The organism is Shewanella sp. Pdp11 (assembly GCF_002838165.1).
In the GTDB taxonomy this organism is placed as follows: domain Bacteria; phylum Pseudomonadota; class Gammaproteobacteria; order Enterobacterales; family Shewanellaceae; genus Shewanella; species Shewanella hafniensis.
In genome coordinates this window covers 3,625,270-3,682,940 of the sequence record NZ_CP015194.1, presented here as the reverse complement: position 1 = coordinate 3,682,940, position 57,671 = coordinate 3,625,270, and the positions used below count along the sequence as shown (strand labels likewise).

The window sequence follows — 57,671 nt, the reverse complement described above, 5'->3', positions numbered from 1 at the left end:
AGCATCCGATATCAGTCCTATCAAGTCGCCGATGAGTTAAGGCAAAGTTCCGATGACTTAACGCGTCTCGCTCGCACCTACGCTGTCACAGGCGATGAAAAATACGAAAAAATGTATATGGATATTTTAGCTATCCGTAATGGTGAGAAATCCAGGCCCGAAAAGTACCATCAGATTTATTGGGATTTAGTGCTGAGTTATGGCGATAAACCTAAGCCAGACGGTGCGAGAATTGCAATTAAAGCACAAATGCAGTCTCTCGGTTTTTCCGATGAAGAATTTCATTATCTCGAACAAGCCCAGCAAAACTCAGATGCGTTAGTTGCCCTCGAAGTGAAAGCCATGAATGCCGTCAAAGGTATCTTTATGGACCCCAACACCCAAACTTACACGATCAAAGGCGAGCCTAACTTAGCCATGGCGCGGGAGTTATTGCATAGCGACCAATACCATAGAGAAAAAGCTAAAATCATGCAGCCGATCGATGAGTTTTTTACTGCGTTGGATAAACGTACCGATGCTGAGGTGAATAACCGACTCGAGTCATTGCATGCGGCATTAAACTGGTCACAGTTCGTGTTATTCATCGTGATTTTAGCGGCCGTTGGTGGATTCATTATCGTTAAGAGTCGGATTGTAACGCCCTTAGTGCAGACCTGTCGTGAGCTGCTTGATATCCAGCGTACTAAAAATCTTGCGCGGCGGATTTCTGTTACCACCGAGGGAGAGATTGGCGAAATCGTTAATCAAATCAACTTGTTTATCTCTTCCCTTGCCAGTTCCTTATCGACAACGGATGGCATTGCTAAAGAGGTGGCTGATTTAGCTAAGCAAACTAAAGCATCCATTCAAGTTTCGCGTGAAAGCTCAAATCGAGTGGCCAGAGAACTGGATGCCAGTGCCAGTGCGATGGAAGAAATGACCACGACGTTGGTGCATGTAAGTGAGAGTACGTCAAACGCTGAAAGCCGCGCCGCTGAAAATGAAACGCATGTCACTGTGGGTAAACAGACGGTATCTGAAGCGTTGAAAGCTATGTCGGTTTTAGAAACTGAGTTTACCAACACTCAAGATTCTATGTCGCATCTAGTGAACGAAAGCACCCAAGTCAGCAATGTGTTAAGTGTGATTAAGGCGATTGCAGAGCAGACGAATTTGCTGGCTCTGAACGCCGCGATAGAAGCCGCACGGGCCGGTGAGCAAGGACGAGGCTTCGCTGTGGTGGCTGATGAGGTTCGATCGCTAGCTCAGCGCACCCAAGATTCCACCAAGGAAATCGATGATATTGTCGCAAGCCTTCAAAATCGTACGAATCAAGTGGGTACATCAGTGACTCAAGCCGCGACGCTAATGCAAAAGGCTGGGGTAGAGCTGCAACGTATCGTGGCAGTATTTGAGGATATTCGTCACAGTACGGAAGCGATTCATGGGATCAATACTCAGGTTGCCGCTTCCACCGAAGAACAGTCCTTGGTTTCTAAAGAAATCGCTTCGAGTATGATGGTGATCCGCGATAATTCCCGTGAAGTATCACAGATCATCGAACAGATAGAATCGACCTCTATTAGCCTAGACAATCAATCCCAAATTCTACGCACTAAGGCGGGGGAATATCAGTTTTAGATGCGATGCGGTTGATTTTTAAGCAAACACGACGCAAGACACGGATGTCAATCCTTCCGCCTCGAACCGCCCCTGAACATATTTTCTGCTTCGACACTTTTTGAAATCTATTACTCCTTTCAATACGCACACGCCTTTGCTAACTTGGTTGTCCTGTGTTTAATGCCGAATGTTTTCCGAAGCTGTTTTATCTATCGATGCAACTTGCGTCAAATTTTGATAAAAAATTGATATCGATAGTTGCGATGTTCATCAGACATCTTAACCAGCGATGTTTTAGTTTTGAGCGTTTTTAGTTTCAACGGTTTTTAGTTTTGATAGCGTCGACAATTTAAAGTGCATTAAGTCTTTTCAATATCTCTAACCCAATGGAGTCCTTACGGATGGATCACCAAATCGAAGATTTACTAGAGCATTGGTTACCGCTGGCGGATGACGCTTGGGTGCTTGCGGTGATCACCCAAATTCAAGGCTCGGCCTATCGCAAGCCCGGCGCCATGATGTTGTTTCATGAGTTCGGTCAAGGCGTGGGTATGTTAAGTGGCGGCTGTTTAGAAGCCGATCTCCGCCGTCATGCCCAAAAGGCCATGCAGACAAAGCAAGTCACGTGCGTGACCTATGATGCGAGCGATGAGTCCGATGCCAGTTATCGACTCGGCTGTGGCGGCATAGTGGATATCATGTTGATCCCACTCTTAAAAGAGAATCATGATCTTGGTTTGGTGGAGCTTGTGCAGGCTTTTCGCCACGGTCGGTCGGGTTTTTATCAATTGCCATTAGTCAAAGCGGGGACGGATGCGCGCCAATATCAAGCCGCTTTCTACCCCGAAGCGTTGACACCGTTCCCCGCCAGCGATTTTGTCCGCACGGGCGTCTTCACCCAAGAGGCGGGAGAATCGCTGATCATTCCGCTTAGACCAAGATTCCACCTTGGGATTTTTGGCGGTGGTATCGACGCTAAGCCTATTGCCGCCATGGCTCATACCTTAGGCTGGCAAGTGACGGTTTTTGATGGTCGTACCGCCTATGCCAGAGCGGCGGATTTCCCCCATGCCCATGTAGTGAAACTTGCCGCGGGAGAATTAACCGCGAATCATATCGCCCAATTGGATTGTGCCGTAGTGATGAACCATAACTTGGGCTTAGATGCTGCGGCATTGAAGGTCATTCAAGCTTATCCACTTGCCTATGTCGCCTTGCTTGGTCCTGCTCACCGACGGGATAAAGTGCTGGGGATAGCAGGGCTGAGCACTGAATCTTTTTCTGGGGTGTTTTCTGCTCCCGCAGGGCTTGCCCTTGGCGGCGAGTTACCGGGCGCAGTGGCGTTAAGTATTTTGGCCCAGTGTCACGGCGTGCTCCATGGTGCGACTTTAAAACATCTCGATGAGATAATGCGTTGATGACGTTGCCGCCAGTACAAAAACCCACTGCGCTAATGTCTTCAGCACCAAAGTCGGCAGCGCTAACGTTGACAGAGCAAGCGCCATGCTCATCCAAACGGCTGCTGATTGTGGTACTTGCGGCAGGTGGGAGTCAGCGCTTTGAGGGGGTCAAGTTAGCGCAGCTTATACCATCGCTTAGCGCGACTGGGATCAGCGAACAAGCCATCATCAGCACCCATGTTGAACGTTTACAACAACTTTATTGCCAAGATTTAGATTTGGAGCGCCAAGACACTCATTCGCTTCAACATGCGTCTTTATTAGTCATACTCGGTGCTCATCAGCACATATTACAACCATTATTAGCCGAGCTTCATTCCCGCCAACCCTTTGATATTTTAGTTAATCCACAGTGGCAAACGGGCCTTGCCTCCTCTGTGAGTTTGGCGGCAAGTTATGTCAAGGAACAGGGCTTTGATGCCATGCTGCTGACGCTCGCTGACCAAGTGGCTCTGAGCTGCGATGATTATCGCCAACTGATTTTGACATGGCATGAAACCGGTAAAGACGTTGCCGCCCATTATTTGGATGATTTAGGCGTACCTGCTATTTTTAATGCCTCTACATTGCCTTTGTTCACTCACTTGAGTGGTGATCGCGGGGCTAAATCTATTTTAAAACAACAAGCACAGCAGGGAGCGTTAGTCGCTATAACACTACCCAGCGCCGCAATTGATATTGATACCCAAGCCGATCTTGCGTCGTGGTTGGCACTTAAGGAGTGAGTTATGGCAGAAGTTTTATCAACCAAAGCAGTCGGCAAGGAAGCGAATACCACCGCTTCCACCCAGACATTTTCTACCCAAACGCTTTCCATCAACGGTAAATCATTTACCTTAGATGCTGATCCTAAAATGCCCATCCTGTGGGCACTACGGGATATTTTAGGGCTCACGGGCACTAAATATGGCTGCGGTGCAGGGCTATGCGGTGCTTGCACTGTGCATTTAGACGGCCAACCCGTGCGGGCCTGCTTAACCAGTTTGGGGCAGGCACAGGGAAAACAACTGACGACAATTGAAGGCCTTGATAATCAAAAGCTTAAAAATGCATGGGCCGAACATAACGTGCCCCAGTGCGGCTATTGTCAGGCGGGACAATTGATGTCGGCTGCGGCGTTAGTGGCGCAGCATCCGAAACCTTCTGAAGAACAAATCAACTCGGCCATGTCGGGCAATATCTGCCGCTGCGGTACCTACCCGCGGATTAAAGCGGCATTGCAACACTATGCCAAACAGGAGGGCTAATATGAGTACTTTTACTGCCGTAGAAAATTTAAGCCGCCGCGATGTGTTAAAACTGTTTGGCGCAGTGGGTGGCGGATTAGTATTAGGGGCGAGTGGATTAACTTGGAGCCCCATGGCGCTGGCGCAGGATAAAGAAGCGCGGCTGAATCTGTTTATTGCCATTGGTGAAGACGACAAAGTGTACCTCACTTGCCATCGCTCCGAGATGGGACAGGGGATCAGAACCGGCATTCTGCAAGTCTTAGCCGAAGAGTTAGAAGCGAATTGGGATAAAATCGTACCCATTCAAGGCTTAGCCGATAAACGTTATGCCAGCCAAAACACTGACGGTAGCCGCAGTATTCGCGAAAATTACGACCGTATGCGCCAGATGGGGGCGATGGCAAGAACTATGCTAGAGCAAGCCGCCGCCGCGCGCTGGAAAGTCCCCGTGAGCGAGGTGCATACCGCCGACCATAAAGTGCTGCATGCTAAATCGGGCCGCTCGGCCAAGTTCGGTGAGTTAGCATTAGCCGCATCAGAGCAGCCAGTTCCTGCCGTTGAGTCATTAACCTTTAAAGAGGTTAAAGATTTCAAGCAGATTGGTGCATCACGTCAAATCGTTGATATGGATGCCATGTTAAGCGGTAGCGCGATTTATGGTTACGATATCAAACTCGACGGCATGCTTTACGCCAGCATCATGCGCCCACCGGTGCTCGGGAGCGATGTGGCAAGCTTGGACGATACCGCAGCGCGTAAAGTGGCCGGGGTAGTGGATGTGTATCGTTTGCCAGCTGCTAAGGGTGCACCCGCGTTTCAGGCTTTGGGCGGCGTTGCTGTTATCGCCACAAACACTTGGAGTGCCCTCGAAGGCCGCAAAGCCTTAAAAGTCACTTGGACTCAGGCCGACAACAGTCAGCATGATTCAAGTCTTTATTTGAAAGAGCTTGTCGAGCGGGTACAGCAAAGCGGTAATGTCGTGCGTCAAGCTGGTGATGAAATCAAAAACTGGCCCGAGGCGAATACGTTAAAAGCGGTTTATACCGTGCCTTATCTAATTCATTCTTCTATCGAGCCACCCGTTGCCACCGCCCATGTGACTGAAAAGGGCTGTGAAATCTGGGCATCGACCCAAACGCCGCAAAGTACCCAGCAAAATGTGGCCGCAGCGCTGGGTATGGGAGAAGAGGCGATTAAAGTGAATGTCACCCTATTGGGTGGTGGTTTTGGACGTAAATCTAAACCAGATTTTAGCGTTGAGGCCGCGCTGTTATCGAAGCAATTCAAGCGTCCAATTAAAGTGAGTTGGAGCCGCGAGGATGAGATCCAAAACGGTTACTACCATGCTATCAGCGCTCAGTCCTATCAGGCGCTGTTCGATGCCAACAACAAACCAACCGCGCTTTTAGCCCGTACGGGATTCCCATCGATCAGTTCAACCTTTGCCGAAGGGGTGGAATATCCCTCTGGCGGTGAGTTGGATTTAGGCTTTGTAGATGTGCCCTTTGCTTTGCCGAATTTAAGATACGAAGCGGTAAAAGCGCAGGCGCACAGCCGCATTGGCTGGATGCGCTCTGTGTGTAACATTCAGCACGGTTTTAGTGTCGGCAGTTTTGTCGATGAAATGGCTCATAGGTCCCAAGTTTCTTGCTTTGATATGTGGCGTAGCCTGCTAGGGGAAGCAAGGCGCGAGACCTTTAGCGATCAAGGTTTTAAATACGGCAACTATGGTGAAGATCTCAGCCGTCACCCCGTGGACGTGAGCCGCTATTTTGGAGTAATCGACGCGGTCGAAAAAGCCCAAGCTAAGGCGCCCAAGGCCGGTAAAAATCAGGGCTGGGGTTTTGCCGTACACCGCAGTTTTGTCAGTTATGTCGCCGTGGCCATGCTGGTGGAGGTGAGCGAGGATAAACAGCTTAAAGTGCTGAATGCCATCGCTGCTATTGACGCGGGCACGATAGTTAACCCCGATAGGGTAAAAGCCCAAACTGAAGGCGCGATTGTGTTTGGCCTGAGTTTAGCTTTGATGGGGGAAATTACCTACAGGGAGGGCAAAGTGCAGCAGTCGAATTTCCACGATTATCCTTTGCTGCGACTCCCCCAAACACCGGCTATGGAGGTCATCATTATTGCGTCCGATGCAGCGCCAGCGGGCGTAGGTGAGCCGGGTGTGCCGCCTGTTGCCCCGAGTTTAACCAATGCGATTTTTGCGGCGACGGGGCTGAGGATCCGCGATCTTCCCGTGAATAAACTATTGCGAGTGTAAGTGACGGCAAGAGGGTTAACTGAACGCCGTTTGAATAAAAAAGCGCCTAATAAGCGCTTTTTTCGTTTTTTTACCACAAAAAATTTGCTTGTTAGCGATTTTACGGGCATTAATGCCGAAAATTAGCAATAGATCAGGTTTTTGTTACCAAAATAGAGGTAATTTAACCAACAGATAAACTTCCGTGAATAGAATTATAAAGGGGTCATCCATGGAGAATCGTTGGCAAGTCGCTATTTCAGCCGGCCTATTGGCGGCTATTTGGTGTGGTGTCGCAGATGCCTTTCATCTGGTCACTTGGATTGGCTTTTTAGGTTGCAGCACTTTTTTTGCTCAACCCAAGGCTGGTTTTCAAGGCGTGATGATGGCGTGGTGCACGAATCTGTCCGGGGTATTTTGGGCGTGGCTCATTATCTCTGGCAGCAGTTTTTTTGTGTCGCCCGTATTTGGGTATATTTTTACCGGCATAGCCACATCGGCTATGTGTTTACAGGCAAGTTATCAAAAGCTTAGCTTTATTCCCGGCGCCTTTATTGGCTGCTGCATTACCTTTGCCATGGCGGGTGATGTGGCCAATGTCGTGCCGTCGTTGATCATTGGTGGCTTATTAGGTTTTAGTATGAGCTTGTTAACGGGGCAGTTGGTTAGCTTGACACAAAAGTGGTCTACCGCCACACGCAGTCAAGTAGCTAGCGCGGATTAGCATAATATCTGCTCAGATCTTATGACTGACACAACTGTCTTAGCGATCTGAGCTATACTGCTGATTTAGTGCCAAATAGCATTTTGTTCTTAGGAATTATCAAGATGAAACAAATCCAGTTTCGCACCATTGATGCCATATTGATCAAGTTCAGCCTCAACGGAAAGTTTTGGGTAGTCTGTTCTATGGTGGCGTTGATCACGGCCTCCGTGGCACTCGTCAACTATCAACACGCGCACCGAAACGTCGAGCAAGCGTCTATTGCCCGCGTTCAAGTGAGCGTCGATACCTTCGCGCAAGTTGCCACGGCGCAAAAGCTAGAAGCTGATGCCTTATCACAATTTGCCAGTCAATACGGTTTAACAGTGACCTCAAAGCAAAGTGAAGCACAGCGTCAAGGGGATAAAGTGACGGCCAGCGCCAGCGTGTCAGGCATGCAAGCCTTACAACTGACGCAGAATGTCCATGAGTGGGAAGTCGATGCGCGTAGCGATGCTAACTTTATGTTCTGGTTAGCATTAGTGGGCTTGTTGCCTTTATTCCAACTGAGTTACTGGATTTCGACCTCACTCGGCGGTGGCTTGTGGGACATGTACTTAGCCATCAAACGCTTAGCCGACGGTGATTTGAGCTTTAGATTAAACTTCTTTGGCACTGACGATTTCAGTTTGATTGCCCGCGAAATTGACCGCTGCGCCGATAACATGAGTGAAATGGTGTCGGCGATTGGCAAAAATGCACAAACCTTATCATTGGCATCCGATGAATTTAATCAACAGGCGGCCACCAGTGATGAGCTGATTGGGTTCCAACATCAATTCCTCGATTCCGTTGCCGTGGCGATGGCACAAATGACTTCAGCGATTGAAGAAGTTTCTATCAACGCGAGCAACACTTCGCTGCAAACCAAAGAAAACTCAACCCAAATGTCGGCTAGCCAAGGGCGAATTAGCCATACAGTGGAAAGTATTGGCTTACTTTCAACTAAGATTGGCGCGGCGTTTTCATCGGTGGAACAATTGTCTAAGGATGCGGCGAGTATCGATGCCGTGGTCACGACGATTAACAGTATTTCGCAGCAAACTAACTTGTTAGCCCTAAATGCGGCCATTGAAGCGGCGCGTGCCGGTGAGCAGGGTCGTGGTTTTGCCGTGGTCGCCGATGAAGTGCGCACTCTTGCGGGCCGAACTCAACAGGCCACGGTAGAAATTCAGGCCATGATTGAAGGCTTACAGTCTGGCACGAGTCGTTTATCTAGCATTACCATGGAGATAGTCGATCAGGCCGATGAAGGCCGCAGCGCGATTATCGCCGTCGGTGACGATGTTCAAGGTATGGCACAATCGGTGAATGCGGTATTTGATATGAGCAGCCAAATTGCCGCCTCGGCGGAAGAGCAGAGTGTCGCCGCGCGCGACATTGCCGGACAATTGAATGAAATCCGCCATCAGTCGGAAACCATCAAACAAACGGCCCAGCGCAGTGTGACCTTAGCCAATGATCTGCACCATGCTTCGGTCGGGTTAGATGGCATTTTAAAGCAGTACCGCACGAGCTAATGTTCACTTTCAATGTGAGTCGTCAGCATTGCCTGTTTTCAGCGTGGGTAGTTGAGCAATAACGCCCGATACTGAGTCTCATACTAAGCATTAGCGTATTATCTGAAAATGGCGGAAATCTTAGATTTCCGCCATTTCAATCTCGAAATACCTCAAAGCAGATAATTGAGTTGCTTAGCATTCATTGTCACTATTTCCCCAATATCACGATCTCCTTTTATGACTAAAATGTCCCTATTTTAGAGGGTCACTGGTGCAACAATGCCAATCTTAACTAACCCTATCGCTGATCGTTTAGCTAAAAAGTAATGCACAAAGCAAGATAACTTTGTTGTCAGTTGTGCTGTATTCATTGTCATTGTTTCCCCTGTGACTGCCATAAACTCGTCCCTGAGGGCTCAACTAAAACATCCTGTTTTAGAAGGTCACAGGTGCAACAATGCCAATCCTCCCCAACCCTCTAGCTGTTAGTTCAGCTAAAAAAGCTATTGCCCCATTCGAAGTTAGCAACGCGACTTGAGATAAACATCACTCGCCTAATGTTGACCAAAATTGACCAAAATTGACTAATGCGACAAAGTGACGACTGGAACGGTGGCGCTTCACCTCCCGAAAGTATTTCAATAGATGTTAGCAGCTGGTTTGGCGAGGAATAATTTAACAATGTGCTGTAAGCGCTGCGCTAGGACCTCCGTTCCGCTACGCTTCTCTGCGGCCCCTAAGCACGGCGTTATATGCATAAGAGGTGATTTTGGAAAAATTACTTAATAAATTAGGCTATTACAAAAAAAAGCCGCAGAGAAAGAGCACTCTAACTATTGCCTATAGAGTTCCTGAATCTCCGGAGAAAAATAGTCAGCGATTTATAGAAATAGTCGCTGAGGGTAATAAATGGTTCAAAGCACGGACAAAAGAGTCTAATGCTAATACCGGGATGTTTTTTAGCATTGTCCTTTTAATCGAGCACAAGCTTAATCACCTTCTTACTTGTGTCGATCCTGAAATAGAAAATTTGATGTTAGGTAAAAAAATTGACACTCTGAAATCGTTCATCAATATCTATGAGTTTGAGGACCGTAGTGAAAAGAAAGAGTTTCGAGAACTTTTACCACCTTTACATGAGGTTACAAAAATCCGAAATAAGCTCGCACATGATCTGATGAAGTCATCAATTAAGTTAAAGGAGCTGCCTATAACATTGGCATATGTTCGTAAAAGAGACAAAGATTTTATCGATAACGTGCTGACTAATATCGAAGATGACAGTGAAAAGTCATGTGTGCTATTAGCTAAGTTTGGCTTTATGTTTTCAGTTGAACTAGCACATGTAGCAATGACCGTTGAACTATAGAGCAGCATATAGCGAACAATTTAAGAGTGATTCGGTATGTGTGGTAATTTTAGTAGTTAAGGTGAGATGCGGAAGTATAGGTATTGCTTGCATAACACCTTAATTAGGCGTTAACCCATAGAATTTTTAATCCGAAATAGACTAATTAGAGCAAAAGGTCTATCACGTTTATGTCCCAAAGTATGTTGCGTATATCTTGTAAATCTACAGATTACGCGAATGCTCGAAAGGTGTGCCATGGTGATTGGCGAGACGACCGTCCGCCCCATGGACGGGGCGATCGAGCATCCAAGGACGGACTTGCTGCGAGTCGACGAGCGAATGCCATGGCAAGCCTGTGCGAGTGGATACCCGTAAACGCTAAACTTCTAACAACTGAAATTACTGCTCCCCAAACACTACTTTCCAACGCATTTCTGTCCAAAAGCTTGCTATGTATTTCTTTAAAATAAACAGGCTTCGCCGATGCTAAACAGTTGAGCCTTGGTGATTTGCGAGACGACCATCCGCCCCATGGCCGCTCTTTGGCGTCCATGCCATCGCGGCATTTGTGAATCCTTTCACATCAGATGGGGCGGTCGAACATCCACATATGGACTCGCTGTGTATCGTAGAGTGAATGCCATGGCTCACGATTAATCTGTGGCTGAAGCTAAGCTCACAACTTTTCTGCGATGTATGCTATTCATTTTTAACTTACTTGTGCCAATCTCATTCTGCTTAAGTCACTCTCAAACAAAAACATCGGCCTCAGCCGATGTTTTATGTCTATGAGATGGTTAACCCTGCGGATTAGGCCTCTTTGAACGTGCTCCAGATGGGCGCGTGATCTGAAGGTTTATCTATGCCGCGCAGATCGTAATCGACATCGGATTCGACTAAACGTGCTGCCAGTGAAGGCGTTGCTAAAATCACATCGATACGTAGGCCGCGGTTGTCATCGAACCCTTTGCTGCGGTAATCGAACCAAGAATAACGTTCGATACGCTCTGGGTGTAATTGACGGAAAGTGTCGACTAAACCCCAGTCTTGCAAGGTTTTTAACCACTCACGTTCTTCCGGTTGGAAGCTACATTTGCCGGTTTTTAGCCAACGCTTACGATTGACTTCACCTATGCCTATGTCTAAATCGGTCGGCGAAATATTGATGTCACCTATGATGGCGATATCTTCATCGTTGCTGTGATTTGTCTGCAAGTAGTGCATTAAATCCTGATAAAACTTACGTTTAGCAGGATATTTTGTGGGGTGATCTATGCTTTCGCCCTGGGGGAAATAGCCGTTGAATACGGTTAATGGACGACCATTCGCTTGGGAAAATGTGCCGATAATCATGCGGCGCTGGGCATCTTCATCATCGCTTGGAAAACCCTTTTGCAGTTTTTCTGGTGCGACTTTAGACAGCATGGCAACACCATAGTGAGCTTTACCGCCGTGGTAATGCACTTGATATCCCATGGCTTCGACTTCGGCTAATGGAAACGCCTCATCGTGCACTTTGGTTTCTTGCAGGCCGATAATGTCGGGCTGGTGGCTATCGATCAAGGCTTGCAATTGATGCAAGCGTGCCCGCAGACCATTGATGTTAAAGGACACTATTTTCATTAAGGCAGGACTCGTTTAAAGGGTTTAACCACAACACTTTGGTAAACGCCCGCTTCGATATAGGGATCGGCATCGGCCCAGTGTTTTGCTGCCACTAAGGATTCAAAATCTGCGACAACCAGTGAACCACTAAAGCCTGCATCACCAGGGTTTTCACTGTCGATGGCTGGGTGTGGGCCAGCGATCAGTAAACGACCTTCATCGGCGAGGGCTTGTAGGCGAGCTAAATGGGCTGGGCGTGCTGCTAAACGTTTTTCTAAACTATTCTCAAAATCTTGAGCTGAAATCATATACCACATTATTTGAGTTCCTTGCGTTGATCTTCGGGAAGGTGTTTATAAAGATAAAATACGGTCAGGACAGTATTAATTAAGGTTAAAGCGGTTAAACCAAACACTTTAAAATTGACCCAAGTTTCTAATGGCAAACTAAAGGCGACATAAATATTGACTAGGCCACAAGCGGCGAAAAAGATCACCCAATACCAAGTTACGCGAGCCCAAATTTTGTCGTCTACTTGCATTTCTTTGCCTAACATCGACTTTAATATCGATTTATTGAGCAATTGACTGACACCTAAGGCGATGGCAAACAAACTATAGATGATGGTCACTTTCCACTTGATAAAAGAATCATCGTGAAACACTAAAGTGAGTGTGCCAAACACTGTCACCATCGCAAAGGTGATTAAGTGCATCTTTTCAAGTTTCTTATATAACGCATAGGTCACGATCAATTGAAGCGCGGTGGCTGCGATCAATGCGCCGCTGGCGATATAAATATCGAAAAATTTATAGACGGCAAAAAAGATGACGAGGGGCAGGAAATCAAGCAGTTGTTTCATAATTAATCGTGTTAAAGAGACATGGGCTTGAGTGTAGCATGTGCAACATAAGGGCAAAAGCATCATGGGCCTAGGATTGCGATCTTGCCCATTAAACCGATTTAATCTTATAAGCTCGCTTCACGTTTGCTTGGCGGTGTTGACGTTAACCTTTGCACGACTTAACAGCGGGCAATCGTGGCATTGGCCTGTGTTGGCGAGTTGATACCTCAAGCAGCAAGTCCGGCGAATGCAGTGGATTTTTGGGCTCGGTTTTGAGTTCAATGTTGTGCTCGTTTTTACGCTTGAGTCTTTGCTCGAATCTGCACTGCTTTGCACTGGTTCGATAAGTAAGTTAATGCTGTTATACAACGGATTGGTGCTGCCATCTAAAAAGGTCGTGCGGCGAAACAGGGCTTGTTTCAATTGCTGGCTGTGCTGCTCAGTGAGTCCCAACTCCCCAAGATACCAGTGGATCAGATAGCCTAAATGACTCCAATATAATTTAACGGGCACGGGGCTTAAAGTGAGCAGGCGCTCAACACTCGGTTGCAGTAAGTTTAAGATAAGGCCTTGTAGGGCAAGTTCTTTATCAACTGTCGGCTTATATAGGCTTAATGGCGAGTGTACCTTAGTGTCTGTCTTGAAACTTGACTTAGTGTTGGTTTGGCAAAGTGGCTCGAAGCCGTGGTATTTTTTAAAGGTCAAAGCGGTATTTGGCTGGTGTTTTGCGATGTTACATTCAAATTTGGCCACTCGGCCACTGGGGTGTACCTGCATAAAAATGGACTGTGGCTGCCAGTGGATGGATTCTAAGTCAGTTTCTGGGGCATTGAAAATCCATTCCATCATAGGCGGGACTAAGAGGCCGAAATACCATTGGCCCCAAAGTGAATGCAGCGCTTTGCGGGTGTCTTTTCTACTGGCCACAGCGTTTTTATTGGCCGCAGCGCTTTTACTGGCGAAAGCAGGCGTTCGGCTGGTTGCAGCTGTTTTATCCGTCTCGGTTTTAGCTTCAGTTACAGCTTCAGTTTCACTCTGAGTTTCGGCGCTAGGGTGCGCTATAGCAAAACGCGCTAGCAGTGTTTGATAAGTATCGGCGCAGCTCCATTCATCGAAACTGAGTCCCGTGGGTGAGGTCGTTGCGCTAAAGTGCTCACCATAGAAGGGCGCCCGCTCATGTAACAGCTGATTGAGTGTCAAAATGGTTTGATTCAAAGCGTCGTGGCTTGGCGAGGTCTCACGTAATAGTTGCAGTCTGGTGTCTCCCCGTTGGCTTGCCATAGTGACTCCTTAATGGCTGTAATTCATTGCCGCTGTGATTGATAAGCCCCGCTATTATTGATAAGTCCAATAGATGAGGACCTTGTGAGCCCAAGATTTGGACTCACAAGGGTTTTCGAACTATCTCAATAAAGGTCTGACTTAGAAGCGATAGTCTAAGGTTAAGCTGGCACTTCGCGGCGTACCGTATTGGAATTGGCTGTATTGACCGACTTGGCTGTAGTAGGTTTTATCTAAGGCGTTGTGCAGGTTGGCGCTGAGCTTAAGTTGCTCGGTGAAGGCGTAACTTGCCATCAAACTTGCCAGTGCATAGGAGCCTTGCTCGACTTCGACTCTAATCTTGTCTATACCATTGCCTACCGGTTTATCAGCCTCTTGGTAGACACGGCTCTGCCAGTTAACCCCTGCACCAATTTGCAATTTATGCCAATCACCACCAAAGGTATAAGTGGTGAAGAGTTTTAACTGCTGACGTGGTGATGTGGTATTGATGCGTTTGCCCTTAGGATCTTCGGTGGTGAACTGGGTGTAGCCTAAGTAAACATTCCAGTCATCAGTGATTTTACCTGTTGATTCAAATTCGAATCCCTGTGTTTTTGTACCGTTTACGCCTTCATACACTTGTGTTGTGGTACCAGGGATCACATCGCCAGTGCTGATTCCAAGATTGTCTTGCCTGATCTCAAACACCGATAGCGACATATCTAAAGCCTCATCGAACAGGCTCGCCTTAATCCCACCTTCGTAGTTTTTCCCTTTGACCGGATCTAGATAGCTTTTATCGATTCTTTGCTTCGTTTGCGGTGCAAAAATGTCGGTATAGCTGGCATAAAGCGAATATTGCTCGGTCAGAGCGTATGTGAGGCCGAAGTAAGTAGTGAGTTCGTTACTGATGTTGAAATCGTACAGGCTGCCAAAGTTATCTTGGTCGGTTTCCCACTCATTGAGACGTAATCCGACGAGGACTGCTAAAGCGTCGCTGAGATTAAGCTGAGTCGCCACATAGGCGGCACTCTGTTTGGTTTCGCCAAATGAGCCAGTGGTATAGGCCTCCTTCCATTGAGGTTTAGGGTACTGGAAGTTCGGATCGCGAAAATCTCCCAGTGGTGGTACTGCAGCAGTGGGGTAATAATAGGGATTGGCGAACTCTTGGCGTTGACCATTCCAGCCAAACATCAATTGATGTTCCTGACCAAAGAGCTGGAATTGTCCTTCGGCGCGTAAATCCACATTGTGTTGGGTGCGACTGCCGTCGACATAGGCGATAGAGCCTGCAGTTGCGCCGATATTGGTCACAGGATCGGGATAGCCCGTGGCCCATAGCACATCGAACTCCAACGAGTTGTCTCCATAGGTGTAAGTCCCTTTTAGGTTCCAGCCATTATCAAATCTGTGTTCTAGACTGGCAAAGGTGTTGAGGCCTTGGGTATGCGCCGAGCCCCAATCGGGCGCTGTTGAAGTGGCGCGATCATAGTTAGTGCGGCTGCCATCACTGTAAAATAGTGGTAAGCCGCCCGACATAGTGCCGCTCGGTGTGGCATCTTGGTAATCAACCCCTAGGGTGAACAAGGTGCTATCGCCAATATCGGTTTCGACTATGCCGTATAGCGTAGTGCGCTGCTGCTCGTACCTGTCTTGAAACGAATCTTTATCCTGATAGGCGGCCACCGCGCGACCGCGCACGGAACCCGAGTCATTTAAGCTGCTGGAAACATCGACCATACCACGCACATTATTCCATGAGCCGACACTTAACGAGGTGTTGCCCATAAATTCTTGGGTCGGGCGTTTACGGATAAGGTTAATGGCCGCCGAGGGGTTACCTGCACCTGTCATTAAACCTGTTGCGCCGCGTACCACTTCTACTCGCTCGTAGATGGCAGTGTCGATCAGATTATCCCCATAGTTAAAGCGGGTGTCGTAGGTGGTGGGCACACCATCGTACAGAATGCTGGTCACGGCAATACCGCGGGCACTAATGCTGTATCTATCGTTATCCATAGGGCGAGCATTGATCCCAGCAACGCTGGTCATGGCATCAATCACACTATTAAGCTGTTGATCGTTCATCATTTGACGGGTGATAGACGTGACCGACTGCGGCGTTTCTAAATAAGATAAATCGAGCCCTGTCGCTGTGTTCATCGCTTGGGTTTTATAGCGATTGTCGTGTAAATCCTTAGCGCCAATGACATTGATGACTTCAATTTCTTTCTGGTGATTTTTAGTTTTGCTATCCGTATCGACAGTGTCAGCTGTGGCATGGGGAACCGTGGCTAACATGGCTGAGCACAGCAATAGCTTCGGGTTAACGAGGGCTTGCCGACAGACGAGTGCGATGCTGGAGAGAGGAAAAGTCTTCATAATGGTGATCTTTAATTCCATTTAGGTTGGGTTTAAATAAAGTGGGCCAGTTAGTCGCCCACACAAACGTTTCGTAAAGTTTCAGGTCTGAGCTGCGTGTTAACGTGTTTTCGGCTCAGCGCTGCCAAGCTTTGGACGCTTAAAGGCATGGCTTTGTCTAAAGGCCGCCAAGGGGTTATCGATACCGCCGGCGAAACGCAGGTTTTTCTCCCTGTCGGCGAGATCTATCATTTGTTGGTTATTATTCAATTGGATACGATTGAGGCAGGTGCGTACAAAGCTGTCCTTGAACAGATCGTATTGAGCAAATTTGGCGGCCAAATGTGGATGCTGGGCTTGGTAATCACGTACATTGTCTGCCACTAACTCCCAGAATTGGCTTTCACTGACACTGGTTTGCTCATCGAGCAGCGGTGCTAAATAGCGGAAAATACAGTCAAAAATATCCAGTAAGATGTAGTTAAGCTTCATTTCTTCTTCAAGGCTTACCGCCAGGCGTTTTACATCATCAGGTAGCGGCTTCGCGCCATTGAGTACCGCGACTTCTTCGCCTATGTCTTTCATTAAAATCTTGACTGGCACATATTCATCCAGCACTAAGATCAGGTTTTCCCCGTGCGGCATAAAGACCAGATCGTAGGCAAAAAACGCATGTAACAGCGGCGATAAATACAGGTTTAAGTAGCGATTGACCCACTCCTTTGCAGGTAAGCCAGAGGCGGCAATTAAGGCTGCAATCAGCGCTTTATCTTCATGATCCGTATGCAGTAGCGCTGCCATGGTCATCAGATTCTGCTTAGGCTCAATGTGCGGCAGTGGGCTTTCACGCCACAGGGCAGAGAGCATTTTTTTGTAGGCGCTATCTTGGGTGAGCGCCTGCTCGTAATAATGGTGGTGGTAACCTATGGCGGCAATTTCCTTTAGGATCACAAAGCCTTGCTGAGTAAAGTAAGGGTCGCTCTCAACCAAGTTCGCCACCCACGCATTAATTTGCGGTGTGCAGCTCATGTAAAGGGGCGATAGACCACGCATAAAACCCATATTTAGGATGGAAAGTGCGGTTTTGACATAGCACTTTTGTGGCGATGCAAGATTGAAGAACGTGCGTATCGATTGCTGCACTTGGTATTGCTCATTGCCTTCACCAAGGTAAACCAGATCGCCACGGGCTATGTCGCCGGCAAAGACGCGGGCGATTTTTTCGCGCCACTGCCAAGGATGTACAGGCATAAAGTAGAAGTCCTGTGGATCGTGCTGCTGGCTTTTAAGATGCTGCTGAAAATCATTGAACTGCTGACCAAGCTCCTTCTTTAATAATGCGTCGTGACTCAAGTTTTCGAGGGCGGCAAACGTGGTCTTACTCTTGCGCACGCCAAGCCAGACTAACTGCATTGGCACGGCGCTTTCTGGGGCAAATTGACGGTAATCCTGCATATCGAAGCCAATCCGGCCGTTATTGGCAATAAACACCGGATGACCTTCTGTCATTCCCGCTTCTATGCTCTGATAATCGGCTCGCGCCAGCGTGGCTGCGGGGATCGCCTGATGCGCTAACTTGTACGCCTTGCTATAAAGCGTGCTAGTGATTTCTTCTAAATAGGTGGGCAGTAAGGTTTCGCTGATCCCTAAGTCATTTTTAAGGGAAATAATCAGCGACATCGCATCGAGAATTTGCTCTTGTCCTGCGACTGAAACGCGGATGGAATCGGCATCAATCGCCAGATGATCGAGCTGATAGTGCCGCGCACTAAAATAGTAAGTGCTGTTATTGAGCCGCAGTTCATAGTGGTTAAGCCCTGCTTTTTGCCCGTATAGCGTCGGCGTGATGATTTTCTCGTGGGTGAATTCGCAGAGGATTTTCTTCACTAAATGCCGATTAGCCGCTTGCCAATAGGCGGGGGTCAAATGCTCTGGCATAGAAGTCGAGGTTGACGACAGCGCAGGATTGAGTTGAGCCGCCGCGTGAGTTTGATGATCCTGCGTTGGCAATGGATCCATTAGTAAGGCTTTTGTGGGTAAGTTCATCTTGTTCACCTAAAGAGTCGAAAATGTTATGGGAGAGGTTGCGGGTGCTTTGAACGAGCTTGGTAGCACTGAGCTTGTCTGGGCTAAGCCCGTCGAAGAGGGTGGGTTTGATGCGTGCAGACGATCAGCCGCAGTGCAAAATCCGAGGTAAGCTGCTTTAGTACTTAATTGAATCGCTTTTTCATAGCGAATGCCCACTCGGCTATTTAAGCGATGAATTTTGCCATTGAGTTGATCGGGTTCAACCACAAGGCGGCTAAAGGCCAATTTTTCAAGCACAAGCTGCGCTATCGCATCCATCACTTTGAAAGATAAGCCGCTGATTGGGCCGCCATCGGGCGGCGCGATAATCAGGTGCATACCGCAATCCCCCTTCGCAACAGGATAGTGGTAACCGATTTCATCGTGGGCGGGATCGTAGAGCTCCACCATAAAGAGTGCTTTGCCCTGCCACTCACCTATCAAGGCAAACTTGTGCTGCGTGGTTGCCATAAGGTTCTCTATGGCGGCGAGACTCAAGCCTTGCATGCCCCAAAACTGCGCGTACTCTTGGTTAAACCAAGACTGCAGTGTTGGTGTGTCTTGCTTAAGATCTAACGCTCTGAACTGGAAACCATTGATGCTTGTCATCGCTGATAGCTGCGTTAAACCTAGCTGCGTTAAACAATGGTCACTGAAATGACTCGCCATTATTGCGCCTCCTTGTTTGGCGCCATCAAGACCGACATATGGGCTCCCGCGCCTGCGCTCATACTCGAAGTCGGCGTTTGGGTTGGGTAGAGATGCGGCGATGCATCAGCGTTATTGTTGTGCGGCGACGTCTTTTGGAAATGTTTAGGATTAAGAACCAGTCTATTAATCGCATTGGCGCCGCAGGGCTGATGCTTGGCAAGTTTGGCCGGATCGAAGGTTTGAAAGGCGATATGTTCTTCAATATGGTAGGGCGCATAACCAAGCACGGCCTTTAAGATAATACCGTTGCGATAACAGCCCATACCCAGATCCGGGGAACTTATTCCATGGGTATGTAAACCGACATTTTGGACAAAAATATCCCCGCGAATATCTATGCTGTAGTCGCGTTGCACCACAAGTTGTCCCGCATCATCGAACTCGATCTGTTGCTTTATCTCTTTGATAAATTCAGGTAAACGGTAGTGATAGCCAGTGCCTAACACCACTGCACCCGTGGTTTGGCTCAAAGGGGTATCTTGCTCTTGATGCTGGAAATGTAACTTGAGTGCATCTGGATCAGTTTGAATACGGGTTAACGCCACATTGGTCATCAATTGGCATTGGAAATCCGCAATCAAGCGCTTTTGATATAACAAGTCATAGATGTCGTTGATAAGCTCGGCATTAATGCCCTTGTAGAGCGATTTTTGACTAGCTATCAAAGCACAGCGTTTTTCCGGTGCTAATTCGTGGAAGTAATCGACATAATCTGGCGAGGTCATCTCCAACGTTAGCTTGGTATATTCCAATGGATAGAAACGTGCTGACCGTGTCATCCAATTGAGTTGATAGCCATAGGTATCAATGTCTTGTAGTAGATCGTAAAACACTTCTGCCGCACTTTGGCCGCTACCAATCACTGTGATGGCACTCTGACTCTGCAGGTAGGTTTTTTGCTGCATATAGCTGGCGGTATGCATGACCCGCGCATCTTGAATGGGGCAATCCTTTGGAAGGTAAGGCTCTGTTCCTGTGCCTAGTACTAGCTTTCGGCATTGATGGGTATGGGTTTTGCCACTGTGTCTATCAAAACCTGTGACGCGATAAATCCCTTCACCGGCGTTGTAATCCACTTGAGTAACCTTAAAACCAAATTTAAGGTTGCTGAGTTGCTGGCTTACCCATTGGCAGTACAAGTTGTATTCGTGGCGAGGTAAAAAGAAATTCTCACGAATGTAAAAGGGATAAAGTCTGCCCGTTTGCTTGGCAAAATTAAGGTAACTGTAGCGACTTGTGGGATCGGCCATAGTCACCAGATCCGACATAAAGGGGGTTTGCAGTCTTGAGGATTTGAGTAGCATGCCAGGATGCCAGTCAAAGCTGGTTTTAGCATCTAAAAATAAGCAGTTAAAGCCGTCGATAGGTTCTGATAAGGCGGCGAGGCCAAGATTGAATGGACCAATGCCTATACCGAGTAGATCAAAAATTTCGCGATCCATTTCCCTTTGCTGTGTAGTCACTTACGTCTCCTTTGGCAACATGCTGTTGCGTGTTGCCGATCCAGTAATCAGTTACCTAAGGACGCAAACCAAGTTAATGCGGCTGTCAAAATAGCCTGTTTGGCTATCTATTTTGCTGTGGTTAATTCGCTATGTTTAGCGTAGTCCTTAGGCTATTTTCCCTGCTGCCTCTGTCCCGACAACGGCCAGTAAATTAGCACGTGAAAATATTCAAATGCAAACCATTCTCATTTGTGTGGTGGTGTGAATTAATACTTTTAACTTACGGATATGCGTGCTGAGTACGGTTAATAACATATGTGTCTGTAAGATAATTGGCCGGCAAAAAGGCTAAAACTGAGGTATGTATAATTGAAGCCATTGCGAAGGGACTAGTGTAAAAGGCCATTAATACAATTGGTTATATTGATTGGCGCGTTGGTTTATTCGTAGGGGAGTATGGATCTAGGCGTCGGTAATGTCGGCTTAGCCTAATGGGGATAGTTGCCGCTTAAATGTCAGTGTAAATCCATTGTAAAGCGCAGGTTGAGGCCTAGCTGAACGCATAGGTCAAAATGAGTGAGTTAGGCGGTAAATAGGGACGTCATCTCGGTATGGGGAGCGGCTGTGGGCATTTCTTAAGGGAATGAATTGAAGCGAAAGCCGTCCTAAGACGACTTTGAAATGTAGCTGTTAACTTATAAATGCAAGTTAAAAAGGCTAAATCGTAAAACTAGCGTAAATCGACAAAGTGTCCGGTAATTTTACGTACTAATGGCAATACCATCAGTAATGTTGGGAAGGCGACCACCCATGAGATAAGCCAAGCACCGAGCCAGAGTTCGATAAACTGCGGTGAAGCGCCAACGCCATTGAAAGTGCTGATCCCAGAAACGATACAACTCATCAGAATGGAAAGGAAAAAGGGCATTACAACCGTGGCATACTTGGCTGGTAATTTAGGCGTGCCCAAAAAAGTACGAGGTTTGTCATCGGGCAAAGATTTGGAAATGGTCATCGGATCCTCTATTGGAGATGTATCAGGCGAATGATTTGTCACAGGCTAACACAGTCAATTGCGTTATCGACTTCATTTGCTCTTCCCATTGGGTTCAATAGCGAAAGCAAGGTATTTAAGCGATTGATGAAGTTTAGCCCGCGCGGCGACATTCTAGGTATTGCACCGATAAAGCGCAATCATTAAAGCCCAATCATGAAAGCCAAAGCTAGCCTAGCTGTACGTTGGCAGTTAGCGCAGGGATCAACACTTAATTCATTCCATTCGTAATCCAAAGCGCGCCTGTTGCATTGATCCATTGACCTAGTGACCGAGCGAAATAGAAGATTTGCTTAGTTAGTATCAAAGGGGAGTGCAAGGTTTGATTGCGACAGGTAAATCGTATCTTCGGGTGTTTGGCTGATGTCGACGATTTGTCCTGAGGCTTAAAAGTGACAGTTATGCAGTGGTGACTTCAGATATCGTGTGAGTGTCCGTATTGTTTTGATCGATTGTCTTGATAGATGGTTTTTGAGCGAGATAAAGGCTGAGTAAACATAGAGCTTGGTAAATATAAACAAAATAAGCGAGGCGACGAGTCTACCTCACTTATTTTATTTGTAATTGAATTCTTGATTTATATTGGATTAGTTAAATCAAGACTCGCTTAGGTTGCAGCCTTCATGGCGCGAGTAAAATCGCCAAGTGTCGCCAGTAGCTTAGCTTCATCGTGCTGGTGGGTTTCGATGATTTTCACGACGGCAGAGCCTGAAATTGCCCCCGCAGCACCCGCTTTGATGGCCTCGCTCACCTGTGAAGGCTCGGCAATACCAAAACCGAGTAGCGGTGGCGGCGCATTAAAGGCTTTTAATTTAGATAAAATTTCCTCTACCGGAACGCCAGCTTTAGTGTCTGTGCCTGTCACCCCTGCGCGGGATAAGAGATAGGTGTAACCTTCGCCGCTGGCGCTAACCAGTGCAAGGGTTTTACTGTCGGCATTAGGTGGCGCGATAAAAATCGGCGCAATACCATGGGCTTTAGCGGCTTCGCTAAAGGGCGCGGATTCTTCCACTGGTACGTCGGCAATAAGCACTGAATCCACACCCGCTTGCTGCACTTTGGCGTAAAACGCATCTATGCCGTTAGCAAACACTAAGTTTGCATACAGTAGCAAACCGATTGGCAGTTCAGGGTATTTGGCACGCACTTGGGCAAGCAATTCAAAACACGCCGTTGGAGTCGTGCCTGCGGCTAAAGAACGCAGGTTAGCGCCTTGGATCACTGGGCCATCGGCTAAGGGATCGGAAAACGGAAAGCCCAGTTCTAAGGCATCTGCGCCGTTTTGCACTAAGGTATCGATAATTTTTAGTGATAACTCAGGGCTAGGATCGCCAAGGGTGACGAAGGGGACAAAAGCGCCCCGGCCTTCGGCCTTGAGTTTGGTAAAGGTGGCTTGGTATCGGCCAGTGTTGGTAGACGTGTCACTCATGCTTATTATTCCTCTTTACCATTCAAAATGTCAGAAACGGTGAAAATATCTTTGTCGCCACGACCGGAAAGATTGACCACTAAAATGGTTTCCTTGGTGCACTCGCGCGCCATTTTCACGGCGTAGGCGAGGGCATGGGCCGATTCCAATGCGGGGATAATGCCTTCGCAGCGCGCCAGTTGTTGGAAGGCTTCTAAGGCTTCATCATCAGTAGCCGATTCATAACGGGCGCGGCCTGTGGCATTGAGGTGCGCGTGTTGCGGGCCAACGGAAGGGAAGTCCAATCCGGCTGAAATCGAGTAGGATTCTTCGATTTGCCCTTCGCTGTCTTGCATCAAAGGCGCTTTCATGCCGAAGAAAATACCTGTCTTACCGTGTTTAAGCGGCGCGCCGTGCATTGGCGTGTCTATGCCTTTACCCGCAGGTTCGACGCCAATCAGTTCGACACTTGGCTCGTCGATAAAGTCAGCAAACATGCCGATGGCGTTGGAGCCGCCGCCAACACAGGCGATAACCGCATCGGGCAGACGACCTTCACGTTCTAGCATTTGCTTTTTGGTTTCTTCGCCAATAATGCGTTGGAATTCACGCACTATGGTTGGGAACGGGTGTGGCCCCGCGGCCGTGCCGAGTAAATAGTGGGCCTTTTCGTAGCTGCCAGACCAGTCGCGCATCGCCTCGTTACAGGCATCTTTTAGGGTGGCAGAACCTGAGGTGACAGGAATGACTTCTGCGCCCATCAAACGCATTCTAAATACGTTAGGTGATTGGCGCGCAACGTCTTTCGCGCCCATATAGACTTTACATTTTAAGCCTAATAGCGCGCAGGCAAGGGCGGTGGCAACGCCGTGTTGTCCTGCACCGGTTTCTGCAATAATTTCCTTTTTACCCATACGCTTAGCCAGCAGTGCTTGGCCTAATACTTGGTTGGTTTTATGGGCGCCGCCGTGGAGTAAATCTTCCCGTTTAAGGTAGATTTTCACCATAGGATTTGGGCTTAAATTGCGGGTTAAGGTGAGCGCCGTTGGCCGACCCGCGTAGTTTTTTAGTAAATCGGTAAATTCGGCTTTAAAGTCGTCATCATCTTGGGCTTCCACAAAGGCAGTTTCTAATTGCTTAAGGGCTGGCACTAAAATCTGTGGCACATACATGCCGCCGTATTCGCCGAAATAAGGGTTAAGCTTTAACTTTGACATACCTTTTTCCTTATCTTATCAATCAGTTTGTCAGTGGCTTCGATGGTGCTAACAGCGTTTTGGTGTTAACCGCATCATAGTGTTAACTGAGCCGTTATCTATTTGGCCACTGGCATTAATAGGTTCATATTTTTTGTCGAGCATCACGCTTGTCGAGCACCAACTGCATCTAGGGCTTCTTGCTTAGCGCGATAGGCTAGAGACGTAAATGGGTAAAAGCCGTTTGGATCAGTTGCGCCGATTTAATTCCTGCGGCGGTTTCTAGGCCGGAATTAAAATCTAATCCGTAAAATCCTTGGGCATTGGCACTGGCCGCATTGCCTGGATTGAGTCCGCCCGCCAACATGGCATGGGCCTTTTGCTGGCCTAAGGACTTCACATCAATATTTTGCCAATTAAAGGCTTGGCCCGAGCCGCCAAATTGACCTGCCGTTTTACTATCAAAGAGATATCGCGATGCTCCTTGAGGTATGTTGCCAAGTTCACCGGTTTGCGCATTGACGCTGACGGCTTTCCATATTTGGGTGGTGAGTCCCGCTTGCTCAAGTCGCTCAGCGAGCTGTGCAATTTCAAGCTCAGTTTCAGTGCCATGAAGCTGCACCGCAGATAACTGCAAACTGGCGGCGGTATCGGTAATAGTACTTGGCGCGGCATTAACAAACACGCCGACAAATTCAATGGCGGGGGCATCGGATGCGCGATACGCCCCGAGCAGTTGTTCTGCGCCATCAAGGGTTAAGGCTCGCGGGGATTTTTCAGCAAAAATCAGCCCGCCATAGACTGCGCCTGCTGTTGCTGCGGCGCGAATATCTTCCACGCGGGTGAGGCCGCAGACTTTATTGTGACCGAAGATCAATTTACGGCAGGCCAAGTCGATATCAGCCTCGGCCATAATCGAGCTGCCAACGAGGAAGCCATCGACCAGCGGACTCAGGCGACGCACTTGCTCATTGTTGTAGATGCCAGATTCGCTTACCACCACGCGGTCGCTGCCAATGTGTGGCGCCAGCGCTTCTGTGGTGGCGAGATCGGTACTTAAATCCCTTAAGTTACGGTTGTTGATGCCGATAATCGGCGCATCTAATGCGATGGCGCGCTTAAGTTCATCTTCGTTACTGACTTCGGTCAGTACATCGAGTTGATACTTAGCGGCTTCTTTCGCTAGACGTTGATATTGTTCATCATCAAGCACGGACAGCATCAACAGAATCGCATCGGCGCCTTGGTGGGCGGCGAGTTTAATTTGGTATTCATCGACAAAAAAATCTTTACACAGAATCGGTTGGTTCACCCGAGCGCGCACCTTAGGGATATAGTCCATATCCCCTTGGAAAAACTGCTCGTCGGTTAATACCGAAATGCCCGCCGCATATTTTCCGTAAATATCGGCAATGGCTTCTACATCAAACACATCGCGGATAAGCCCTTTGGACGGGCTGGCTTTTTTACATTCTAAAATGTAACCCGCCTTGGGCGCCTTGAGTGCGGCAAATAAACTGCGGTCAGAGATTTTTGGCGACAAGCTTGCCTCGGGGAAACGCAGTTTCAAGGCGGCAATATGGGCCGCTTTGGTATCGACAATACGGGTTAACACATTACTTTTTGGCATAGCGTTTGTGGCTGCCTCTGGCTGAGTACGCAGGTCTTGAGTCATTGCTGTTGGAGTCACTTCTACTTGAGACATTCGCTTATCTTCCTCTTTCTTGACCGTTGACATGGGCTTCACCGCTGACTTTTGCGAGCTGGCTTAACAATTCAAAGGCTTTGCCGCTTTGAATGGTAGCGAGCGCAAGTAAGGTTCCGGCTTTGACTGAATCAGCAATTCCACAGACATATAAAGCACAACCGGCATTGATGGCGACCGCATTGGCATGTGCTGCAGTACCGTTGCCTTTTAAAATCGCCTCGGTAATCAAGGCATTCTGCGCGGGTTCGCCACCTTCTAAGTCTGTTATCTGCGCTAAAGGCACACCTAAATCGGCGGGCGTGAGTTGATACTCAATAATGTCGCCGTCTTTTAACTCAGCAACTTGGGTGTTGCCGTGCAGCGCGACTTCATCTAAACCGCTGCCGTGCACTACCATAGCGCGTTTTGTGCCAAGCGCCTTTAATACTTTCGCTATCGGTAAGACTAACTCAGGGCTATACACGCCAAGTAACATAAACTCAGGCCTTGCAGGGTTGATAAGGGGCCCTAACACATTGAATAAAGTGCGCGTTTTCAGTGCTTGTCTTACGGGCACCGCATGTTTTACCCCGCCATGGTAGTGGGGCGCAAACAAAAAACACAGATTCAATGCGTCGAGGCAACGACTGGCAGTCTCTGGCGACATAGTTAAGTCGATGCCAAATTGCGCCAAAAGATCCGATGAACCCGATTTACTCGACACGCTACGATTGCCGTGTTTGGCGACCTTAGCGCCTGCCGCCGCGGCAACAAAGGCCGCAGTGGTGGAAATATTAATGGTATTAAAGCCATCGCCACCCGTGCCAACAATGTCAACGATGCCATTGTTAATGCTATCGCCATTCGAGTAGGGAAAAGACTTGGCAGCGGCGCGCATGGCATCGGCGGCGCCGCTGATCTCATCAATAGTCTCGCCGCGCATTTTCAGCGCAACTAACATTCCCGCCATTGCAGCTTCACTCATTTCTCCGCGAATTAACGCGCTAAAAATCTCAAAGGTTTGCTCGCGGCTTAAACTTTTACCTTGGTATAAAATGTCGAGTAAAGGCTGAATAGGGTTGGTACTCATGCGGTTACTCCTGTTGTCATGTCTTGGGTAAGAAAGGCTAAGGTTTGAATGAGCAGTGTGCTGCCTAAGGTGGTGAGAATCGATTCTGGGTGGAACTGAAAGCCAACGGCTCTGTGCTCAGGGTGCAGAATCGCCATTGGCATAGCGTCAGTCGTTGCGATTACTTGCAAGCAATCAGGCACGTGAGTGGCGACGAGACTGTGATAACGGGCAACGGGCAGGGGAGAGGGCAAACCAGCAAATACGCCTGTGCCATCATGGAAAGTAGGGCTTGCCTTGCCGTGGACCACAAAAGGCGCGCGCGCCACTGTGCCGCCGTAATATTCCACCATAGCTTGATGCCCAAGGCAGATACCCAGCATAGGGACTTTACCGGCGACTTTGGCGATAAGCGCCATCATAGAGCCTGCCTCATGGGGCGCACCAGGACCGGGTGATAACACTAGGGCTGCGGGTTCTTGTTCGTTAAGCAGTTTTTCAGCAATAAAGTCGGCGGCAACATCGTTGCGGTAAATCACCACTTCACAGCCTAGGCTGCGAAATTGATCCACTAGGTTATAGGTAAAGGAGTCAAAGTTATCGAGTAGATAGAGTTTCATGTTTGGCTCCTATTTAGATGGTACTGAAATGGATTGCACAAAAGTGGATTGAGCTGACGCGTCATTTACTGGCGATTCATTGATTCGCAGTCCAGCGCCCATTTTGATTGCCGAAATCACTGCTTGAGCTTTTTGACGGGTTTCGTCAGCCTCGCTTTGGGGATCCGAATCAAACACGACGCCCGCGCCTGCTTGAATAAAGGCGGTGCCATTTTTGACAAAGGCCGAGCGGATCACAATACAGGTGTCCATATCCCCAAGGGCATTAAGGTAACCGACTGCGCCGCCGTAGCTGCCGCGGCGGGCTTTTTCCGCTTGGCGAACCAGTTGTGATGCGCTTACTTTGGGCGCGCCAACTAAAGTACCCATATTCATACAAGCCTGATAAGCATGCAGCGCATCTAAGTCTTGGCGCAGTTGACCCGTTACGCGACTGACGAGGTGCATCACGTGGGAATAACGGTCCACTTTCAATAATTCAGCGACTTTACGGCTGCCGCTTTGGCTGATGCGCGCGATATCGTTGCGAGCTAAATCGACCAGCATTAAGTGTTCTGACAGTTCTTTTTTATCTAAACGCAGTTCAAGTTCAATGCGGCTGTCTAAGTCAAAATCAATCTCGCCCGTGGCGGTTTTTCCGCGTTTGCGGGTGCCGGCAATCGGGTAGACTTCGACTTGATTACTGCTGGCTTCGTACTTAAGCGCGCTTTCGGGTGAAGCACCGAAAAGCGTGAAATCTTGGCCCCTGAAATAAAACATGTAAGGGCTTGGGTTAGTTAGACGAAGGGCGCGATAAGCCCCTAAGGTATTCGGGCAAGGTAAACTAAAACTACGCGATGGCACTACTTGGAAAATATCGCCCGCAATAATGTGTTCTTTCAAATCGATAACGGTTTGTTTGAACACCTCATCGGAAATATTGACTTGCTCAGTCGCGTCGATGGCGACCAGTGTCGGCACATCGGCAGGCGAATTACCCAGAGTTTTACATTGTGTGCTTAACTGCTGAACTCGCTCGCTCAGCGCTGCGGTGATAGCGGTATGCTGGGCTGAATCGCTACTGAAATTATGGGTAATGATGTCGGCTTGTTTCAGTTTATGGTCGATAAGGATTAAGGTTTCAGCGAGGTAAAATAAGTAGTCTGGGCAATCATTATCGCGGTTCGGTACGGCTGGCAGCGGTTCGACGGTATCAATCAAGTCGTAGGCCAGTACGCCACCTAAAAACAGATCCTCAAAGGCGGGTTTATTTTGGCTGTCAGTATGAGCGCCACAATCAATCTGCTGGATAAACATCCGCAGGCCATCGAGTGGCGAGGTCGATTTTAAGCGTGCATCTTCATCCTGCAGCTGAGTGTCTTTTTGCAGCGTCACCACTAAAGTCAAGTTATCACGGACTAGACTGGCACTCATATCAGCACGATCGCTGCTCGCACAAAAGAAGGTTTCGATTGGAGCAAGTAAGCTCGCGCCATTGTCGGTCAGTGCGGTAAAGGTCAGTTGATAACCGTCGCAGCGGATCATCATGGCGGCATGGGTCATCACCATGCTTTTTAAGTGATCTTTACTGTCGATTTCGGCCGATTCTAACAGCATAGTATGGGGCGCATCTTGGGTGATGTGCTGATATAAGCGCAGTGGATCCCTGTGGTAGGTTAATGCCGCCTTGAGTGTGCTTGAGCGTGCGAATGTCTGTTTGGGCATGTTCATACTCCAGCTACCTTATAAAATGTCTTTAACATCATGAGTTCTCTCGCTTTCTTAATCTTGTTACCCGAGTCTGCCGACATTTTTCGCACCTAACAAAAAAGCCCGCATTTCTGCGGGCTTCTTGTTGATTCTGGTCACTTTCAAATGAGCACAGAGCTTCACACCACCCGCTAAGTTGGGAAGTGCCACCACCAAATGATGTTTAATGAAGCATTAATGTGTGTCATTCAAAAGGGTCTCGCTAATTCAGTAATTGGTGTATAGAAAACCTTAGCTGGGGTCGAATGTCAATTGAATATTTTTCATTTTCTGCGATTTATTCACTTTAATGACGCAGAAAATTTAAGTCACACAGCCACAAAATGCGAGATAGCAGCGCATTGATTAACAAATTCACGTACAATAGCCCCATGAATACTCAAAGCATATTGGCTGATCTGCACAGCCACACGACCGCATCCGACGGTCAGTTAACGCCGTCTGAATTGGTGGCTAGAGCCCTTGAAAAGGGCGTGCAGTTATTTGCGATTACTGACCACGACACGGTAGCAGGTTTACCCGAAGCCCGCGCCTTTAATCAATCGCAAGCAGAACCATTGAAATTGATCTCTGGCGTAGAAATCTCTACTCGCTGGAACAGTTATGATATCCACATCGTTGCGCTTAACTTCGATGCGGATAATCCTGCGTTATTAGCATTTTTAGAAAACCAGCGTGAGTTACGTGAATTACGCGCTCAAGAAATTGGCCATAGATTAGCCAAGGCCGGTATTGAAGGCGCTTACGAAGGTGCCAAAGCGTTGGCGGGTGAAGCGGCATTGAGCCGTGGACATTACGCCCGCTGGATGGCTGAAAATGGTCATGCTGTGGATATGCCGAGCGTATTTAAACGCTATCTTGCCCGCGGTAAAACCGGCTATGTCCCCAATAATTGGGGTGATATGGCCAGCGCCATCGATATCATTCATAACGCGGGTGGATTAGCTGTGTTGGCGCATCCCAGTGGTTATAAGTTATCGGCAAAGTGGCTTAAGCGCTTAGTGCGCGAATATAAAGAAGCGGGTGGAGATGCCATGGAAGTGGTACTTGGCCAGCAAACATTAGACGACAGGGCCAACCTTGTGGCCTTGAGCATACAAAATCAATTGCTTGCATCGATAGGGAGTGATTTTCACTTTCCGAGCAATTGGATCGAATTAGGTAAAAATCTGTATCAGCCCCAAGGTATTGATTGGGTCTGGCAATCGAAATCTTGGGTGGAACGACCATGAGTCAGTTTTTTTATGTACATGAAGTAAATCCGCAAGCTCGCCTTATCAGTCAAGCTGTTGCCGCCTTAAAAGCGGGTGGTGTGATTGTTTATCCTACCGATTCGGGCTATGCCTTAGGCTGCTTGATTGGTGAGAAAGACGCGATGACGCGGATGGCGAGAATTCGTCAAATCGAGAACGATCATAACTTTTCATTGATGTGCCGCGATTTATCTGAGCTTGCGACCTACGCCAAAGTGGATAATCAGGCATATCGCATCCTAAAAAGTTGCACACCTGGGCCTTATACCTTCATTTTTAAAGCGACTAAAGAAGTGCCGCGTCGCTTACAAAATGACAAGAAAAAGACCATAGGTATTCGCGTGCCCGACAATGTGATCGCACTGGCGTTGCTTGAAGCCTTAGATGCGCCGCTGATGTCGACCAGTTTAGTGATGCCAAATGCAGAATTTGCCGAGTCTGATCCTGAACAAATTCGCGACTTGCTCGAGCATCAAGTGGATGTGATTATCCACGGTGGTTATTTAGGCGAAAAGCCAACGACTGTGATTGATATGTCTGAAGATGGCGCCGAAATTTTGCGTGAAGGCGCGGGTGATATCACGCCGTTCCTCTAAATCCGCCGCATTAGATTTATTACGAATGGATGCGGGTAAGTGATGCGGATATGGGGAGTTAACATTTGGCAGTTTTATCGCCGTAGATTTACAGGTATAATCGCGCGTCTGGCGTTAGCCTAAGTTGGGTAGCGCAGCGTTAACGGAGCAAGATAGCGGATGCAGGGCACGCAACAGAGTTTACCCTTAGCCGTTATTCGTGGTCAGGCAATGACCGAAATGCCGCTGGATTTGTTTATTCCGCCTGAGGCATTGGAAGTGTTCCTTGAGTCCTTTGAAGGACCATTGGATTTACTTTTATATTTGATCCGTAAGCAAAAATTAGACGTTGTCGATTTACCCATTCAGCAAATCACCGCGCAGTATTTAGAATATATTACGTTGCTGACTCAGGCTCGAATCGAGCTTGCCGCCGATTACTTAGTGATGGCAGCAACCCTTGCGGAGATTAAATCCCGTTTGCTGTTGCCGCGTATGGTGGCAGAGGATGAGGTTGAGGAAGATCCTCGTGCGCAATTGATCCGTCAGTTGAAAGCCTATGAAGTGATTAAAGAAGCATCGCAAAAACTCGATGATTTGCCGCGGCTCGAGCGGGATGTATTTCAAGCCAAAGCAGTGGCAGCACCTGACATTAAGCCGTTAATGATCCCGCCAGAAGTCTCGTTGTTCGAAATTGCCCGCGCCTTTGGCGATGTGCTCAAACGAATTGATGCCTATGAAGATCATCATGTTAAGCGTGAACAGTTATCGACGCGTGAGCGCATGAGCCAGATTTTAGCCATGCTGAACTCGGAAGATTTTACGGCATTTGATCGTTTATTTACCGTAGCGGAAGGCCGGGCAGGCGTGGTCGTGACCTTCTTAGCACTGATGGAATTAGTCAAAGAATTATTGGTTGAATTGTACCAAACAGAACCGTTTTCAACTATTTACGTTAAGGCCTATTAATTGATGCAGATAAATCCGACTCAATTAAAACAGCTTATTGAAGCGAGTTTGTTTGTATTGGGGAAACCCTTGTCGGCGAAAATGTTGAAAGACACTGTATTGGTGGATTTCACGGTTTCTAGAGACAAAATAAAAGCTGCATTGGATGAGCTGCAGCAGGATTATCAAGACAGAGGTGTGCAACTTGTGAAAGTCGCTGGGGGTTATCGCTTCCAGACCTTAGACGTCTTGAGTCCTTTTTTGCAGCCCCTGTGGCAAGAAAAGGCGCCTAAATATTCGCGTGCGACATTAGAAACCTTGGCGGTGATTGCTTATCGTCAACCTGTGACTCGCGGCGATATTGAACAGGTGCGCGGTGTGGCCATCAGTAGTCACATCATAAAAAGTTTGTCAGATAGACATTGGATTAAAGTAGTTGGCCATAAAGAAGTACCGGGGCGACCCGCGTTATATGCCACTACCTTAGAATTTTTAGCATATTTTGGCTTAGACACCTTAGCGGATTTACCGCCGCTGTCGGATACTGAGTCATTGCAGGCGGTTTTTTCAAGTGTGAAATTAACGCCGGAACAGTCAGAAGAGCAAAATACTAATGAGTGAAAAATTGCAGAAAGTCTTGGCCCGTGCAGGCCATGGCTCCCGTCGTGAGATGGAGGCATGGATTGCTGCAGGCCGAGTTAGTATTGATGGTGAAATTGCTAGCCTTGGGGATCGGATTGAAGCCGATGCCAAAGTACGTATCGATGGCAGAGCCATTTCGTTAAAGTCTGCCGAAGACGTGATCTGTCGCGTATTGGCATACCATAAACCTGAAGGCGAAATTTGTAGTCGTAAAGATCCTGAAGGCCGTCCAACGGTATTCGATCGCTTACCTAAAGTGCGTGATTCACGCTGGGTTGCGGTAGGTCGTTTAGACATCAACACCTCTGGTTTATTACTGTTTACCTCAGATGGTGAATTAGCGAACCGCTTAATGCATCCATCGAACGAAGTCGACCGCGAATACGCAGTGCGTACCTTCGGTGAAATCCCTGAAGCCACAGTACAACGTTTACGTACCGGCGTGATGTTAGAAGACGGCCCAGCGCAGTTTGATAGCATCAAGCCTGCGGGCGGTGAAGGGATGAACCAATGGTGGCATGTGTGTTTACGTGAAGGTCGTAACCGCGAGGTGCGCCGTCTGTGGGAATCCCAAGAAGTGCAAGTGAGCCGTTTGATCCGTATCCGTTACGGTATGGTTGAATTGCCAAAATCACTGCCACGGGGTGGCTGGGTTGAATTGCCAATGGAGCAAGTTAACTACTTGCGTAAATTGGCAGGTTTAGAAGCTGAAACCCGCACTATGCTTGCTGCCGATAAACACAGCGTAGCTCGTGCGCAGGTGAAAAGTGCTAAAATTCGCCGCGCAGTACGTAAGCATAAAGTGACAGGTTCGGGAAAACCTAAGCCATCGCGTCAGCGCAGCTAAGTTGTTTTATCCCAATGAAAAAGGCCGCTAAGCGGCCTTTTTGCTTTCTGTTATTTGCAGCTATGTTATAACAAGTCTCAGTTGGATTGAGGAGTGAATGGATGAAGCTAATTTCAGTGCGACGGATTTGGGAGCAAGCGGCCCATAATGCATTTACCGATTTAATCGCGTTTCAGGAAGCACTTTTTTGTGTTTTCCGTGAAGGGACTGCCCATGTGTCACCCGATGGCGCTTTGCGTATTCTACGTTCAGTGGATGGCGGTGAGACGTGGCAGAGCGTGGCGCTTATTCGTTCGGATGAGGCTGATTTACGCGACGGTAAACTGATTGAATATCAAGGAGAATTACTCTTACTTGGCGGCGGGACCTTACACGATAAGTCGGGTATACAATCACATCTTTGGCGCTCAGCCAATGGGCGATCGTGGTCGGATGCGCTAAAGATAGCTGATAAGGGCTATTGGTTATGGCGCTTAACTGAACATCAAAATACGCTCTATGGTGTGGGCTATCGCCCAGGACCTGATGGTGACACTCGTTTGTATAAGAGCGCTGATGGCGTACACTTCAAGACTTGGCTAAAGCTGTTTAATAATCAAGGTTATGTCAACGAAACAGCCATTGTTTTTGATCAAGACAGCGGCTTTTGTCTCTTGAGGCGCGATCCCGTTTGGGGCCCTGAATTTGTTGGTTTACTCGGCCGCAGCCTAGCGCCATTTACCGATTGGCAATGGCAAGAACTCGATAAGCGCATTGGTGGGCCTGTGATGTTGATGTATCAATCCCGGCTGTTGGCTGTGGTGCGCTTATATGATGAACAAGTTCGAACGGCTTTAGTTGAAATTCATCCAGATACTGGCGTGGTCCAAGAACTACTGACACTGCCATCGAAGGGCGATACCAGTTATGCGGGCGTAGTGATTGATGGAAATGAGTTGTGGGTAAGTTATTACTCAAGCCATGAGTTAGCTGACTCACAGCTGGATACGCAAAATTCGCTTGATGAGTCAAGCAGAGCCGCTAAAGCTAAAACAATGATTTATTTTGCAAAAATTCAGTTGAGTTAACATTAGCGGTGCGGCGTCTTTATGCTGCTTATTGCCATGGATTAATACAGAGCTCCATCTTGCGAATATCTAAAATAATAAAGGGCCATCAATAGGCCCTTTATTATTGCTAAATCATACTGCTAAACCGATAAGCGATGTGATTACTGAGCGTTGAACTGCTGACCGTTCACTGCGCTAGCATCTTGACCCATCAGATATAAATAGGTCGGCATGATCTCTTCTGCGGTTTTGAGATCCAATGGATTCTCAGCAGGGTAGGCTTTAGCACGCATCTCAGTGCGGGTAGCACCTGGATTGATACTGTTGACGCGAACCGAGGTGCCATCGCACTCATGGGCGAGGACTTGCATCATGCCTTCGGTGGCAAACTTAGAGAAGGCATAAGGTCCCCAGTAGGCGCGGCCTTGACGACCCACACTGCTCGACGTAAAGATAATTGATGCACTGGGTGCTTGGCGCATCACAGGTAGTAATGTTTTAGTTAGCATTACTTGGGCCGTGACGTTCACTTTGAGTACGTCTTCGAGTGATGGAATATCTATGTGTTCAAACGGGCCTAAGGCACCGAGCAGGCTCGCGTTATGTAATAAGCCGTCTAAATGATCGAATTGCTCGGCTATGGTATCGGCCATATCGCGATAATTTTGTTCCGTTGCGCCCTTAAGATCCAATGGCACTATGGCAGGTTTGGGATAACCGGCTTGTTCTATTACGTCGTAAACTGCTTCCAATTTTTTCACTGTTTTACCGAGTAAAATCACAGTGGCGCCGTGTTTTGCAAACTCAATGGCGGCGGTACGGCCGATGCCAGCACCAGCGCCTGTGACTAAAATCGTCTTGCCCTTGAGTAAATCTTTTGTTGCTTGATATTCCAACATGAGTCTCTTTTTCCTCTTGGCGAGAATGCCCGCCACTTCTAGAGTCGCCGAAGTGATAAACGCATGTTTCAAACAAATGAATGAAACTTTGTTATAAATAGCTAAAATGTTTGTGACAAACTTGTGGCTAACTCAATATTTTTACGTTAACTTGAAATGAGTTAGGGGCTAACATAAGCCCTATTGGTCACAGATTTAAAAGCTATTGTGACTAATTTCTTGGGGAAAACAAAACTATTACAACAAGATTTGGGGAAAAAAGATGAAAAGACTCATTTTGGGTGTTGCGATTGCATCTGCACTGGGCCTCACAGGATGTGGTGAGGACAGTTTTAACGAACTCAAGGATAAGACTGACCCGCTCGTCCCTGAATCGCACATAGTGTTCGACCCTGCTAATTCAAAAGTACCATTACCGAATGATTTGCTATTCAGTGGTACTAAGGATGGCACATTATCGATTCCGGGTGAAAGTTCAGGCAATTATGTTGATCCACAAATCGCGCTTGGGGCGTTAGATGGCTGGTCGACAACATCGCCGATTTCCATTGATATTGATTTAGCGAAAAAACACGATGGAACACCACTGACCCTAATGGCGGCATCGGTTGCACAACCTGGTGCAGTCAGAATGTTTGAGGCCACTGTCGGTGGTCCATTGTCTTCTGATGCTGAATGTACTGCTAAACCGTCAGTTTCAGCGTGTAAAGTCGGAGCAGAACTGCAGTTTGGCGTTGACTTTGTATCCACCGCATCAGGTAATAAAGTGGTAATAGTGCCGCTTAAGCCACTCAAAGCTGGGCAGTCTTATATTTATGCGACAACCAATCTTATTCAAGATTCTGAAGGTCGTGGCATTGCACCTTCAACCACCTATGGTTTGTTGAAGTTAGACATCACGACATTGCCATTAGAAACGCCAGATCAATTGATGCTGCAAACCTTAGTAAACAGCTATGAGAAAGGCATTGCTGCGGCCCATAATGTCGATCCTTCGACCATAAGCTACTCTGGGCTGTTTACGACTCAGTCTGTCGCTAACGTCTATGAAACGACTAAACTGCTGATGGCAAAGGGTGCGCCTTATGCCCCCAGTTTTGCTCAGATGCCAACGCCTGCCGGTTATACTGTTGCACAAGCGGTGGGATTAACGGACTCAAATAGTGCTGCCTTTAAAGCCGCTGATTTAGCCGATGTGTATACCGCAAAAATCAAACTGCCGATATACAGTGACTGCTCTTCGGTCAGTTGTTTATCCGCTGAGGGTAAACCATTAATTAATGGTCATTGGAAAGCACAAGGTGATAGCCCTGTATCTGTGCTACTAGCACTTCAAGCGGGCACGCTCAGCCAGAATAATTTTGGTATGCAAGCCGTGGCCAATGGGATTGCGAACCCTGCCGATGCGTTAGCCAATCCATCTCTAATGGCAGGTAAAACATGGTTGTTAGACGATGGTACCGCGGTAGATAAAACTAAGCATCTGACTAAGTTCAACCCAATTCCAGCGATTAAAGGATATGAAACCGTACCTGTACTGATTTCTATGCCTAATGCGGCAAGATTAGCGGACTTTTATCAGCAACAAGGTATTCCCTTTACTCCGCCGACAGCGGGTTGGCCAACAACAATCGCACTGCACGGTTTAGGTGGCGGTAAAGAAATGTCACTAGCCTATGCGGGTACGTATGCGGCCATGGGCGTTGCAACAATTGCTATTGATATGCCACTGCATGGTGCGCGCTCATTCGATGCTAACGGCGATGGGGTTTATGAAGTCTCTGCGACCGATCCTTCTTTTGGGGCTGTAGTCGGTACACCAGATGCCTTTAAAAATGGTAATCCGCTGGTGTTCGTGAATATCTCTAGCACTTTGTCGGTTCGTGATAATTTCCGTCAAGCGACGATGGACCATTTAGGTGTTCGTCTTGCTCTAACAGGATTAGCACAGGGCTTAGCACAAGCAGGTCAGCCACAAGTATTTGACGTGTCTAAAATCAGTGCTCAAGGTCTGAGTTTAGGCGCGATTGTCGGCACCGATTTTGCGACCTATGCCAGCACAGGCATGAAGAACCCTGCAACGGGCGATGCTTTGCCAAATGCTTATGGCATCAAGGCCTTATCCCTAGCTGCGCCAGCGGGAGGATTAGCGGGATCATTTGCGGGTTCTGCAACCTTTGGTCCAGTGCTGTTTAGCAATATCAAGGCATCTGCGACTTTCCAAGCGCTGGTCGATAAGGCTAATACTGCAGGATATGAGGTGGGGAGTCCTGAATATGCGGCACTGGTGCAGGCAGTATATGCCCAGTTTATTCCAACGTTTGCCTTTGCGGTTCAAACCGCCGTGGATTCTGCGGATCCAATTAACCATGCCGCTATGTTAAAGGCGACGGACTTACCTGTTCATTTGATTGAAATCGCCGGTGATGGCAACGGTAACTTACCTGATCAAGTGTTACCGAACCGGGTAGATAACTTCCCGTTATCGGGCACTGAGCCGCTGATCTCTGCTATTGGTCTACCTTGTGTCGATAGTACGAGTAAAGGTCATGGCGTTGTGCGTTTCTCTAAAGGCCATCATAGTTCGATTGTGAGCCCAAGTGAAACGGACGCTACAGACGGTATGGCTGCAGCTGCTACCGTTGAAATGCAGACTCAAGTAGCAACCTATGCTGCGACTGCAGGTAAAGGCGATGCGACGATTTTAGTGACAAACAGTGATGTCATTGCGACTTGTCCTAACTAATCTGCGCTTAATCGTAAAAACCCAGCGAATGCTGGGTTTTTTTATGAGCCTTTAGGCTGTTAGAATAGCGCGCAATTGACTGATTGATGTAACGCCCTAACGGAGAGCACTTTGGAATTTTTATACGAGTATGGAATGTTTTTGGCGAAAGCCGTCACGATAGTGGTCGCAATCGTTGCGGTTATTATTGTGGTGTTGGCTTCCACTGTTAAACATAAGTCAGATAAGGGCGAGCTGAGGATCACTAACCTGTCTGAAGAGTTAGAAGAACTGAAGCATGGCTTAAAAGAAGAACTCCTTTCAAAGAAGCAATTCAAAGCCTATGAGAAGCAATTAAAGGCTGAAGAAAAGGCGAAAGACAAAGCTGCTGATGACAGCATCACGGGCAAAGTGTTCGTGATCGATTTTAAGGGCAGTATCGATGCCGCTGAGGTTGCGTCACTGCGTGAAGAAATCAGTGCCATTTTAGCTATTGCGGAAAAAGGCGATGAAGTGGTTGTTAATGTCGAGAGTGGTGGCGGTATGGTGCATGGCTATGGTTTAGCCTCCAGCCAGCTTGACCGTTTACGCCAAGCCGATATTCCGCTAACAGTATGCGTTGATAAAGTGGCTGCCAGTGGCGGTTATATGATGGCCTGTGTTGCGAATAAAATTTATGCGGCGCCTTTTGCAATTGTTGGTTCAATTGGTGTTGTTGCTCAATTGCCGAACTTTAATCGTTTGCTGAAAAAGCATGAGATCGATTATGAGCAACATACGGCCGGTAATTTTAAACGTACCTTGACAGTGTTTGGTGAAAACTCCGATGAGGGAAGACAGAAGTTTCAAGAAGAACTCGAAGAAACCCACGTCTTATTCAAAGCGTTTGTCGGTAAATATCGCCCTGAGTTGGATTTAGTGAAAGTAGCCACGGGCGAGCATTGGTACGGCCAGCAAGCCATTGAATTGGGGTTAGTCGATGCGATTTCGACCAGTGATGATGTGATTATGTCACTTGCCGCAGAGCGCACTGTGTATAAGATGCGTTATCAGGTGAGAAAGAAACTTGCCGATAAAATTGCCCATGGCGCCTCTTTATCTGTGAATGCTATTTTTAATCGTCTTATCGAGAAAAACCGTCCAATGTAATTTAATCTAGTGTGGATACTTTTTGAGTATTCACACTTTTTTGTTTGGCTTAACGCCCAAAGCTGCGTATCTATTGCAAATTTTTTTAGCTTTTATATTATTCCCCCATCAATTTAAAATCATTAACTCACTATTGCTATCAGCTTGTTAAGCACATTAATAAAACGTCATGCAGCAAATGCGTAAATTCATTGCGAATGAAAAATCCCTATGTTAAAAATCCCGTCGATAAAGTGGTGTTAAAAATAATACCAATCGTATTAAATATCTGTTCATTCAGCGGGAGTTCAACGCACTTTAGACAAGGCGAAGGCTTGAAGGCATAGTGGTGCTCTGTCGAAAGCCTTAAACGCAGTATAAAGCGCGTTGAAACCCGCCCTTCGGGAGCCACACAGGCATCCCACTCCCGTGTTGCATTGACTTAAAAGGGAATAACCATTTCTGCGTCAATGCGCCTTGGATTGAGATGCCTGTGAGGTTCTGAACTGATTAGATATTTAATGTGACTGGTATTAAACTAAATTTAATTAATTTTTAATGCTGTTTCAATTTTGACGTTAAATAACCTTAGCTGAATCAATTTTAGGTGCTGGAGATTAACATGGGGAGACGAGTGCGGGTGTTTATTAGCCTTATAATATTCACTGTCTCATTACTCTTGCTTTATAATTTAGAGCAAGAATATCAATTAAGTGACATTGTTAAAGAGGTGAAAGGATTTTCATTTGTTGAGTTGATATGTGCAGCACTACTTACCGTGGGAAGTTACTCTTTATTAACCTTGTACGATTTTATTGCCGTTCGAAATATCGACAAGGAGATACCTTATCGTAAAATAGTGCCTATTTCTTTTCTGGGTTTTACCTTCTCCAATACCATTGGGTTCTCGCTGTTAACAGGGACGTCGATAAGATATAAGTTTTATTCCGAACTCGGCTTAAGTGGTAATAAAATCACTCAAATAGTCATTTCATGTTCAGTGACATTCTTCCTCGGACTCTTTTTCATTTGTGGTATTGCACTGGTATGCTTTCCTGCTGAACAATTATCAGCCTTACCTTTGCCAACATGGCTATTTTCATTAACCACAGTAATCGGTATTGGCATGCTGCTCAGTGTATTCGGTTATTTACTGATGAGTGTGCTGCGCAAAAAGCCATTTAACTTTCGTGGCTTTGAAATTACGCCACCTCTATTATCTGTATCTTTAAGACAGTTGTTAGTCTCTTCACTTGATTGGATTGTCGTAGGAACCTTGTTCTATAGTTTACTGCCCGTGGTAGACAATTTGGGTTATATACAGGTCTTAAGTATTTTCTTTGTGGCGAATGCGCTTGGGGTGCTTGCCCATGTGCCGGGTGGTATTGGGGTGTTCGAGTCCGTCGTGACTGTGGCCTTATCGCAATATTTACCGGTTGAGCAAATCCTCGGCGCCATTATTGTCTATCGGATCATTTATTACATTATTCCATTCTTAATCTCTTTGGCATACTTTGTTATTACAATCGCGCTGTCAAATAAAGATAAAATTGTAAAATTAAATACTCGAATTGCATTTATCCGCCAACTGTTACCACCGCTACTGAGTATCAGTGTATTTAGTTCAGGTTTATTATTACTCTTGTCAGTGGTTAATCCTTCTATTATTCATAAATATCACTGGTTAGGCGAGTTAGTACCGCTGCCGATCATAGAAATATCGAGCATCATTTTGAGCGTGAGTGGTGTCTTGCTATTGTTGTTATCCCATGGATTATTTAAACGCTACCAGAACGCCTTTGAATTAACGAAAAAGCTGCTGTTGGTGTGCGTGTTATTTATTATGCTTAAGGGCGCAGAATGGGAAATGTCACTCGCGATAGGATTAGTGTACACATTGATGTTGCCATGTGAGAATTTGTTTTATCGAAAGGGTTCAGTCGTCGGGATTAAATACTCTTTTGGTTGGCTGTTATCACTTTCTGCCGCTTTATTCTTAATGATTTGGCTATTATTTTTCTCCTATCAAGATGTTGATTATGATCATTCACTCTGGTTTACCTTCTCCCCCGATAGCCATGTATCACGAGCATTGCGAGGTGGAGCGATTGCTATTTTTATCGTGCTTGCCTTTGCCGTGCGTTATTTCTCGTCACGAACTCAGCTTAAATCACCACAACTGGATACGCATTCATTAAAGCAGGCGATGGAGATTGTCGCACAGTCGCCGAGCAGTCATGGCTATTTGGCCTTAGTGCAAGATAAATCAATCCTATTTAATGAGGATAAAGACGCCTTTCTTATGTATGCAAGGACTGGACATTGCTGGGTGGTAATGGGCGATCCAATTGGTAATCAACAGAAATTTGATGATTTGTTGTGGCAGTTTAGGGAGTTATGTGATGCCTACGACGGTTGGCCGGTGTTTTATCAAGTGACGCAAAAATACCTGCCGAACTTTTTAGAGCAAGGATTAGGTTTATATAAATTAGGCGAGGAGGCAATTGTTCAGCTTGACCAATTTGACTTAACGTCGAGTCGTTATAAAAGTTTGCGCCAGAGCCATGCCAAGGCGCAGCGTGAAGGCTTAAGTTTTACTGTGATTGAGGCGAGTGAAGTAAGGGCCATACTGCCGCAATTAGCCGCCATATCATCGACTTGGCTAAAGGCGAAGCAAGGGCGCGAAAAGGGGTTTTCTGTCGGCTATTTCTCTGCCGCTTATCTGTGCTCGACACCTATGGCATTAGTGTATGCAAAAGGTGAACTCGTGGCGTTTTCAAATGTTTGGGCGAGTGCCGCTCAGGTTGAATTTTCTGTCGATCTGATGCGTTACGAGCCTAAATTATCGAGCAGTAACATCATGGATTTTCTGTTTACTGAGCTATTGCTATGGGGAAAACAGCAAGGCTATCAGAGATTTAATCTTGGGATGGCGCCGATGTCAGGCTTGACCGACAGAGCGTTGGTGCCATTTTGGACTAAGTTGGCGAAGGTTGTGTATAAGAAGGGCAATAAGTTTTATAACTTTCAGGGGCTTAGAAGATACAAGGATAAGTTTAATCCAACGTGGGAGGCTAAGTATTTGATTTGTTATGGCGGATTATCTCTGCCAATTGTGGTGGGCAGTTTAGTGACATTAACGAGTCGTGGTGCAACCGGTGTATTTAAAAAGTAGGTGAACGATGAATAAATCCTTTGTGAAAATACTCAGCCTTATGATGATGTTTTGTAGTAGCTTTAGTGTCTTAGCCGATGACTTTGCTGACTCACTCGGCCTAACACTTCTGCCAGTTGCTAGCGGCGCGAATGACAAAGCGAGTGCGAAAAAGCCGCCCTTAGTCATCTTTATGAGTGGCGATGGTGGCTGGGCTAATTTAGATCAAGGTGTGAGCCAGTTATTGCAACAGCAGGGCTGGCCAGTGGTGGGGTGGAGTTCGCTAAAATACTACTGGAAACAAAAAGATCCTAAGGATGTGACTCAAGATACTATGGCCATTATCGATAAGTACGAGGCCGAATTTGGCACACGAAAGGTGGTATTGGTTGGCTATTCTTTTGGTGCCGAAATCATACCTTTTGTGCTTAATGATCTGCCACTCAAGTATCGCCATAAGATCCTCGGCGGGGTGTTATTGTCACCTTCACAGACGTCGGATTTTGAAGTGCATGTGAGTGAAATCGTCACGTCTAGCAATGAGTCCGCAAGTTATCTTACGTTGCCCGAGGTAAATAAACAGAAGACAGTGCCTATGCTGTGTTTATACGGCAAAGACGATGATGCCCCTAAGCATTTGTGTCCTGTGGTAAAACAGCCGAATGTGACTGTCATGGAGTTAGATGGTGGCCATAGTTTTGATGATGATTACGACAAAGTGGTGACTATCATAAAGCATTGGTTGAAAAGTTAAGTTATCACCCGATATCAGCTTGAATACATTCAGAAAGGAAAGGGCGCTTAATGCGCCCTTTGGGTTTTAGCGAACCGAATGTCGCGTTAATCAGATTTGATAGCTGATATGTTGATGGAAGCGTACGACGAGATCTTCACGCTCTGGGTCGACACCGATATCCGCGGCGAAGGCCTTCAGGGCGGTTTCGACATTATTCATAAAGCGTCCGAAGCCTGAATCATCACAGTCTTTGGTGCCCGCGACTATGGTGAAGTGCGCGGCTTCGACTAAGTTATCGGCATTCCAGCGACGGATCACTTGCTGCTCAGTCGCATTAGGATCGAACCCTATCATTTGTACTTCGGCTTTGCTGTCGAGTTTTTCAAATTTACTGTTACGCACCAGCGGGGTTAAGCCGTTTGCTATCATGGCAAGACGCGTCAATTGTCTGTTGGCTGCCGCTTTGAGGAAGCAATCTTCAAGGTGTTGATATAACGGCGTAAAGTCGGTTGCTGAGTCAGGTAATAACCCCTGTTTGAGTTTGCGGCTCAGTGGCAAGCTTACTGTCACATAAGTGAGAGAGCTGACGTTCTCTGGTAGCTCGCACTTTCTGGCTTTATATCTTGGGCCGATGGCACGCAGTTTATAGCCATAGGTTTCTTTATAGCCCTTGGCTTTTGCGAACAGATCATAGGATAAATGCTGATGGTCGCGGACCTTCACTTTAAGATCGCTTATCGGCATTAAAGGCATCAATTCTGTCAGTAATTCGCGCACTCTAATGTGGAAACTGGCGGAATTACTGCGGATATCTTCACCGGTTGCAAGGAAGACAATGCGCAGTTTACGGGCGCGATAGTTTTCTTGCGAGAATAAATTTTGGGCTTCGTGATAGGCTGGATTATAAAAAAATAGAATTTGTTCAGTGGTTTGGAAGCAATAGGCTTCGGTATGGTAACGGACTACAGGCAGTTTATCGTTAGTGATCACGTGGACATTACGCAGATCGTGTTGTTCTGCCAAATTAAATATCAAACGGCTTAAGGTTTGATAACAGCTTTGATAATCGGGATATTGATTGAGTAGCTCATCCGTCACCTTGATTTCGGCTGTGATGTATTGATTGGTACGGGCTTCCTTGGGTATGTACACTTTTTGCTGATGGCTAAGGGACATATTGACTCCTTGTTTGAGTTAACCATTTGCTAACACGAATTTTACTGTTTATCTATAGGGTTAATCTTGCGTTAGAACACGTTTTTATCCGTTGAGCATGAGTTTAGCTAAGTAAGCGGTTCGTTAGCTTAAAATAGCAGCTATTTTATTGGGTTAACGCATCTTCTATCCATGGTTGCATCCAAGCGGCTATTTGTGCCTGGGCCTTTTCGTTAGGGTGAATGCCATCCCGCTGCATGAGTTCTGGATGGGGCGCGATATCCTGCATAAAGAAGGGGATCAACACGATATCCTGTGCTTTGGATATGTCTTGATACACTTGGGTGAACTTTTGGGTGTAGCGAGGGCCATAGTTAGGCGGTACCATGATCTCGGTCAGCAGCACTTTTGCGCCGCTATCTTTGGCTAGGGTAATGATTTGGATTAGATTATTTTCAAGTTGCGTTGGGGGGAATCCACGTAAACCATCATTACCACCCAGCTCAATGACCACAAGGTCGGGGGCGACGGAATCGAGTAAAGCGGGTAATCGGCGTAAGCCGCCCGCAGTGGTTTCACCGCTCACTGAGCCATTTGTAAATTGATGTTCGGGTAAATTTTTTTGCAGCAGCGCCACCCAGCCTGACTGCTCTGCCATACCATAACTTGCGCCTAAGCTGTCGCCGAGGATTAACACCTTTGCTGCGTGAGCTGGCGTGACCGTGAGTACACTCAGTAGGATGAATGCCCCTAGGGTCTTCGCCATTGATGTTAATCTTAGCGATTGATACCAGAATGATTTATATAAGAAGGATCCTATGTCTAACGTCATCTTAAAAAACAGTGCCATCAATGTTGTTAACCTCGAAAAATCAGTGACTACTCAGGAAGGAACGCTCACTATCCTCAAGGGCATTAACTTAGATGTCAAGCAAGGTGAGAGTGTGGCCATTCTTGGTCCGTCGGGTTCGGGCAAGTCTACCCTGCTCGGACTGCTTGCGGCGCTTGATACGCCTACCTCTGGTGAAATTTGGCTCGATGGTGTGGCGTTATCCCCACTGAATGAAGAGCAAAAAGCGGCACTGCGTAAACAGAAGGTCAGCTTTATTTTTCAATCCTTTATGTTAGTGGATACCTTAACCGCGCTGGAGAACGTTATGTTACCCGCCGAGCTTGCGGGCGTGAGTAATGCCAAAGAAAAAGCCCAAGCCATGTTAGTGCGAGTCGGTTTATCCCATCGTTTAACCCATTTACCCAAACAGCTTTCGGGCGGAGAACAGCAAAGGGTGGCGATTGCCCGTGCCTTTATTTGTGAGCCCACAGTGCTGTTTGCCGATGAACCTACGGGTAACTTGGACAGCGTCAACGGCCATAAAATTGCCGATATGTTGTTTGAACTGAATCAAGAAAGCCACACTACTCTTATCCTCGTCACCCACGATTTACTGCTGGCTAAGCGTTGTGAGCGGCAGCTGGTGATGGATAACGGCCATTTACAGGAAGATACGGCGCACACAGCACCGCTCGCCAATGCTAAGGAGGCTTAATAATGGAGTTAAGTTTGGCATGGCGCCTGTTTAAGCGCGAGTTACAGCAAGGGCAATTGTTATTGATTATCCTCGCTATTACGCTCGCGGTATTGTCTGTTAGTGGGTTGGCGCGGGTAAGTGAACGGCTGCAAGTGGCTATTTCAGGGCAAGCTTCGCAGTTTATTGCCGCCGATCGGATTATCGATTCGCCAGTTAAAATTGATGCGGCGATTTTAACCAAAGCCGAAGCGCTTGGGCTTAAGCATGTGACGAACATGCAATTTAATTCCATGGTCTATTCGGGTGATAAGTTTCAGTTAGTCACAGTTCGCGCCGTTGAAACGGGTTATCCACTCAAGGGCGACATTGAACTCACCAGCGGTAAAACCAAGGCTTTACCCCAAGCGGGCGAAATCTGGTTTGAGACTCGCTTAGGTGGACTCCTCGGTTATCCTAAATCTATCGAGCTAGGTAACAGTGAGTTTGTGCTCAGCAATGAGATCAGTCGCTTACCCGACGCTGGCTTTAATCCTTTTGCTTCCTCGCCTGTGGTATTAATGCGCATGGAAGATGTCGCCAAGACAGGGGTGATTCAACCGGGCAGTCGCGTGACCTATCTGTATCAATTTGCTGGCGATGAAGCTTCGCTTACGGCTTTTGAGCAAAGTGTTAAACCGCTTCTCAATAGCACCCAACGTTGGGTCGATGTGCAATCCGGTGATTCACCGATTGCGGGAGCGGTTAAGCGAGCTGAGCGCTTCTTATTGCTGGCAAGTTTGATGGGCATTGCACTGGCCTGCGCCGCGATAGGCATTGCCGCCCAGCGTTATTGTCAGCGCCATTACGATGTGGTGGCCATGCTGAAAACCTTTGGCGCCTCGGCAAAGCAAATTCGATTGTTGTTTGGTACTCACTTATTGTTAGTGACGTTAATGGGCATTGTGCTTGGCCTTATCGGTGGTGTGTTACTCGATTTTGGGATCAGTTACCTATTGCCACCCGAAATTGCCGCCTATTCGCCGCCACTCACTCGGCCATTACTGCTCGGCGTCAGCACAGGACTTATCAGTGCCTTTATGTTTTCGGCTTATCCCTTGATGCGCTTACTGGCCATTCCGCCACTACGAGTGCTTCAGCGACAGTTAGAAGGCCTGCAACTGGGGATGTGGCTGCATCTGCTATTGAGCTTAGGCGCGATGGCGTTACTGGGCTATTTGTATTCCCAAAGTTGGGCTTTGACCCTGACTGTGGTCGCGGCCGTGCTGTTGCTCGGAGTGCTGTTAAGTGTGCTTGGCTTTGTGATGATACGTTTAGGCCACAGTGTCGGCATGAAAACGACCAATCCCTTACAGTTAGCACTGGCAGGGCTGAGACGTCGTGCGCGGCAAAATGCGGTGCAATTGGTGGGATTTAGCGCCGCACTGGTATTGTTATTGACGATTCTGGCGTTAAGACAAGACTTGCTCAACGAGTGGCAAAAGCAGTTGCCCGAAAATGCACCTAACTACTTCCTCGTTAATATTGCTCCAGACGATGCTAAGCCCTTAAATGATTTTATGACGGCTAAAGGCATAGTTGCGACGGATATTTATCCTGTGATCCGCGGCCGTTTAACGCAAATTAACGGTGAAGCGTTGATTTCGAATGAACAGTCTGAAGCGGGTGAACAGGGCAGAGTGGGCATTTCCCGCGAGTTAAACCTTACGTGGCGCAATACGCTGCCAGCCAATAACGAACTGTTAGAGGGGCATTTTAATCAAGCGGCCGATGAAGTGTCGGTGGAATCTGGCGTGGCGGACCGTTTGGGTATTGGTCTTGGCGATAAGTTGACTTATGTGATTGATAATCAAGAGCTCACAGTCACGGTTGCCAGTATTCGTGCCGTGCACTGGGAAACGCTGCAGCCGAACTTCTTTATGATTTTCACCGAGGAAGCCTTAGCGCCCTTTGCGTATACTTCGATGGCGAGTTTTTATCTGAATGATCAAACTATTAATAGCCAAGCTACAAATGATCAGTTAACAAATGACCCAGCAACAAGCGGGCAAGCACTGAGTGCCTATGGTACGCCTAAGGATGCGGTGATCCTTGCGCTTATTCAGCAATTCCCGACGATATCTATCATAGATGTGGGCGCTATGGTGGGGCAGTTGCGGCAGATTATAGAGCAAGTGTCGCTATCGCTGACCTTAGTGCTGGCCTTAGTGTTACTGGCCAGTGCGTTAGTCTTGATTGCACAGACTGAAGCGGGCATGGCAACTCGGCAGCGCGAACTGGCTGTGCTGCGTACCTTTGGCGCTTCGGGATGGCTATTGCGCAGTGCAACGGGTTTAGAGTTCGCCTTGCTGGGCGGTATTGCGGGCGTGCTCGCCGTTATAGTGGCTGAATTTGCCTTATACCTACTTAAGACGCAAGTGTTTGAGCTTAATGTGTATATGCACTGGCCTTGGTGGGGAATCGCCCCTGTTTCTGGCGCCTTAATCGTGGCCTTACTTGGGGTGTGGCGTTGCCGACAATTGCTCAGCCAATCTTGCTCTGAGCTATTAAAGGCGGGCAGTTAATGGTTGCTTGCAGGAGCTAACACTTGAGTTTATGGCGTAAATAGACAGCGTTAATAATTAAAAGCACTGATGCTGCCAAAGCTCAGTGCTTTTTTATTGTCTGGCTGACTGGTTCTGCTGATTCTGCTCAGTTTGGACTTGGACATGCGTGTTTACATTGGCTTACAAATTGACCAGTACTTAAGTTGCTGGCAACAGAACTTAGTGCAACGCAATGGGTCTATTTAACTGAGAAATGCGACTCGCTTATACATGCCATAGAGAGGGAATATATGTTCAAAGGAATAACAAAACTGCTTAAGGAGAACCGCTCCTTTTTTCTGTTTATCAGTTTAATGTTAGTGTTCAGGAGCGCTGTGGCTGATTGGAATACTGTGCCATCGGGTTCTATGCTGCCGACTATTGTCGAAGGTGATCGCATTCTGGTGAACAAGATGGCCTACGATCTTAGGGTGCCATTTACCCATATCGCCTTAGTCAAACTGGCGGATCCCGCCCGCGGTGATATTGTAGTGTTCGACTCGAAAAAGGCTGATAAAAAACTCATTAAGCGGGTAATTGCTGTGCCTGGCGATACTGTGATGATGCGGGATAATCGTTTGTATTTAAATGGCGAACCCCTTAGTTACACATCCCAAGTATTGAGTGCTTATGCTCCTTCTGATGTCACCGAAATGCAGGAGAACTTACTCGGCATGGCCCACAGTATTCGCCTTAATCCTGTCCGCTCAAGGCTCGCCAATTTTGGACCTGTCACTGTGCCAGACGCGCATTATCTAGCGCTGGGTGATAATCGAGATAATAGCGCTGATTCTCGGGTCATTGGCTTTGTGCCACGCAATGAAATTGTTGGCCGTTCTAGCTCAGTGGTTTTCTCCCTTGACTATGATGATCATTATTTGCCTCGACCTGAGCGTCTTATGCGCGAGTTTTAGCATTTACGATTTTGCACCATCAAAAAGGGCGCCGAATGAGGCGCCCTTTTGTTAGCTGGTTGATTCAACGATAATTGATTTTAAAATGAATACTTCAAAGCAACTATTTCATAAAGCTTAGATAGCCCTGCAAGACAATCAAATTAACGATGTCGATAAAGAAAGCGCCGACGATAGGCACCACCATAAAGGCTTGGGGCGACGGCCCTGTGCGCGAGACAAGCGCGCCCATGTTCATTACCGCCGTTGGCGTTGCGCCCATACCAAAGCCGCAGTGGCCGCCGGTGATCACCGCCGCATCGTAATTACTGCCCATCACTTTGAACGTCACAAAATAGGCGAACACCGCTAGCACTGCGGTTTGTACCAGTAAGATCACCAGCAGTGGGATGGCTAAATCAAAAATCTCCCATAGCTTTAAGGTCATCAAAGCCATAGAAAGGAACAGTGACAAAGCGACCGTGCCTATGACATCGATGCTTTCAGTATGGGGCTTATAGCCGCGGGTGAGTTCAGTGATATTGGCGATGATAACGCCAAGGAAGAGAGCATAAACAAAGTCGGGCATTTTGAGCCAAGCTATGCCCGATTGGCTGATCCACAGCGTGAGCCATTTTGAGCCTGCAACACACAGCAGCAGTACAAACAGGGTTTCTAATATGGTTTTGGCTGTGACTTGATCTTCTTCTAACTGATCGTAAGTCACTAAATGCGGATGTTCACTGTGATGCTTGCGACCAATCCCATAGCGAGAAACAAGATTATGTTTACCGATTAATCGCTGCGCAACGGGGCCACCTATAATTCCGCCCATGATTAAGCCAAAGGTCGCAGCGGCCATGGCAAACTCTAAAGTATTGATACCGTAGTTTTCCGCAAAGGTTTGTGACCAAGCGACGCCCGTTCCATGGCCACCCGACAGGGTAATTGACCCTGCGATAAGGCCCATAATCGGGTCGAGCCCTAACAGATTGGCTAAACTGACGCCGACGGCGTTTTGGATAACAATATAAATCGAGGCAACACCCAGAAAGATAAAGACTTTTTTACCACCGCTGAGTAACAGCTTGTAGTTTGCCGAGAGGCCAATCGTGCTGAAAAACATCAGCATTAAGGTATTTTGCAGCGATAAGCTGAAGTCGAGACTGATATTTTGAAAGTGAAGAAATGCGACACCCGCGGCGACAACTAGGCCACCCACTATGGGTTCGGGGATATTATATTGCCTAAAGACACGTACATGGCGATTGATAGAGTGGCCGATAAACAGCACGAAAATGGCAATTAAAAATGATTCTAGCTCGCCAATCGTATAGGTCGTGTGCATGAAAATTCCTTACAAACTGTCTTAGTGTGGGCATTTCAGTGAGCACAATGCCCATTGAGGAGTCACCCATCTTGTTATTAAGTACCTGCTAATGCTGGATGTTAAGCGCTTGATGTCGAGGACAGATCAGTGTCAATCCGATAAAAATTTAAAGGATGAGTGAGCGCGAGTGTGTTTCGTTTTATGGTTTACAGGCCAAGAACAGCAGATTAAATAGCCTGTTCTTGAGCATAAATAACTGTCTATTTATGGTGTGTTGCTGAGTCTATCTGTGGTCAAGGTTGAGGCGATTAATGCGTGCCTCCTATGACCGAATGGGGGCGAGTTTAGCAGATAAGTGTCGCGCTGTCGCTAAATCACATTACAAATCATGATGTTATGATATTGTTTTTCTAGTGTTGCTAAAGTGACACTTGTGCTTACGTCAACATCTAGCAAGCCTTAGCACCGAAATTCGTGCGCATTAGCGCACGAATATGTCGATGTTTAATGCAAGATTCCGCGGGATTGTTAGCATCAGCGTGCTAGCCTATTTGACTAACACGTCGGTTAAGGCATTGTCGAGGTCACTGAATTGAAACTGAAAACCGGCTTCGAGGGCGCGTTTAGGATAAACAAACTGTCCTTCGGTTAGCAGCTCAGACATTTCACCCATAGCCAAGCGTAATGCAAGCGGCGGGGTTGTGATAAGGGCAGGGCGATTGAGTGCTTTTCCCAGTGCTTTGGTAAACACAGCGTTACTGACTGGGTTGGGGGCTGTGGCGTTGAATACGCCTTTGCAATGTTCTTGGGTGAGTAAAAAGTCGATAAGGGAGATGAGATCTTGCACATGGATCCAGCTCATGCCTTGACGTCCATGACCAATTGGGCCACCGAGTCCGAGCTTAAAGGGCGGTAACATTTTCTCTAATGCGCCGCCTTTTCCTAACACAATCCCGATACGGATAATGCAGACGCGGGTTTGTTCAGTGTTTGCATTAAGGGCTTCTTGCTCCCATTTTCGGCAGATGTCATGGCTAAACTCAACATGGGCACCACTGGATTCATCGAGCAATTGATCATCATGACGACCGTAATAACCCACGGCCGAACCACTCACCATGATCTTAGGCGGATTACTACTCTGCTGTATGAGCTGAGTTAATCTTGCCGTGATATCCCAACGACTATCACAAATCCGTTGCTTCTGGTTTTTGCTCCAGCGCTTAGCGACAATCGGCTCGCCCGCAAGATTCACTATGGCGTCGATATGATTTAAGTCGCTCAGCGCATCGAGGCTCTCAAGGTAATGGTGCTGATTACCGAGTATTCTTTGCGTTTGTTGCACTGAGCGCGTTAATAACGTCAGTTGATGATGGGGCGCCAATCGTTCGACTAATTGGCGGCCAATAAAGCCGCTTGCGCCAGTGATCAGTATATTCATGGAACCTCTCTTATCGGTTGAGCTATGAGGATATATACCGAAATACGGTGTGCAACGATCACTTAGTCAGGGTATTTCTAGCGAGATTATTTCTGATAACACAACTCCATCGAGACTGAATCGGCAAAGCGCAGGGCATGGGGTTTGTCGATTTCGACACTGGCAAATTCAACCCAAGGATGCTCACTGGCGATGGCCAGCGTTTGGCTGGTGAGATTTTCGAGTAATGAGAAACGGTTGTTCTCAATCAGCTCAATGATCTTTTTGGTGATAGTGCGGTAATTGAGTGCATCCTCAACATTATCACTGTTACGGGCACGCTCGGCACAGTAATGGATCACGACATTGATGATCACGTCTTGGCGATTTTGAATTTCATCTTCTTTAATGCCAATAAAAGTACGAAGTCTTAAGTTTTTAATGCGTATAATCGCGGTTTCTGGTTTCATAATGGCAAATGGCTATCTTAAGCTAAGGTTTCTGAGGTTAAGTGTGTTCTCGGGTTAGCCTAACAATTTTATCTAAGATCAAGAAGGATTTTTAATAAATGACGCGACCTAATGCGCCCTCTGCTGCTTACCGTGGCTTTGCGGTTATGGCCTTTGTAGTGATTATTTTGGCAGGGATTAAGGCGGCGAGCCCGATTGTGGTGCCGTTTGTGCTGTCCAGTTTTTTGGCGGTGATTTGTAATCCCGCGATTGGTTTAATGACCAAATTCCGTGTGCCTAAATGGCTTGCGGTGATCCTCTTGATGGGCTTTATTGTGCTGATGGGCCTCTGGTTAGCCTCGGTTGTCGGTAGTTCAGTCAATGAGTTCTCCAAGCAATTACCCCAATATCGGGTGCAGTTAGTCGAGCAATTTGCTTGGATATTGAATAAGTTACATTCCTTCAATATTCAGATTTCGAAGGATCAAGTGTTAGCGTATTTTGACCCTGGCATGGCCTTGTCTATGACAACGAATATGCTGTCGGGTGTCGGCAATGTGATGGCGAATTTATTTCTGATCATCTTAACCATCGTCTTTATGCTGTTTGAAGCCCAATCGCTACCAAAGAAATTGCATCTAGCGCTGGACGATCCCGATATGCGCCTCAAGCAGATTGACCGTTTTTTGCAATCGGTTAATCAATACATGGTGATCAAGACGCTAGTAAGCTTAGCGACCGGGGTTATCGTCGGTGTCGGTTTAACCATTATTGGTGTGGATTACGCCATGCTGTGGGCGGTGATCGCCTTCCTATTTAATTACATTCCCAATATCGGTTCTATCATTGCCGCCATTCCTGCGGTGTTATTAGCCTTTATTCAGCTTGGCCCTGCGGCTGCTGGCGGTACTGCGCTTTTGTATGTTGGTGCTAACATGGTGATGGGCAATATGATTGAACCTAGATTTATGGGCCGCGGCTTAGGTTTATCGACCTTAGTGGTTTTTTTATCATTAATTTTTTGGGGCTGGTTGCTCGGTTCTGTCGGCATGTTGCTGTCGGTGCCGCTGACTATGGTGGTTAAAATTGCCCTCGAATCGAGTAAAAGTGGTAACTGGTTAGCCATATTATTATCGGACGATGTTGAAGATAAGTTCGTGGCCAGCAACACGGAAAACTCAAGTTCCGATGGCGAGCAAGCCGATACAAGTACAACAGAGAGTAAGTAATAGAAGATGCAAAGTTTTATACAAGCGCTAGCGACAATTGAATTAGGTGATGATGCAGTGCGGTTGTTCCACGGCCGCGGTGGACACTACGCGGGTTGTGAACATCTATGTTTAGATTGGTTTGCGCCAGTGCTATTACTGACCAGTTTCACTCCTTTAGCCGATGACGATTTAGCCACATGCCAGCAGGCCATTGCGGCCCGTTGGCAGGCCATTCGTCCCGATAGCCAACTGAATTTAGTCTACCAATACCGCAGTGCGGGCCAGACCTTTACTCAAGTGCTGCAAGGCGAAGTGCCTGAGCCGCATATCGTTAGTGAAAATGGCGCACGCTTTCAGGTGCATTTAATGCGCGGACAAAACCACGGTTTATTCCTCGATATGGCTAACGGCCGAGAGTGGGTGAGAGCAAATGCCCACTATAAAAAAGTGCTTAATTTGTTTGCCTATACCTGTGGTTTCTCGGTGGCGGCATTGCAAGGCGGCGCCGATGAAGTGGTCAATATGGACATGAGCAAAGGCGCATTAGGCATAGGCAAACAGAATCATTTGCTAAATGGCTTTAGCGCAGGGTCACGTTTTTTAGGCCATGATATTTTTAAATCTTGGGGCAAACTGAAAAAGCTTGGTCCCTACGACATTATTGTGGCCGATCCTCCGAGCAACCAGAAGGGCAGTTTTGTCGCGACTAAGGATTATGTGCGTTTAATTAGGCGTTTACCTGAGCTGCTGGCCGAGAATGGCGAAGTGCTACTTTGCCTTAATGCACCCGAGCTTGATACCACTTTCCTACGTCAGCAGGTCGCAGATGCGGCGCCAGCACTCGAATACATAGAGCGCTTAGCCAATCCACCAGCGTTTATCGATGTGTCTGAAGAGAAGTCGCTTAAGGTGCTGCGTTATCGTTTATCGACTCAAGCCTAGTCTAGATTTAGCATAACAGGCCAGTATTAACTGGCCTTTTTGTCTGTTTTTAATAAGGCTAATTAAATTACGGATTCTAAAAGTGCAACAAGTATGGATGTGCAAACTCAAGCCAAGCTTGCAGTCAGACTAGCTTGAGTGTTGAGCTTTTTACGCAGTCACTTGTTGATGAGTAAATGGTTACTCAATAGCTTAAACGTTTCGTCAGTAGCTTAATCGTTCAGAGAGCTGCGATTGTCCAAAGGTTTCAATCACTTTGCTCACTTGATGATGGTTTAAGTGTTTGAGGGCGGAAATTTCATCATAAAGCCTGTCCTGAACATCTAATGGCATATTCATGTGTTCCATAAACATGCGGATCCCTAATACATCGCCGTGGCTAAATAATGTCGTTAGTGTGGTGGCTTCAAGCTCAATGAGTGCGTTCATATCTTACCTCCTACTCGCGTCATTACTTAATTGATAGCAGCTAGCGTCACACTTCCCTAGATTCATTGTTTGTAAGCGATTTCTGTTAATAGCGTTTGTGCATATAGGGCTGCATTAAATGGCGTCATGGGCGGCGAAACATCATTGCCATAAATGAAAGGCTTTCAGTTTTTTGGACAGATTTTGAGCCTTAAAAGTGATAAGACGCCTTAAGTGGCACCGGCGCCCGAACAAAACTGAAAGTTTTCTGTAATTACGATTTTGGCTTTGTTATACTCCTGCCCACGGAATATATCCCTTTCCTCATTGGCAAAATGTCAGCATAGAATGACATGCCTCTGCGACCTTACCCAATCAAGCAGGAGTTGTTATGGAAGTTCATGAATACGAAAATGCTTATTATCAAGTGAAAGACGATGTACTGACGTCTTTACCTGCTGAAAGCGAAGAAGAAGTGATCCAAGCTTAATCGATAGCGATTAACTGACGGTACTTATGAGTCCGACGTAACAAAACAAGCACATTGAAATAGCAACCTTAGGGTTGCTATTTTTTTGGTTGAAATCGGTACTTGGATTGAGCGCATGACAAGGCATGCGCAATAAAAGAGGCGAGCGAGAAGGGAGATTAACCGTTTACTTTGCGCTTTTCTGGCATCAGCTCGACGATAGTCCATTTACTGCCAATCTTGTGGAGGCGTATGGTCCTGTCATCAATCCACGGCTGGCCGCCTTTAAGCCCTTTCATTTTGACCACAACAATGACGTCTTTGGTAAATTTACGGAAAAAGTCGATATCGATATCATCAATTTCCATTTCAACATTGGTCATCGACAGGCCGAGCATATTACGCTGTACGGCTGCGGCAATATGGTAATGGGTGAGCACTTGTTTAATGGGATCGTCGACAAATTGCTTGGCTTGTTCAACATTACGATCAACATAAATCGCTTTAAAAAAGCCTAAGCTCACTTCTTCGGGTGATAACTGGCGTTGATCTTCCGTCGAGGGATCGCCACAACCAAAGAGGAACAGCAGGGAGATAAAAAATAGAGTTCGCATAAGTTTTAGTTATTGGAATTTGTTCTGAGTATCGCGATTTTAGCCTTAATGCACAAGTTTTGTCGTTATTTGCGATCTATTGGGAAATGCGTTGACTCAAGCCTACTGACTGTGGCATATAGTTAGGAGACAAATAAAAAGGTTATCCACAGAAACTGTGGAAAACTATGTTGAAGACTTCAGTGATACTTTGTAAGTCACTGATATTGTCTTGCTTTATCTGCTGGTTAAAAAGTGACGCTTTTCAGTTTTCCGCCATGTTCCACTTTCAGTTGTGGATATTTTTCGCAGTACACTCACATTATTCACACCGCTTATTTCGTTTTCACCGTATTTAGTGTGCGTACTTTTGCCATACTGGCTTTGCTATTGCGCCATTATCTCAGGGCGATAGCCTTGCTTAAGCTAAATTGAACATAAAAAAAGCACCGGTAATAACCAGTGCTTTTTTGCACGTAACGCTATGCAGATTTCGCCGTACTAGCCTTTAGCTGCATCGTTCTGTGCAGCTTGAATTGCCGTTAGGGCGATAGTGTAGACAATGTCATCGACTAACGCGCCGCGAGATAAGTCGTTCACAGGTTTGCGCATACCTTGCAGCATAGGACCGATACTTATCAGATCCGCACTTCGCTGTACGGCCTTGTAAGTCGTGTTGCCTGTGTTAAGGTCTGGGAACACGAAAACGGTGGCTTGGCCTGCGACAGGACTATTAGGTGCCTTAGAGCGAGCAACGTTTGGCATAACCGCCGCATCGTATTGCAATGGACCATCAATAATCAGATCTGGGCGTTTTTCTTTGGCGATACGCGTCGCTTCACGCACTTTATCCACATCTGAACCTGTGCCTGAGTTACCGGTTGAGTAGCTGATCATCGCGACTCTTGGCTCGATACCGAAGGCTTTTGCTGATTCCGCTGATTGGATGGCGATATCAGCTAACTGCTCAGCATTGGGATCGGGGTTAATTGCGCAGTCACCGTAAACAAGCACTTGATCTGGCATCAACATAAAGAAGATGGACGACACTAAGCTTGAGCCCGGTGCCGTTTTGATCAATTGCAGTGGCGGACGAATGGTATTGGCCGTAGTGTTAACCGCGCCAGAAACGATACCGTCGACTTCGTTTTGCGCCAGCATCATAGTGCCGAGCACCATGTTATCTTCTAACTGTTCACGGGCAACGACTTCAGTTAAGCCTTTGCTGCGACGTAGATCTAACATAGGTTCTACGTAACGGTCGCGGACCTCTTCTGGATCGATAATGATCACGCCTTCGCCAAGCACCACATCTTGCTGTGCAGCGATACGCAGAATTTCTTCTTTTTTACCTAAAAGCACACAGCGAGCGATACCGCGTTCGGCGCAAATGGCCGCCGCTTTAATCGTACGCGGCTCATCACCTTCTGGCAGCACCACAGTCTTGTGGGCGGCGCGTGCCAATTCCGTGAGTTTGTAACGGAAAGCGGGTGGTGACAG

The 57,671-nt window shown here is 47.2% G+C and carries 48 protein-coding genes and 1 other annotated feature (2 of these 49 only partly in view); of the genes, 23 read left to right on the top strand and 25 right to left on the bottom strand.

Annotated elements, in window-relative coordinates:
• From AYJ58_RS16260 to AYJ58_RS16225, 8 genes are all read left to right on the top strand, one after another.
• On the top strand, window positions 1-1,623 hold the 3' portion of the coding sequence (locus AYJ58_RS16260; RefSeq protein ID WP_106650924.1) for a methyl-accepting chemotaxis protein. 117 nt of this gene lie to the left of the window's left edge; 1,623 of the gene's 1,740 nt are visible here — the last part of the coding sequence; its start codon lies beyond the left edge, outside the window; it ends in the stop codon at window positions 1,621-1,623.
• A gap of 383 nt (window positions 1,624-2,006) precedes the next feature.
• On the top strand, window positions 2,007-3,023 hold the full coding sequence (locus tag AYJ58_RS16255) for an XdhC family protein (protein ID WP_106650923.1): 1,017 nt from the start codon (window positions 2,007-2,009) through the stop codon (window positions 3,021-3,023).
• Window positions 3,023-3,790: a nucleotidyltransferase family protein gene (locus AYJ58_RS16250; protein WP_232790824.1), complete on the top strand. Its 768-nt coding sequence runs from the start codon at window positions 3,023-3,025 to the stop codon at window positions 3,788-3,790. The genes AYJ58_RS16255 and AYJ58_RS16250 overlap by 1 nt, the downstream gene beginning before the upstream one ends.
• 3 nt (window positions 3,791-3,793) lie before the next feature.
• Window positions 3,794-4,312, top strand: coding sequence for a (2Fe-2S)-binding protein (locus AYJ58_RS16245; protein ID WP_106650922.1), 519 nt, complete (start codon window positions 3,794-3,796; stop codon window positions 4,310-4,312).
• A gap of 1 nt (window position 4,313) precedes the next feature.
• Complete coding sequence (locus AYJ58_RS16240) at window positions 4,314-6,560, top strand: xanthine dehydrogenase family protein molybdopterin-binding subunit (RefSeq protein ID WP_106650921.1); 2,247 nt, start codon at window positions 4,314-4,316, stop codon at window positions 6,558-6,560.
• Window positions 6,561-6,771: 211 nt separating this feature from the next.
• On the top strand, window positions 6,772-7,263 hold the full coding sequence (locus AYJ58_RS16235) for a DUF1097 domain-containing protein (protein ID WP_106650920.1): 492 nt from the start codon (window positions 6,772-6,774) through the stop codon (window positions 7,261-7,263).
• A 104-nt stretch (window positions 7,264-7,367) separates the two neighbouring features.
• Window positions 7,368-8,822 carry a methyl-accepting chemotaxis protein gene (locus AYJ58_RS16230; protein WP_106650919.1) on the top strand — a complete coding sequence of 485 codons (1,455 nt, stop codon included), beginning with the start codon at window positions 7,368-7,370 and terminating at the stop codon, window positions 8,820-8,822.
• Between the two features lie 751 nt (window positions 8,823-9,573).
• A complete protein-coding gene (locus AYJ58_RS16225; protein ID WP_106650918.1) occupies window positions 9,574-10,173 on the top strand; it encodes a hypothetical protein in 600 nt (199 codons plus the stop codon).
• 792 nt (window positions 10,174-10,965) lie between these two features.
• Here AYJ58_RS16225 and xthA read toward each other — a convergent pair.
• The 15 genes from xthA to AYJ58_RS16145 all read right to left on the bottom strand — a co-directional run bounded on the left by xthA (window position 10,966) and on the right by AYJ58_RS16145 (window position 29,189).
• On the bottom strand, window positions 10,966-11,778 hold the full coding sequence (xthA, locus tag AYJ58_RS16220; RefSeq protein WP_106650917.1) for an exodeoxyribonuclease III: 813 nt from the start codon (window positions 11,776-11,778) through the stop codon (window positions 10,966-10,968).
• On the bottom strand, window positions 11,778-12,077 hold the full coding sequence (locus AYJ58_RS16215) for a YciI family protein (RefSeq protein ID WP_028761008.1): 300 nt from the start codon (window positions 12,075-12,077) through the stop codon (window positions 11,778-11,780). The genes xthA and AYJ58_RS16215 overlap by 1 nt, the downstream gene beginning before the upstream one ends.
• The gene (locus AYJ58_RS16210; RefSeq protein ID WP_028761007.1) at window positions 12,077-12,622 is read right to left on the bottom strand and encodes a septation protein A; all 546 of its coding nucleotides are present in this window, start codon (window positions 12,620-12,622) and stop codon (window positions 12,077-12,079) included. Before AYJ58_RS16210 ends, AYJ58_RS16215 begins: the two co-directional genes overlap by 1 nt.
• A gap of 120 nt (window positions 12,623-12,742) precedes the next feature.
• A complete protein-coding gene (locus AYJ58_RS16205; RefSeq protein ID WP_106650916.1) occupies window positions 12,743-13,885 on the bottom strand; it encodes an IucA/IucC family C-terminal-domain containing protein in 1,143 nt (380 codons plus the stop codon).
• Window positions 13,886-14,026: 141 nt separating this feature from the next.
• On the bottom strand, window positions 14,027-16,270 hold the full coding sequence (locus tag AYJ58_RS16200) for a TonB-dependent siderophore receptor (RefSeq protein WP_198555487.1): 2,244 nt from the start codon (window positions 16,268-16,270) through the stop codon (window positions 14,027-14,029).
• 78 nt (window positions 16,271-16,348) lie between these two features.
• The gene (locus tag AYJ58_RS16195; RefSeq protein ID WP_106650915.1) at window positions 16,349-18,274 is read right to left on the bottom strand and encodes an IucA/IucC family protein; all 1,926 of its coding nucleotides are present in this window, start codon (window positions 18,272-18,274) and stop codon (window positions 16,349-16,351) included.
• 9 nt (window positions 18,275-18,283) lie between these two features.
• Window positions 18,284-18,964 carry a GNAT family N-acetyltransferase gene (locus tag AYJ58_RS16190; protein ID WP_106650914.1) on the bottom strand — a complete coding sequence of 227 codons (681 nt, stop codon included), beginning with the start codon at window positions 18,962-18,964 and terminating at the stop codon, window positions 18,284-18,286.
• Entirely contained in the window at window positions 18,964-20,469 is a 1,506-nt protein-coding gene (locus tag AYJ58_RS16185) for a lysine N(6)-hydroxylase/L-ornithine N(5)-oxygenase family protein (RefSeq protein ID WP_106650913.1), read from the bottom strand. Before AYJ58_RS16185 ends, AYJ58_RS16190 begins: the two co-directional genes overlap by 1 nt.
• A 712-nt stretch (window positions 20,470-21,181) precedes the next feature.
• Entirely contained in the window at window positions 21,182-21,466 is a 285-nt protein-coding gene (locus AYJ58_RS16180) for a DUF2798 domain-containing protein (protein WP_006082193.1), read from the bottom strand.
• A 646-nt stretch (window positions 21,467-22,112) separates the two neighbouring features.
• A complete protein-coding gene (gene trpA, locus AYJ58_RS16170; protein ID WP_106650912.1) occupies window positions 22,113-22,934 on the bottom strand; it encodes a tryptophan synthase subunit alpha in 822 nt (273 codons plus the stop codon).
• Window positions 22,935-22,939: 5 nt separating this feature from the next.
• A complete protein-coding gene (gene trpB, locus AYJ58_RS16165) occupies window positions 22,940-24,130 on the bottom strand; it encodes a tryptophan synthase subunit beta (protein WP_106650911.1) in 1,191 nt (396 codons plus the stop codon).
• Window positions 24,131-24,326: 196 nt separating this feature from the next.
• Window positions 24,327-25,814, bottom strand: coding sequence for a bifunctional indole-3-glycerol-phosphate synthase TrpC/phosphoribosylanthranilate isomerase TrpF (gene trpCF / locus AYJ58_RS16160; RefSeq protein ID WP_106650910.1), 1,488 nt, complete (start codon window positions 25,812-25,814; stop codon window positions 24,327-24,329).
• A gap of 4 nt (window positions 25,815-25,818) precedes the next feature.
• Entirely contained in the window at window positions 25,819-26,886 is a 1,068-nt protein-coding gene (gene trpD / locus AYJ58_RS16155; protein WP_106650909.1) for an anthranilate phosphoribosyltransferase, read from the bottom strand.
• Window positions 26,883-27,485, bottom strand: coding sequence for an aminodeoxychorismate/anthranilate synthase component II (locus AYJ58_RS16150; RefSeq protein WP_006085429.1), 603 nt, complete (start codon window positions 27,483-27,485; stop codon window positions 26,883-26,885). Before AYJ58_RS16150 ends, trpD begins: the two co-directional genes overlap by 4 nt.
• Before the next feature lie 9 nt (window positions 27,486-27,494).
• Window positions 27,495-29,189 (bottom strand): anthranilate synthase component 1, encoded by a 1,695-nt coding sequence (locus AYJ58_RS16145; RefSeq protein ID WP_106651846.1) that lies wholly within the window; start codon window positions 29,187-29,189, stop codon window positions 27,495-27,497.
• 98 nt (window positions 29,190-29,287) lie between these two features.
• Window positions 29,288-29,395, bottom strand: a sequence feature (Trp leader region).
• 210 nt (window positions 29,396-29,605) lie between these two features.
• Here AYJ58_RS16145 and rnm point away from each other — a divergent pair.
• The 6 genes from rnm (at window position 29,606) to AYJ58_RS16115 (ending at window position 34,566) form a co-directional block, all read left to right on the top strand.
• Entirely contained in the window at window positions 29,606-30,466 is an 861-nt protein-coding gene (rnm, locus tag AYJ58_RS16140) for an RNase RNM (protein ID WP_106650908.1), read from the top strand.
• A complete protein-coding gene (locus AYJ58_RS16135; protein ID WP_011788944.1) occupies window positions 30,463-31,083 on the top strand; it encodes an L-threonylcarbamoyladenylate synthase in 621 nt (206 codons plus the stop codon). Before rnm ends, AYJ58_RS16135 begins: the two co-directional genes overlap by 4 nt.
• Window positions 31,084-31,242: 159 nt before the next feature.
• Window positions 31,243-32,031, top strand: coding sequence for a segregation and condensation protein A (locus AYJ58_RS16130; RefSeq protein WP_106650907.1), 789 nt, complete (start codon window positions 31,243-31,245; stop codon window positions 32,029-32,031).
• 3 nt (window positions 32,032-32,034) lie between these two features.
• Entirely contained in the window at window positions 32,035-32,631 is a 597-nt protein-coding gene (gene scpB / locus AYJ58_RS16125) for an SMC-Scp complex subunit ScpB (RefSeq protein ID WP_011847142.1), read from the top strand.
• On the top strand, window positions 32,624-33,499 hold the full coding sequence (gene rluB / locus AYJ58_RS16120) for a 23S rRNA pseudouridine(2605) synthase RluB (protein WP_106650906.1): 876 nt from the start codon (window positions 32,624-32,626) through the stop codon (window positions 33,497-33,499). The genes scpB and rluB overlap by 8 nt, the downstream gene beginning before the upstream one ends.
• A gap of 101 nt (window positions 33,500-33,600) precedes the next feature.
• Entirely contained in the window at window positions 33,601-34,566 is a 966-nt protein-coding gene (locus tag AYJ58_RS16115) for a hypothetical protein (protein WP_106650905.1), read from the top strand.
• Between the two features lie 143 nt (window positions 34,567-34,709).
• On the opposite strand, the gene AYJ58_RS16110 is transcribed toward AYJ58_RS16115, so the two are convergent.
• The gene (locus tag AYJ58_RS16110) at window positions 34,710-35,447 is read right to left on the bottom strand and encodes a YciK family oxidoreductase (RefSeq protein WP_106650904.1); all 738 of its coding nucleotides are present in this window, start codon (window positions 35,445-35,447) and stop codon (window positions 34,710-34,712) included.
• A 262-nt stretch (window positions 35,448-35,709) separates the two neighbouring features.
• Here AYJ58_RS16110 and AYJ58_RS16105 point away from each other — a divergent pair, with 262 nt between their 5' ends.
• Both AYJ58_RS16105 and sohB read left to right on the top strand, forming a co-directional pair.
• Entirely contained in the window at window positions 35,710-38,193 is a 2,484-nt protein-coding gene (locus AYJ58_RS16105; protein WP_106650903.1) for a VolA/Pla-1 family phospholipase, read from the top strand.
• A 111-nt stretch (window positions 38,194-38,304) separates the two neighbouring features.
• Window positions 38,305-39,321, top strand: coding sequence for a protease SohB (sohB, locus tag AYJ58_RS16100; protein WP_106650902.1), 1,017 nt, complete (start codon window positions 38,305-38,307; stop codon window positions 39,319-39,321).
• 208 nt (window positions 39,322-39,529) lie between these two features.
• On the opposite strand, the gene AYJ58_RS22050 is transcribed toward sohB, so the two are convergent.
• Window positions 39,530-39,712, bottom strand: a complete 183-nt coding sequence (locus tag AYJ58_RS22050) for a hypothetical protein (RefSeq protein ID WP_106650901.1) — start codon at window positions 39,710-39,712, stop codon at window positions 39,530-39,532.
• A 210-nt stretch (window positions 39,713-39,922) separates the two neighbouring features.
• Between AYJ58_RS22050 and mprF the strand changes: the two genes are divergently transcribed.
• On the top strand, window positions 39,923-42,475 hold the full coding sequence (gene mprF / locus AYJ58_RS16090) for a bifunctional lysylphosphatidylglycerol flippase/synthetase MprF (protein WP_106650900.1): 2,553 nt from the start codon (window positions 39,923-39,925) through the stop codon (window positions 42,473-42,475).
• A gap of 7 nt (window positions 42,476-42,482) precedes the next feature.
• Complete coding sequence (locus AYJ58_RS16085; protein ID WP_106650899.1) at window positions 42,483-43,208, top strand: AcvB/VirJ family lysyl-phosphatidylglycerol hydrolase; 726 nt, start codon at window positions 42,483-42,485, stop codon at window positions 43,206-43,208.
• A gap of 90 nt (window positions 43,209-43,298) precedes the next feature.
• On the opposite strand, the gene AYJ58_RS16080 is transcribed toward AYJ58_RS16085, so the two are convergent.
• Both AYJ58_RS16080 and AYJ58_RS16075 read right to left on the bottom strand, forming a co-directional pair.
• Window positions 43,299-44,366 carry a DUF3083 family protein gene (locus tag AYJ58_RS16080; RefSeq protein WP_106650898.1) on the bottom strand — a complete coding sequence of 356 codons (1,068 nt, stop codon included), beginning with the start codon at window positions 44,364-44,366 and terminating at the stop codon, window positions 43,299-43,301.
• Window positions 44,367-44,511: 145 nt separating this feature from the next.
• Window positions 44,512-45,111 carry an arylesterase gene (locus AYJ58_RS16075; RefSeq protein WP_106650897.1) on the bottom strand — a complete coding sequence of 200 codons (600 nt, stop codon included), beginning with the start codon at window positions 45,109-45,111 and terminating at the stop codon, window positions 44,512-44,514.
• 52 nt (window positions 45,112-45,163) lie between these two features.
• Between AYJ58_RS16075 and AYJ58_RS16070 the strand changes: the two genes are divergently transcribed.
• The 3 genes from AYJ58_RS16070 to lepB all read left to right on the top strand — a co-directional run bounded on the left by AYJ58_RS16070 (window position 45,164) and on the right by lepB (window position 49,370).
• Window positions 45,164-45,892 carry an ABC transporter ATP-binding protein gene (locus AYJ58_RS16070; protein WP_106650896.1) on the top strand — a complete coding sequence of 243 codons (729 nt, stop codon included), beginning with the start codon at window positions 45,164-45,166 and terminating at the stop codon, window positions 45,890-45,892.
• Between the two features lie 2 nt (window positions 45,893-45,894).
• Window positions 45,895-48,435, top strand: coding sequence for an ABC transporter permease (locus tag AYJ58_RS16065; RefSeq protein WP_106650895.1), 2,541 nt, complete (start codon window positions 45,895-45,897; stop codon window positions 48,433-48,435).
• A gap of 272 nt (window positions 48,436-48,707) precedes the next feature.
• Window positions 48,708-49,370 carry a signal peptidase I gene (gene lepB, locus AYJ58_RS16060; protein ID WP_106650894.1) on the top strand — a complete coding sequence of 221 codons (663 nt, stop codon included), beginning with the start codon at window positions 48,708-48,710 and terminating at the stop codon, window positions 49,368-49,370.
• 103 nt (window positions 49,371-49,473) lie between these two features.
• On the opposite strand, the gene gltS is transcribed toward lepB, so the two are convergent.
• The 3 genes from gltS to folX form a co-directional block, all read right to left on the bottom strand.
• Window positions 49,474-50,697: a sodium/glutamate symporter gene (gene gltS, locus AYJ58_RS16055; RefSeq protein ID WP_006082169.1), complete on the bottom strand. Its 1,224-nt coding sequence runs from the start codon at window positions 50,695-50,697 to the stop codon at window positions 49,474-49,476.
• 529 nt (window positions 50,698-51,226) lie between these two features.
• Window positions 51,227-52,120: a TIGR01777 family oxidoreductase gene (locus AYJ58_RS16050; RefSeq protein ID WP_106650893.1), complete on the bottom strand. Its 894-nt coding sequence runs from the start codon at window positions 52,118-52,120 to the stop codon at window positions 51,227-51,229.
• An 86-nt stretch (window positions 52,121-52,206) separates the two neighbouring features.
• Window positions 52,207-52,569 (bottom strand): dihydroneopterin triphosphate 2'-epimerase, encoded by a 363-nt coding sequence (gene folX / locus AYJ58_RS16045; RefSeq protein WP_006082167.1) that lies wholly within the window; start codon window positions 52,567-52,569, stop codon window positions 52,207-52,209.
• A gap of 98 nt (window positions 52,570-52,667) precedes the next feature.
• Here folX and AYJ58_RS16040 point away from each other — a divergent pair, with 98 nt between their 5' ends.
• Together AYJ58_RS16040 and AYJ58_RS16035 are read left to right on the top strand one after the other, a co-directional pair.
• On the top strand, window positions 52,668-53,777 hold the full coding sequence (locus AYJ58_RS16040; protein WP_006085413.1) for an AI-2E family transporter: 1,110 nt from the start codon (window positions 52,668-52,670) through the stop codon (window positions 53,775-53,777).
• A 6-nt stretch (window positions 53,778-53,783) separates the two neighbouring features.
• Window positions 53,784-54,701, top strand: coding sequence for a class I SAM-dependent methyltransferase (locus AYJ58_RS16035; RefSeq protein WP_106650892.1), 918 nt, complete (start codon window positions 53,784-53,786; stop codon window positions 54,699-54,701).
• A gap of 204 nt (window positions 54,702-54,905) precedes the next feature.
• Here AYJ58_RS16035 and AYJ58_RS16030 read toward each other — a convergent pair whose 3' ends face one another.
• The 3 genes from AYJ58_RS16030 to pta all read right to left on the bottom strand — a co-directional run.
• Complete coding sequence (locus tag AYJ58_RS16030) at window positions 54,906-55,130, bottom strand: hypothetical protein (RefSeq protein WP_106650891.1); 225 nt, start codon at window positions 55,128-55,130, stop codon at window positions 54,906-54,908.
• 627 nt (window positions 55,131-55,757) lie between these two features.
• Window positions 55,758-56,192 carry a hypothetical protein gene (locus tag AYJ58_RS16020; protein ID WP_106650890.1) on the bottom strand — a complete coding sequence of 145 codons (435 nt, stop codon included), beginning with the start codon at window positions 56,190-56,192 and terminating at the stop codon, window positions 55,758-55,760.
• Between the two features lie 480 nt (window positions 56,193-56,672).
• Window positions 56,673-57,671, bottom strand: the 3' portion of a protein-coding gene (gene pta / locus AYJ58_RS16015) for a phosphate acetyltransferase (protein ID WP_106650889.1). Its footprint extends 1,155 nt past the window's final position; 999 of the gene's 2,154 nt are visible here — the last part of the coding sequence; its start codon lies beyond the right edge, outside the window; the stop codon is at window positions 56,673-56,675.

Coding starts and splice junctions, on each gene's coding strand:
- AYJ58_RS16210 (WP_028761007.1), bottom strand. CDS start 12,622: ATGAAACAACTGCTTGATTTCCTGCCCCTCGTCATCTTTTTTGCCGTC.
- folX (WP_006082167.1), bottom strand. CDS start 52,569: ATGAAACCAGAAACCGCGATTATACGCATTAAAAACTTAAGACTTCGT.
- AYJ58_RS16205 (WP_106650916.1), bottom strand. CDS start 13,885: ATGGCAAGCCAACGGGGAGACACCAGACTGCAACTATTACGTGAGACC.
- AYJ58_RS16070 (WP_106650896.1), top strand. CDS start 45,164: ATGTCTAACGTCATCTTAAAAAACAGTGCCATCAATGTTGTTAACCTC.
- AYJ58_RS16105 (WP_106650903.1), top strand. CDS start 35,710: ATGAAAAGACTCATTTTGGGTGTTGCGATTGCATCTGCACTGGGCCTC.
- AYJ58_RS16235 (WP_106650920.1), top strand. CDS start 6,772: ATGGAGAATCGTTGGCAAGTCGCTATTTCAGCCGGCCTATTGGCGGCT.
- AYJ58_RS16040 (WP_006085413.1), top strand. CDS start 52,668: ATGACGCGACCTAATGCGCCCTCTGCTGCTTACCGTGGCTTTGCGGTT.
- AYJ58_RS16065 (WP_106650895.1), top strand. CDS start 45,895: ATGGAGTTAAGTTTGGCATGGCGCCTGTTTAAGCGCGAGTTACAGCAA.
- AYJ58_RS16050 (WP_106650893.1), bottom strand. CDS start 52,120: ATGAATATACTGATCACTGGCGCAAGCGGCTTTATTGGCCGCCAATTA.
- AYJ58_RS16200 (WP_198555487.1), bottom strand. CDS start 16,270: ATGGAATTAAAGATCACCATTATGAAGACTTTTCCTCTCTCCAGCATC.
- AYJ58_RS16035 (WP_106650892.1), top strand. CDS start 53,784: ATGCAAAGTTTTATACAAGCGCTAGCGACAATTGAATTAGGTGATGAT.
- trpA (WP_106650912.1), bottom strand. CDS start 22,934: ATGAGTGACACGTCTACCAACACTGGCCGATACCAAGCCACCTTTACC.
- mprF (WP_106650900.1), top strand. CDS start 39,923: ATGGGGAGACGAGTGCGGGTGTTTATTAGCCTTATAATATTCACTGTC.
- trpD (WP_106650909.1), bottom strand. CDS start 26,886: ATGAGTACCAACCCTATTCAGCCTTTACTCGACATTTTATACCAAGGT.
- rluB (WP_106650906.1), top strand. CDS start 32,624: ATGAGTGAAAAATTGCAGAAAGTCTTGGCCCGTGCAGGCCATGGCTCC.
- AYJ58_RS16250 (WP_232790824.1), top strand. CDS start 3,023: ATGACGTTGCCGCCAGTACAAAAACCCACTGCGCTAATGTCTTCAGCA.
- AYJ58_RS16075 (WP_106650897.1), bottom strand. CDS start 45,111: ATGGCGAAGACCCTAGGGGCATTCATCCTACTGAGTGTACTCACGGTC.
- AYJ58_RS16115 (WP_106650905.1), top strand. CDS start 33,601: ATGAAGCTAATTTCAGTGCGACGGATTTGGGAGCAAGCGGCCCATAAT.
- trpCF (WP_106650910.1), bottom strand. CDS start 25,814: ATGTCTCAAGTAGAAGTGACTCCAACAGCAATGACTCAAGACCTGCGT.
- AYJ58_RS16215 (WP_028761008.1), bottom strand. CDS start 12,077: ATGTGGTATATGATTTCAGCTCAAGATTTTGAGAATAGTTTAGAAAAA.
- AYJ58_RS16020 (WP_106650890.1), bottom strand. CDS start 56,192: ATGCGAACTCTATTTTTTATCTCCCTGCTGTTCCTCTTTGGTTGTGGC.
- AYJ58_RS16085 (WP_106650899.1), top strand. CDS start 42,483: ATGAATAAATCCTTTGTGAAAATACTCAGCCTTATGATGATGTTTTGT.
- AYJ58_RS16195 (WP_106650915.1), bottom strand. CDS start 18,274: ATGAACTTACCCACAAAAGCCTTACTAATGGATCCATTGCCAACGCAG.
- gltS (WP_006082169.1), bottom strand. CDS start 50,697: ATGCACACGACCTATACGATTGGCGAGCTAGAATCATTTTTAATTGCC.
- AYJ58_RS16180 (WP_006082193.1), bottom strand. CDS start 21,466: ATGACCATTTCCAAATCTTTGCCCGATGACAAACCTCGTACTTTTTTG.
- AYJ58_RS16230 (WP_106650919.1), top strand. CDS start 7,368: ATGAAACAAATCCAGTTTCGCACCATTGATGCCATATTGATCAAGTTC.
- AYJ58_RS16135 (WP_011788944.1), top strand. CDS start 30,463: ATGAGTCAGTTTTTTTATGTACATGAAGTAAATCCGCAAGCTCGCCTT.
- AYJ58_RS16110 (WP_106650904.1), bottom strand. CDS start 35,447: ATGTTGGAATATCAAGCAACAAAAGATTTACTCAAGGGCAAGACGATT.
- xthA (WP_106650917.1), bottom strand. CDS start 11,778: ATGAAAATAGTGTCCTTTAACATCAATGGTCTGCGGGCACGCTTGCAT.
- scpB (WP_011847142.1), top strand. CDS start 32,035: ATGCAGATAAATCCGACTCAATTAAAACAGCTTATTGAAGCGAGTTTG.
- rnm (WP_106650908.1), top strand. CDS start 29,606: ATGAATACTCAAAGCATATTGGCTGATCTGCACAGCCACACGACCGCA.
- AYJ58_RS16030 (WP_106650891.1), bottom strand. CDS start 55,130: ATGAACGCACTCATTGAGCTTGAAGCCACCACACTAACGACATTATTT.
- lepB (WP_106650894.1), top strand. CDS start 48,708: ATGTTCAAAGGAATAACAAAACTGCTTAAGGAGAACCGCTCCTTTTTT.
- trpB (WP_106650911.1), bottom strand. CDS start 24,130: ATGTCAAAGTTAAAGCTTAACCCTTATTTCGGCGAATACGGCGGCATG.
- AYJ58_RS16255 (WP_106650923.1), top strand. CDS start 2,007: ATGGATCACCAAATCGAAGATTTACTAGAGCATTGGTTACCGCTGGCG.
- AYJ58_RS16190 (WP_106650914.1), bottom strand. CDS start 18,964: ATGGCGAGTCATTTCAGTGACCATTGTTTAACGCAGCTAGGTTTAACG.
- AYJ58_RS16150 (WP_006085429.1), bottom strand. CDS start 27,485: ATGAAACTCTATCTACTCGATAACTTTGACTCCTTTACCTATAACCTA.
- AYJ58_RS16240 (WP_106650921.1), top strand. CDS start 4,314: ATGAGTACTTTTACTGCCGTAGAAAATTTAAGCCGCCGCGATGTGTTA.
- AYJ58_RS16245 (WP_106650922.1), top strand. CDS start 3,794: ATGGCAGAAGTTTTATCAACCAAAGCAGTCGGCAAGGAAGCGAATACC.
- AYJ58_RS16145 (WP_106651846.1), bottom strand. CDS start 29,189: ATGCCCAAACAGACATTCGCACGCTCAAGCACACTCAAGGCGGCATTA.
- AYJ58_RS16130 (WP_106650907.1), top strand. CDS start 31,243: ATGCAGGGCACGCAACAGAGTTTACCCTTAGCCGTTATTCGTGGTCAG.
- AYJ58_RS16080 (WP_106650898.1), bottom strand. CDS start 44,366: ATGTCCCTTAGCCATCAGCAAAAAGTGTACATACCCAAGGAAGCCCGT.